Origin of the sequence: Streptomyces sp. XD-27 (genome assembly GCF_030553055.1) — a bacterium.
GTDB lineage: Bacteria > Actinomycetota > Actinomycetes > Streptomycetales > Streptomycetaceae > Streptomyces.
In genome coordinates this window covers 2,066,932-2,118,250 of the sequence record NZ_CP130713.1, presented here as the reverse complement: position 1 = coordinate 2,118,250, position 51,319 = coordinate 2,066,932, and the positions used below count along the sequence as shown (strand labels likewise).

General features: G+C 71.6%; 62 protein-coding genes and 2 pseudogenes (2 of these 64 running past the window's edge). 15 read left to right on the top strand and 49 right to left on the bottom strand.

From position 1 onward, the window contains the following. From Q3Y56_RS09140 to Q3Y56_RS09100, 9 genes are all read right to left on the bottom strand, one after another. On the bottom strand, window positions 1–122 hold the beginning of the coding sequence (locus Q3Y56_RS09140) for a hypothetical protein (protein ID WP_304461448.1). Its footprint begins 1,000 nt before the window's first position; 122 of the gene's 1,122 nt are visible here — the first part of the coding sequence; it begins with the start codon at window positions 120–122; its stop codon lies beyond the left edge, outside the window. Window positions 123–137: 15 nt separating this feature from the next. Further along, complete coding sequence (locus Q3Y56_RS09135) at window positions 138–1,007, bottom strand: phage tail domain-containing protein (RefSeq protein ID WP_304461447.1); 870 nt, start codon at window positions 1,005–1,007, stop codon at window positions 138–140. 7 nt (window positions 1,008–1,014) lie between these two features. Continuing rightward, on the bottom strand, window positions 1,015–3,687 hold the full coding sequence (locus Q3Y56_RS09130) for a phage tail tape measure protein (RefSeq protein WP_304461446.1): 2,673 nt from the start codon (window positions 3,685–3,687) through the stop codon (window positions 1,015–1,017). Between the two features lie 224 nt (window positions 3,688–3,911). Beyond that, on the bottom strand, window positions 3,912–4,403 hold the full coding sequence (locus Q3Y56_RS09125; RefSeq protein WP_304461445.1) for a hypothetical protein: 492 nt from the start codon (window positions 4,401–4,403) through the stop codon (window positions 3,912–3,914). Further along, entirely contained in the window at window positions 4,403–4,945 is a 543-nt protein-coding gene (locus tag Q3Y56_RS09120; protein WP_304461444.1) for a phage tail tube protein, read from the bottom strand. The genes Q3Y56_RS09125 and Q3Y56_RS09120 overlap by 1 nt, the downstream gene beginning before the upstream one ends. An 11-nt stretch (window positions 4,946–4,956) precedes the next feature. Beyond that, a complete protein-coding gene (locus Q3Y56_RS09115; RefSeq protein WP_304461443.1) occupies window positions 4,957–5,388 on the bottom strand; it encodes a minor capsid protein in 432 nt (143 codons plus the stop codon). Next, a complete protein-coding gene (locus Q3Y56_RS09110) occupies window positions 5,388–5,738 on the bottom strand; it encodes a hypothetical protein (protein WP_304461442.1) in 351 nt (116 codons plus the stop codon). Before Q3Y56_RS09110 ends, Q3Y56_RS09115 begins: the two co-directional genes overlap by 1 nt. Further along, window positions 5,735–6,055: a hypothetical protein gene (locus Q3Y56_RS09105; RefSeq protein WP_304461441.1), complete on the bottom strand. Its 321-nt coding sequence runs from the start codon at window positions 6,053–6,055 to the stop codon at window positions 5,735–5,737. The genes Q3Y56_RS09110 and Q3Y56_RS09105 overlap by 4 nt, the downstream gene beginning before the upstream one ends. Further along, window positions 6,052–6,438: a hypothetical protein gene (locus Q3Y56_RS09100; RefSeq protein ID WP_304461440.1), complete on the bottom strand. Its 387-nt coding sequence runs from the start codon at window positions 6,436–6,438 to the stop codon at window positions 6,052–6,054. Before Q3Y56_RS09100 ends, Q3Y56_RS09105 begins: the two co-directional genes overlap by 4 nt. A 297-nt stretch (window positions 6,439–6,735) precedes the next feature. Between Q3Y56_RS09100 and Q3Y56_RS09095 the strand changes: the two genes are divergently transcribed. After that, window positions 6,736–7,857 (top strand): DUF5677 domain-containing protein, encoded by a 1,122-nt coding sequence (locus tag Q3Y56_RS09095; protein ID WP_304461439.1) that lies wholly within the window; start codon window positions 6,736–6,738, stop codon window positions 7,855–7,857. A 331-nt stretch (window positions 7,858–8,188) separates the two neighbouring features. Here Q3Y56_RS09095 and Q3Y56_RS09090 read toward each other — a convergent pair whose 3' ends face one another. The 8 genes from Q3Y56_RS09090 to Q3Y56_RS09055 all read right to left on the bottom strand — a co-directional run bounded on the left by Q3Y56_RS09090 (window position 8,189) and on the right by Q3Y56_RS09055 (window position 13,722). Continuing rightward, a complete protein-coding gene (locus tag Q3Y56_RS09090) occupies window positions 8,189–8,593 on the bottom strand; it encodes a hypothetical protein (RefSeq protein ID WP_304461438.1) in 405 nt (134 codons plus the stop codon). A 6-nt stretch (window positions 8,594–8,599) separates the two neighbouring features. Next, complete coding sequence (locus Q3Y56_RS09085; RefSeq protein ID WP_304461437.1) at window positions 8,600–8,854, bottom strand: hypothetical protein; 255 nt, start codon at window positions 8,852–8,854, stop codon at window positions 8,600–8,602. Between the two features lie 4 nt (window positions 8,855–8,858). Continuing rightward, on the bottom strand, window positions 8,859–9,014 hold the full coding sequence (locus Q3Y56_RS09080; RefSeq protein ID WP_304461436.1) for a hypothetical protein: 156 nt from the start codon (window positions 9,012–9,014) through the stop codon (window positions 8,859–8,861). Next, complete coding sequence (locus Q3Y56_RS09075) at window positions 9,011–9,865, bottom strand: major capsid protein (RefSeq protein WP_304461435.1); 855 nt, start codon at window positions 9,863–9,865, stop codon at window positions 9,011–9,013. Before Q3Y56_RS09075 ends, Q3Y56_RS09080 begins: the two co-directional genes overlap by 4 nt. 370 nt (window positions 9,866–10,235) lie before the next feature. Then, window positions 10,236–10,835, bottom strand: coding sequence for a hypothetical protein (locus Q3Y56_RS09070; RefSeq protein ID WP_304461434.1), 600 nt, complete (start codon window positions 10,833–10,835; stop codon window positions 10,236–10,238). 434 nt (window positions 10,836–11,269) lie between these two features. Beyond that, complete coding sequence (locus tag Q3Y56_RS09065; protein WP_304465531.1) at window positions 11,270–11,407, bottom strand: Rmf/CrpP fold protein; 138 nt, start codon at window positions 11,405–11,407, stop codon at window positions 11,270–11,272. Between the two features lie 30 nt (window positions 11,408–11,437). Beyond that, window positions 11,438–12,493: a hypothetical protein gene (locus Q3Y56_RS09060; protein ID WP_304461433.1), complete on the bottom strand. Its 1,056-nt coding sequence runs from the start codon at window positions 12,491–12,493 to the stop codon at window positions 11,438–11,440. After that, complete coding sequence (locus tag Q3Y56_RS09055; RefSeq protein WP_304461432.1) at window positions 12,490–13,722, bottom strand: phage minor capsid protein; 1,233 nt, start codon at window positions 13,720–13,722, stop codon at window positions 12,490–12,492. Before Q3Y56_RS09055 ends, Q3Y56_RS09060 begins: the two co-directional genes overlap by 4 nt. 218 nt (window positions 13,723–13,940) lie before the next feature. Between Q3Y56_RS09055 and Q3Y56_RS09050 the strand changes: the two genes are divergently transcribed. Beyond that, window positions 13,941–14,090 carry a hypothetical protein gene (locus Q3Y56_RS09050; protein ID WP_304461431.1) on the top strand — a complete coding sequence of 50 codons (150 nt, stop codon included), beginning with the start codon at window positions 13,941–13,943 and terminating at the stop codon, window positions 14,088–14,090. Here the strand turns inward: Q3Y56_RS09050 and Q3Y56_RS09045 are convergent, their stop codons facing one another. The 6 genes and pseudogenes from Q3Y56_RS09045 to Q3Y56_RS09025 all read right to left on the bottom strand — a co-directional run. After that, window positions 14,091–15,506, bottom strand: a complete 1,416-nt coding sequence (locus Q3Y56_RS09045; protein ID WP_304461430.1) for a phage portal protein — start codon at window positions 15,504–15,506, stop codon at window positions 14,091–14,093. It abuts the gene before it with no gap. Window positions 15,507–15,555: 49 nt separating this feature from the next. Next, on the bottom strand, window positions 15,556–15,996 hold the full coding sequence (locus Q3Y56_RS09040; RefSeq protein ID WP_304461429.1) for an HNH endonuclease signature motif containing protein: 441 nt from the start codon (window positions 15,994–15,996) through the stop codon (window positions 15,556–15,558). Window positions 15,997–16,064: 68 nt separating this feature from the next. Beyond that, a complete protein-coding gene (locus Q3Y56_RS33405; protein ID WP_369696724.1) occupies window positions 16,065–16,673 on the bottom strand; it encodes a terminase in 609 nt (202 codons plus the stop codon). Window positions 16,674–16,705: 32 nt separating this feature from the next. Then, window positions 16,706–17,302: a terminase family protein gene (locus Q3Y56_RS33400; RefSeq protein WP_369696723.1), complete on the bottom strand. Its 597-nt coding sequence runs from the start codon at window positions 17,300–17,302 to the stop codon at window positions 16,706–16,708. Between the two features lie 8 nt (window positions 17,303–17,310). Beyond that, window positions 17,311–17,640, bottom strand: coding sequence for a hypothetical protein (locus tag Q3Y56_RS09030; RefSeq protein ID WP_304465910.1), 330 nt, complete (start codon window positions 17,638–17,640; stop codon window positions 17,311–17,313). Continuing rightward, a pseudogene (locus Q3Y56_RS09025) lies at window positions 17,641–17,748 on the bottom strand (helix-turn-helix domain-containing protein); the annotation flags it as partial. 692 nt (window positions 17,749–18,440) lie between these two features. Between Q3Y56_RS09025 and Q3Y56_RS09020 the strand changes: the two are divergent. Next, on the top strand, window positions 18,441–18,824 hold the full coding sequence (locus Q3Y56_RS09020; RefSeq protein ID WP_304461428.1) for a hypothetical protein: 384 nt from the start codon (window positions 18,441–18,443) through the stop codon (window positions 18,822–18,824). 176 nt (window positions 18,825–19,000) lie between these two features. Here the strand turns inward: Q3Y56_RS09020 and Q3Y56_RS09015 are convergent, their stop codons facing one another. From Q3Y56_RS09015 to Q3Y56_RS08965, 11 genes are all read right to left on the bottom strand, one after another. After that, window positions 19,001–19,807, bottom strand: a complete 807-nt coding sequence (locus tag Q3Y56_RS09015) for a hypothetical protein (protein WP_304461427.1) — start codon at window positions 19,805–19,807, stop codon at window positions 19,001–19,003. A gap of 44 nt (window positions 19,808–19,851) precedes the next feature. Next, a complete protein-coding gene (locus Q3Y56_RS09010; RefSeq protein WP_304461426.1) occupies window positions 19,852–20,232 on the bottom strand; it encodes a hypothetical protein in 381 nt (126 codons plus the stop codon). Beyond that, on the bottom strand, window positions 20,229–20,414 hold the full coding sequence (locus Q3Y56_RS09005) for a hypothetical protein (protein ID WP_304461425.1): 186 nt from the start codon (window positions 20,412–20,414) through the stop codon (window positions 20,229–20,231). The genes Q3Y56_RS09010 and Q3Y56_RS09005 overlap by 4 nt, the downstream gene beginning before the upstream one ends. Continuing rightward, the gene (locus Q3Y56_RS09000) at window positions 20,411–20,656 is read right to left on the bottom strand and encodes a hypothetical protein (RefSeq protein ID WP_304461424.1); all 246 of its coding nucleotides are present in this window, start codon (window positions 20,654–20,656) and stop codon (window positions 20,411–20,413) included. The genes Q3Y56_RS09005 and Q3Y56_RS09000 overlap by 4 nt, the downstream gene beginning before the upstream one ends. 58 nt (window positions 20,657–20,714) lie before the next feature. Further along, window positions 20,715–21,440 carry a hypothetical protein gene (locus tag Q3Y56_RS08995; protein ID WP_304461423.1) on the bottom strand — a complete coding sequence of 242 codons (726 nt, stop codon included), beginning with the start codon at window positions 21,438–21,440 and terminating at the stop codon, window positions 20,715–20,717. After that, window positions 21,437–22,390 carry a mucin-2 gene (locus Q3Y56_RS08990; RefSeq protein WP_304461422.1) on the bottom strand — a complete coding sequence of 318 codons (954 nt, stop codon included), beginning with the start codon at window positions 22,388–22,390 and terminating at the stop codon, window positions 21,437–21,439. The genes Q3Y56_RS08995 and Q3Y56_RS08990 overlap by 4 nt, the downstream gene beginning before the upstream one ends. Continuing rightward, entirely contained in the window at window positions 22,387–22,572 is a 186-nt protein-coding gene (locus Q3Y56_RS08985) for a hypothetical protein (protein ID WP_304461421.1), read from the bottom strand. The genes Q3Y56_RS08990 and Q3Y56_RS08985 overlap by 4 nt, the downstream gene beginning before the upstream one ends. Continuing rightward, the gene (locus tag Q3Y56_RS08980; protein ID WP_304461420.1) at window positions 22,569–23,480 is read right to left on the bottom strand and encodes a recombinase RecT; all 912 of its coding nucleotides are present in this window, start codon (window positions 23,478–23,480) and stop codon (window positions 22,569–22,571) included. Before Q3Y56_RS08980 ends, Q3Y56_RS08985 begins: the two co-directional genes overlap by 4 nt. Further along, complete coding sequence (locus Q3Y56_RS08975) at window positions 23,477–24,508, bottom strand: YqaJ viral recombinase family protein (protein WP_304461419.1); 1,032 nt, start codon at window positions 24,506–24,508, stop codon at window positions 23,477–23,479. Before Q3Y56_RS08975 ends, Q3Y56_RS08980 begins: the two co-directional genes overlap by 4 nt. Before the next feature lie 31 nt (window positions 24,509–24,539). Continuing rightward, on the bottom strand, window positions 24,540–24,785 hold the full coding sequence (locus Q3Y56_RS08970; RefSeq protein ID WP_304461418.1) for a hypothetical protein: 246 nt from the start codon (window positions 24,783–24,785) through the stop codon (window positions 24,540–24,542). A gap of 66 nt (window positions 24,786–24,851) precedes the next feature. Next, a complete protein-coding gene (locus Q3Y56_RS08965) occupies window positions 24,852–25,142 on the bottom strand; it encodes a DNA-binding protein (protein WP_304461417.1) in 291 nt (96 codons plus the stop codon). Between the two features lie 347 nt (window positions 25,143–25,489). On the opposite strand from Q3Y56_RS08965, the gene Q3Y56_RS08960 reads away from it, so the two are divergent. Further along, window positions 25,490–26,092 carry a hypothetical protein gene (locus Q3Y56_RS08960; protein ID WP_304461416.1) on the top strand — a complete coding sequence of 201 codons (603 nt, stop codon included), beginning with the start codon at window positions 25,490–25,492 and terminating at the stop codon, window positions 26,090–26,092. A 378-nt stretch (window positions 26,093–26,470) separates the two neighbouring features. On the opposite strand, the gene Q3Y56_RS08955 is transcribed toward Q3Y56_RS08960, so the two are convergent. Together Q3Y56_RS08955 and Q3Y56_RS08950 are read right to left on the bottom strand one after the other, a co-directional pair. Next, a complete protein-coding gene (locus Q3Y56_RS08955) occupies window positions 26,471–26,731 on the bottom strand; it encodes a hypothetical protein (protein WP_304461415.1) in 261 nt (86 codons plus the stop codon). Between the two features lie 213 nt (window positions 26,732–26,944). Then, on the bottom strand, window positions 26,945–27,151 hold the full coding sequence (locus Q3Y56_RS08950) for a hypothetical protein (RefSeq protein WP_304461414.1): 207 nt from the start codon (window positions 27,149–27,151) through the stop codon (window positions 26,945–26,947). Window positions 27,152–27,261: 110 nt separating this feature from the next. Here Q3Y56_RS08950 and Q3Y56_RS08945 point away from each other — a divergent pair, with 110 nt between their 5' ends. Next, entirely contained in the window at window positions 27,262–27,906 is a 645-nt protein-coding gene (locus Q3Y56_RS08945) for a bifunctional 2-polyprenyl-6-hydroxyphenol methylase/3-demethylubiquinol 3-O-methyltransferase UbiG (protein WP_304465530.1), read from the top strand. Window positions 27,907–27,975: 69 nt separating this feature from the next. On the opposite strand, the gene Q3Y56_RS08940 is transcribed toward Q3Y56_RS08945, so the two are convergent. Next, a complete protein-coding gene (locus tag Q3Y56_RS08940) occupies window positions 27,976–28,200 on the bottom strand; it encodes a holin (RefSeq protein ID WP_304461413.1) in 225 nt (74 codons plus the stop codon). A gap of 256 nt (window positions 28,201–28,456) precedes the next feature. Next, window positions 28,457–29,137, bottom strand: a complete 681-nt coding sequence (locus Q3Y56_RS08935; protein WP_304461412.1) for a hypothetical protein — start codon at window positions 29,135–29,137, stop codon at window positions 28,457–28,459. On the opposite strand from Q3Y56_RS08935, the gene Q3Y56_RS08930 reads away from it, so the two are divergent. After that, the gene (locus tag Q3Y56_RS08930; RefSeq protein ID WP_304461411.1) at window positions 29,130–29,465 is read left to right on the top strand and encodes a MazG-like family protein; all 336 of its coding nucleotides are present in this window, start codon (window positions 29,130–29,132) and stop codon (window positions 29,463–29,465) included. The genes Q3Y56_RS08935 and Q3Y56_RS08930 overlap by 8 nt on opposite strands. Here the strand turns inward: Q3Y56_RS08930 and Q3Y56_RS08925 are convergent. After that, window positions 29,462–30,330 (bottom strand): annotated as a pseudogene (locus Q3Y56_RS08925) (PhzF family phenazine biosynthesis protein). The gene Q3Y56_RS08930 and the pseudogene Q3Y56_RS08925 sit on opposite strands and share 4 nt — an antisense overlap. Window positions 30,331–30,441: 111 nt before the next feature. Continuing rightward, window positions 30,442–31,200 (bottom strand): SDR family oxidoreductase, encoded by a 759-nt coding sequence (locus tag Q3Y56_RS08920; RefSeq protein ID WP_304461410.1) that lies wholly within the window; start codon window positions 31,198–31,200, stop codon window positions 30,442–30,444. 269 nt (window positions 31,201–31,469) lie between these two features. Here Q3Y56_RS08920 and Q3Y56_RS08915 point away from each other — a divergent pair, with 269 nt between their 5' ends. The 4 genes from Q3Y56_RS08915 to Q3Y56_RS08900 all read left to right on the top strand — a co-directional run bounded on the left by Q3Y56_RS08915 (window position 31,470) and on the right by Q3Y56_RS08900 (window position 36,957). Further along, window positions 31,470–33,134 carry an alkaline phosphatase gene (locus Q3Y56_RS08915; protein WP_304465529.1) on the top strand — a complete coding sequence of 555 codons (1,665 nt, stop codon included), beginning with the start codon at window positions 31,470–31,472 and terminating at the stop codon, window positions 33,132–33,134. A gap of 113 nt (window positions 33,135–33,247) precedes the next feature. Next, window positions 33,248–34,570, top strand: a complete 1,323-nt coding sequence (locus tag Q3Y56_RS08910; protein ID WP_304461409.1) for a multidrug effflux MFS transporter — start codon at window positions 33,248–33,250, stop codon at window positions 34,568–34,570. A 44-nt stretch (window positions 34,571–34,614) separates the two neighbouring features. After that, the gene (locus tag Q3Y56_RS08905) at window positions 34,615–35,685 is read left to right on the top strand and encodes a serine hydrolase (protein WP_304465528.1); all 1,071 of its coding nucleotides are present in this window, start codon (window positions 34,615–34,617) and stop codon (window positions 35,683–35,685) included. Between the two features lie 267 nt (window positions 35,686–35,952). Next, a complete protein-coding gene (locus Q3Y56_RS08900) occupies window positions 35,953–36,957 on the top strand; it encodes a small ribosomal subunit Rsm22 family protein (protein WP_304461408.1) in 1,005 nt (334 codons plus the stop codon). 48 nt (window positions 36,958–37,005) lie between these two features. On the opposite strand, the gene ddaH is transcribed toward Q3Y56_RS08900, so the two are convergent. Beyond that, a complete protein-coding gene (gene ddaH / locus Q3Y56_RS08895) occupies window positions 37,006–37,830 on the bottom strand; it encodes a dimethylargininase (RefSeq protein WP_369696722.1) in 825 nt (274 codons plus the stop codon). 157 nt (window positions 37,831–37,987) lie between these two features. Between ddaH and Q3Y56_RS08890 the strand changes: the two genes are divergently transcribed. Further along, a complete protein-coding gene (locus tag Q3Y56_RS08890) occupies window positions 37,988–38,590 on the top strand; it encodes a TetR/AcrR family transcriptional regulator (protein WP_304461407.1) in 603 nt (200 codons plus the stop codon). Window positions 38,591–38,644: 54 nt separating this feature from the next. Here the strand turns inward: Q3Y56_RS08890 and Q3Y56_RS08885 are convergent, their stop codons facing one another. Then, on the bottom strand, window positions 38,645–39,481 hold the full coding sequence (locus Q3Y56_RS08885) for a glycerophosphodiester phosphodiesterase (protein WP_304461406.1): 837 nt from the start codon (window positions 39,479–39,481) through the stop codon (window positions 38,645–38,647). Between the two features lie 176 nt (window positions 39,482–39,657). Between Q3Y56_RS08885 and Q3Y56_RS08880 the strand changes: the two genes are divergently transcribed. Next, window positions 39,658–40,398 carry a bifunctional DNA primase/polymerase gene (locus tag Q3Y56_RS08880; RefSeq protein ID WP_304461405.1) on the top strand — a complete coding sequence of 247 codons (741 nt, stop codon included), beginning with the start codon at window positions 39,658–39,660 and terminating at the stop codon, window positions 40,396–40,398. A gap of 126 nt (window positions 40,399–40,524) precedes the next feature. On the opposite strand, the gene Q3Y56_RS08875 is transcribed toward Q3Y56_RS08880, so the two are convergent. The 7 genes from Q3Y56_RS08875 to Q3Y56_RS08845 all read right to left on the bottom strand — a co-directional run bounded on the left by Q3Y56_RS08875 (window position 40,525) and on the right by Q3Y56_RS08845 (window position 48,046). Continuing rightward, window positions 40,525–41,466, bottom strand: a complete 942-nt coding sequence (locus Q3Y56_RS08875; RefSeq protein ID WP_369696852.1) for a hypothetical protein — start codon at window positions 41,464–41,466, stop codon at window positions 40,525–40,527. Next, entirely contained in the window at window positions 41,390–42,361 is a 972-nt protein-coding gene (efeU, locus tag Q3Y56_RS08870; RefSeq protein WP_304461404.1) for an iron uptake transporter permease EfeU, read from the bottom strand. Before efeU ends, Q3Y56_RS08875 begins: the two co-directional genes overlap by 77 nt. Window positions 42,362–42,376: 15 nt before the next feature. Continuing rightward, entirely contained in the window at window positions 42,377–43,684 is a 1,308-nt protein-coding gene (efeB, locus tag Q3Y56_RS08865) for an iron uptake transporter deferrochelatase/peroxidase subunit (RefSeq protein ID WP_304461403.1), read from the bottom strand. A 27-nt stretch (window positions 43,685–43,711) separates the two neighbouring features. Then, on the bottom strand, window positions 43,712–44,857 hold the full coding sequence (gene efeO, locus Q3Y56_RS08860) for an iron uptake system protein EfeO (RefSeq protein WP_304461402.1): 1,146 nt from the start codon (window positions 44,855–44,857) through the stop codon (window positions 43,712–43,714). 104 nt (window positions 44,858–44,961) lie between these two features. Next, window positions 44,962–45,822, bottom strand: a complete 861-nt coding sequence (locus Q3Y56_RS08855) for a heme ABC transporter ATP-binding protein (protein WP_304465525.1) — start codon at window positions 45,820–45,822, stop codon at window positions 44,962–44,964. Between the two features lie 38 nt (window positions 45,823–45,860). Beyond that, window positions 45,861–46,892 (bottom strand): iron ABC transporter permease, encoded by a 1,032-nt coding sequence (locus Q3Y56_RS08850; RefSeq protein ID WP_304465524.1) that lies wholly within the window; start codon window positions 46,890–46,892, stop codon window positions 45,861–45,863. Between the two features lie 50 nt (window positions 46,893–46,942). Further along, window positions 46,943–48,046: a hemin ABC transporter substrate-binding protein gene (locus Q3Y56_RS08845; protein WP_304461401.1), complete on the bottom strand. Its 1,104-nt coding sequence runs from the start codon at window positions 48,044–48,046 to the stop codon at window positions 46,943–46,945. Between the two features lie 96 nt (window positions 48,047–48,142). Between Q3Y56_RS08845 and Q3Y56_RS08840 the strand changes: the two genes are divergently transcribed. The 3 genes from Q3Y56_RS08840 to Q3Y56_RS08830 form a co-directional block, all read left to right on the top strand. Next, on the top strand, window positions 48,143–49,555 hold the full coding sequence (locus Q3Y56_RS08840) for an HtaA domain-containing protein (RefSeq protein ID WP_304465523.1): 1,413 nt from the start codon (window positions 48,143–48,145) through the stop codon (window positions 49,553–49,555). Between the two features lie 114 nt (window positions 49,556–49,669). After that, a complete protein-coding gene (locus tag Q3Y56_RS08835) occupies window positions 49,670–51,217 on the top strand; it encodes an HtaA domain-containing protein (protein WP_304461400.1) in 1,548 nt (515 codons plus the stop codon). A gap of 97 nt (window positions 51,218–51,314) precedes the next feature. Then, a protein-coding gene (locus Q3Y56_RS08830) for a PhzF family phenazine biosynthesis protein (protein ID WP_304461399.1) crosses the window boundary here: on the top strand, window positions 51,315–51,319 show its 5' portion. The gene runs 703 nt beyond the window's last position; the window shows 5 of its 708 coding nt (coding positions 1–5); it begins with the start codon at window positions 51,315–51,317; the stop codon falls past the right edge of the window.

Below are 51,319 nucleotides of genomic sequence, written 5' to 3'. Positions count from 1 at the left end.
CCTTGGAGGCTGCCGGCCTTGCCGATGTAGTCGTCGAGGCTGACGTCGTGCAGGGGCAGGGCGGCGAGTACGCGGTCGGTGCGTAGGTCGCACAGCAGCACCCGGTAACGGGAGACGGTCACAGTTGCTCGCCTCCCTTACCAGTGGGCCGAGCGCCACTGGAGCGCGAGGCGGGCGTGCGGGTCGGGGGCTGTGGCGGAGCGGAACGCGAGCCGGTTGCGGCCGGGGGTGAGGGTGAACGATTCCTCTGGGTGGCTGTTGCCGGTCGCGGCGTCGAGCAGGTTCTCGGTTCCGTTGAGCGTGACCGTGCTCGCGTAGGTGTCGATGGTGAGCTCGTCGACCGCGTCGAGCCGTATGCCGTACTCCAGGACGGCGCCCGTGGTGGTGTTGGTGACCGAGGGGGTGTCGACGGGCCCGCGGATCGTGATGACGGGGTGTGTCGGGGCGCCGCCGTGGTTGTTGGCGGTCAGGTTGCCGGTCGAGGCGGGTATGCCGCGGGTGAGCTCGCCGGAGTTGTCGCGGTGCCAGTCGAGGCACGGTTCGGGCAGGCCGGTCTCGGCACACTGCACGGCGGGGGTGTAGCGGCGCGGGTCGGATGCCTCGAACTGGATCGCGCTGCCGGTGGCGACGCCGACCCCGTACGCCGGGTCGACCGGGACCTCGCGCCGCACCACGCGGGCGAAGGCGAGCAGGGGCCCGCGGTCGTCGAGGTGGATGAGCAGGGGCAGCTCGTCGTCGCTGAGACCGGTCGCGGCGTTCAGCGTGGCGACGGCGGCGCCGATGCGTCCGGGCTCGGCACGGATCACCATCTCGTCGAGGGTGATCGTGCGGGCCTGCGCGAGCAGTGCGCCCGGGTAGGCACCGTGCGCGCCGGAGCGGGGCACGGTGCCCGAGTCGGTCCCGGGGAGTTCCTCCCATCCGGTCAGCTTGCGCCAGCGGTAGGGGGTGCCGGGGCCGAGCAGCAGCTCGCCGTACTGCACATGGCCCGGCCGGGTTGTGATGGTCATGGGTGGGTTACCCCCTCGCTTTCATCTGCCACGCGAGTGCGGCGGCGGTCTGGTCGGGCGACGCGCTGCCCGCGTGCCAGTTCTCGATGTGCACTGCGGGCCCCCACGAGCCGCCGCTCGCCGCGGCGGCCGGGGCCGGGCCGGCGGCAGGGGCGGGGGTGAACTGCGGAGCGGCGGGGATGGGGACGAGGCGGCGCATGGTGGCGTCGACGACGCCCTGTTCGCTGCGGATACCGGCGGCGACGCCTGCGGGAATCCAGCGGCCGACCTTGCTCGCCATCACCTTGGACGGCGAGCCGATGCCCAGAGCACCGGTCACGGAGTCGACGATCCCGCCGGCGAAGCCCTTCACCTTGCTTTTGAGCCAGTCGCCCATGGAGGTGATGCCGGTCCACAGGCCACGGACGAGGTCCTTTCCGGCACTGACCAGCATCGTTCCGAAGTTGCCGAAGTAGCCGACGATCTTCCCCGGCAGCGTCCGGACGTACGCGAGCATCTCGCCGGCCTTGCGGACCGTGCCGGTCTTGATCGACTGCCAGTGCCGGATGATCACCCCCGGCAGCGTCCAGTTCACGAAGAACGAGACAATCCGACCCGGGATGGACCGCACGAAGGCGATCACGGCATTCCATGCCGTCGACGTCGCCGACCTGATCCGCGACCAGTGCCGGATGATCAGCCCGGGGAGAGTCCAGTTCAGGAAGAACGAAACGATTCTGCCCGGGATGGCCTTGACGAAGTTCACGACCGCGTTCCATGCGGTCGAGGTCGCCGACTTGATCGTGCTCCAGTGCTTGATGATCAAGCCGGGCAGCGTCCAGTTCATGAACACGCCGACAAGGAACCCGGCAACGGCCTTGATCTTGCTCCAAATCCAGGTCCATGCCGCGGCGGTGGCGGCCTTGACCTTGCCCCAGTTGGCGATGACAAGCGCCGCCAGGGCGATGACGGCTGCGGTGACCCATCCGACCGGGCCCATGGCCAGGACCCACGCGGCCGCCATGCGCGCGGCCTGAACCATCGACTGCGTGCCCATGAGCACCCATGCCGCAACCACCCGCACGGCGGCCGCCGTGGCGGCGGCGCCCTGCCGTATCCAGCCGGCCAGGATGAGGGCATTCGCGAGGAGGAACCGCGCCACGGCAGGCGTAGCTGCCGCGCCTTGCATGAGCCATGCTGCGACGACGCGAGCGCCGGCGGCGGTCGCGGCGGCGCCTTGCCGTATCCAGCCGGCGACGATGAGCGCGTTGGCGATGACGAATCGCCCCGCGGCGGCCGTAGCTGCCGCGCCTTGGACGGTCCAACTCGTCACCGTGGCCGTAGAAGTGGTGGTGGCCTGTACGGCGAGGCGTATCAGGGCCGGCAGCATCACGGTAGTGATCACGGCGGCAACGGCGATGAACACGCCCTGGTTCTGCGCCACGAACGCGCCCGCCGTACCGAGGGCGGCGCCGAAGCGGACGGCGTAGCTCGCGCCGGTCATCAGCGCGGGGATGACCTGTGTGCCGATGATCTCGACGAACCCTTGCGACAGCGACCGTTTGAACGCCTCCACCCTGGTCGCGGCGTTGTCGTGCAGCGCGTGACCCGCGGCGTCCGCGGCGCCCTTGACCTGGCCGAGGGCGGCGACCGCGGTCGCGGGATTCAGCTTGAACAACGCGCCCTGCAAGTCCTCGGCCTTGGTGCCGAACAGGGCGACCGCAACGGCGTTGCGCTTGGCCGGGTCCTCGATGGCCTTGATCCGGGTCAGAACGTCGCCGAGTGCCTTGCTCGCGGCCGGTCCGCCCTTGGTGAAGGTGGCGGCCATCTGATCGGCGTTCAGACCGATGTCCTTGAACGCCTGCACGCTGCTCGCCGACATGTCCTTCGACCGGATGGCGAACTCTTTCAGCGCGTCGGCGACGGTGTCGGCGTCGCGGGCGCCGCCCTGGAGCCCCTGCTGCAACAGGCCCATGGACGTCTTCGCGTCGAGCCCCAGGTCGCGGAACTGCGTGGAGTACTCCGAGAAGGTGTCGAGCAGGTCCTCGCCTGCGTTCGCCCCGCGCTGCGTGCCGCGGACGAGAACGTCCATGGCCTCTTGCGCATTCTGCGCGACGCCGGTTTTCAGCATCGTGCCGATGGCACGCGAGACGGCGCCGACGTCCTCGCCCATGACCTTGGCGGTGTCGGCAACGCGCCGGCCCATGGTCTGGATCTGCGCCTGTGTCGCCTCCGGCGGGAGCAGCCCGTTCTGTGCGATACCGCGGATGACGTCGGCGCCCTCCTGGACGCTGTCGACGATCGCGGCCGCGTACAGGGCACCAGCTGCCTTGCCGTGCTGCGCGGCTACCGGGCCGGTGGTGCCGAGCTGAGCCTGCAAGGTGCTGGAGATCTTGCCCTGTTCCAGGGCTTCGCTGATACCGGCCATGAGGGCGGCGCCGATGCTCGCGCCGACCGCAGTGGCAGCGAAGCTCTTGAGCTTGGCCCTGATGCCGGTTGCGGCCCGGTCGGCGCCGTCGGCCGTACCGTCGGCGATGCCGTCGCCGAGCGCGGTGCCGGCCTGCTGCCCCGCGGCGTCCGCTGTGCCCTGTATCCGGTCGGCGCCTGCCCGCACGGCCTGCTCAGAGCGTGCCATTCCCCGGTCGGTGCCCGAGTCGTCGATGGTGAGTGCGGCGGTGAGCTCGCCCACGCGGAGTGCCACGGCGCGTCACCTCCTTGGTTGGGGGCCGGACGCGGCCGGGGTGCGGTCGGGCGGGGTGAGGAGGCGGGCGAGGCGGGAGTCGGCCGACAGCAGGCCGAGAATCCGTATGCGCAGCCAGCGCCACGAGCGGGCCTGGAGCAGGGCCCGGTCGCCGAGGTCGATCCCGTACAGCTCGTGCAGGTCGGCCTCGACGAGCGGCCACTCGTCGAGGATCCGCGCCCAGGTCAGGCCGGCGGCCGAGGCGTTGCCGCGGTGGGGCCGGACGCCGGGCGGGTACTCGTACCACTCATAGAGCCCCGATTCGGGGTCGAGTTCGCCGCGCCCGATCGGTTCTGCGCGCGCCTCGCTTCCCGGTTCGGGGCCAGCCGAGAAGGGTCGCCGCCGGCGTTCCAATACCGCTCTGCGGCCGCCGCGTCCTGCGCGATCCAGACCATGGCCGTAATGGCGGCGTGCTTGAGCGCCGGCCAGGTCACGCCGTCGGCGACCATCTGATCGTGCGCAGTGCCGAGTACGTCGCGGTACAGGTCACGCTCGGCCGCATCGGCGAGCACGTCCTCATCGGCCTGGCCCCCGTCCGCGGCGATGGCGGCGGCGTTGATCAGCGCCTGTACCCGCAGACCGGTCTCGGCAGATGGCGGCGGCACGGTGTAGGTGTGCCCCTTGATCGGCAGGTGCAGGGATTCGTCGAGGAGTTCACCAAGGGCCTTGAACGCCATCAGGCAGCCGCCTCGTCGTCGCCGGCGAACGTCGGCTCGTCCGACGGGCGCAGGAAGACCGGACGGGCGGGATTGCAGATCGGCGTCAGCGCGCCCGAGCCGGTCAGCGTGACCTCGATGGTGTCGACCTCATCCGGGCCTCCGCCCTCGGGCTCCCACGTCACCAGGGCCGTGCCCTCGTACGCGTCGTCGGCGCCGTTGCGGTCGTAGTAGCGCACCCGCACATACGACTCGGCGCCGAACCGCATCGACGCCTTCCGCAGGGCTTCCTGCGCGGCGTTGAACGCGCCGGTCTTGGGGTGCGCGCGGTGGGCGATGGTGGCCTCGATCGACCACGCGAGCATGGTCACGGCCTGCTCGACCCATCCCTCGGTGTCGTACGTGCTGACATCCTGCTGCGTCGGCTCGATTTTCGGCGTGAACTCCGTGATGCCGGGCACCAGCGTCCAGCGCGGGGCGTGCTCGGTGCCCATGTCGAGCTCAAGGCGGTACCGGCGCGCGAGCGCGGTCACAGACTCGGCCGGCGGGGTCGGAGTGTGCATGAAGGTTCCTCCTATTCGAGGCGGGGATGCGCGCGGTGCGCGCGGGCGTAGTAGTTCGCCGACCGCTCCATGCGACCGACAGAGTCGGCGCCGATCGGCGCGGCAGAGACGCGATAGATGAGCTGCACGCGGACCGTGCCGAAGAGGTGCGGGCCGGTGGCGTGCAGGACGTCGAACACGGCATCGTCGAGCAGGTCCACCTCGCGCGGATCGGTCCCGGCGCGGGTACGCACCTGTATGCCGGTGGTGGTGTCGGTGAGCGCCGGCGAGTCGGTGACCGGGTACGCGGACAGGCAGATGACGCGGTCGGGGGCGGGCGGGGTGGCGGCGATGGTGATCGCGGTCTCGCCCGCGGCGTATACGCCATCGGGCCGGTAGATGCCGACGCCGTGCGCGTCGAGCAGGCGGGCGAGACCGTCGAGCAGATCGACGGTGTACGACATCAGCGCAACGCCCGCCGCACCTGCGCGGCGATCAGCGCGTGCACCGTGTCGGCCTCTTCGGGCAGCACTGATTCGAGGTACTTCGCGGTGCGCCCCGGGGCGTGCCGCGCGTTCAAGTCCTCGTGCACGCGCACGGCGTACGGGGTGTCGTAGCTGACGGCGGCGACGAGCTGCTGCTCGTCCACGCTCGTGACGCCGGACCGTTCGAGGGTGCCCTCTTCGATCGGCACCCGCTGCCGGGAGGCTGCGAGGACGTGCTCGGCGCCGATCCGCAGCCCGCGGGTTGCTGCCTCGCGGATCGCCGCGGTGGCCGCGGCGCCGTTCCAGCGCAGGCGGGCGCGCTGTGTCATTCGCACATCACCTCCACTGACGCGGGGACGGGCAAGCCCGGCGCGGTGTGCCGAGCGGTGCTGATCGCCGTTGCGGTCCGGCCGTCGGGCAGCGTGATCCGCGATCCGGGCGGGCACTCCAGCTCGGGGCCGGCGATGATCTGCGCGGTGGCGAGCACCTCGCGCCCCTCGGCGTCGCGCACCTGCTTGCGCACGGCGACGACCAGGGCGGGCACGTTCTCGACGCGGTCGCCGTACCGCGGCCCGTACGCGCTGTCGCCGAGGTAGGGCTCGATGGCGATGCGGTGGCGCAGCAGCCATCCGGGTACGCGGGTCACCACGTGATCACCTCGCCCGGCAGCAGCCCGGCGCCGCGCAGCGACCTCCGCACCGCGGCGGCGATGATCTCGGCGACCGTGGCGGCCTCCTGGTTCAGCGGGTCTTCCAGGTACTTCGCCTTGCGGCCGGCGTCGTGCCGGTAGCCGAGCTCTTCGTGCTGCCGGACCGCGTACGGGGTGTCGTAGGAGACGGCGGCGGTGAGGTCTGTCTCATCGACGGTCGCCGTGCCCGAGCGTTCGAGCGTGGCCTCTTCGATCGGGACCTGTGCGCGGGTGCGGTCGAGCACGTGCTCGGCGGCGAGCCGCAGCCCACGGGCGGCGCCCTCGCGAGTGCCGCGCAGCGCCTGCTCACCGCGCCATATGAGCCGTGTGTGCTGCGTCATTCGCTCATCACCTCCATACTGACGGGTGCGGGCAGCTAGGGATATGCCGCGCCTGATTGCATAAGCTTTCTGTATGGCTCAGGTCGACCAGCTCCCCGCCGGGTGAAACGAGCTGTACTTGTAGAAGCTGGCCATGGGTGCCCATCCCCTACATTCCGTCAGGCGCCCGTAGAGATTGTGCGCATCACCCCTTGGGCAGCTGTTGAAAGGCACGTGTTCGACAATCTGATTGCGCTGCGTCCGAACTGTCATGCGCGACACGGCAGAAATTAAACCGACAGAAAGGTGATGGATTCTATGCGAAATCTACTTTCCAAGGGGTCGAGGGTCGAGAGTGATGACTTCTTCGCCGAGTCTCTTCTTGAGGTCGCGATGCGGCACATCGAAAGTGGCGCTGATCCTCAGCGTATGGAAGAAGTCCTAGCAGAGGCGATTCCGCGGCTGGTCGATAAATTCGGCCCGGACATTGCTTCGCGCATAATTAAGAGCAAAAAGGCTCTGCGGGTCAATATGAGATATGAAGCTCGGTTTGATAAGCGACTTCAGCGGCGTTGGCGTCGAGCTCTTGATCTGTGCTTCATAACTATGTCGTGTGCTCATGAGCTCGGACAGGAGGTAAGCCTTGGGGAGCGGGAGAATGTTTCCCCGATCCAGGCGAATCAAAGTGAAGCGCTTGCTGGCCTCCACGCTGCCGCCTGTCGCGGTGCTCTGGAGGTATTCACTCTGATTTCTCATGGCCACCCGAAAGGCGCCATGGCGCGATGTCGAACCCTTCATGAGTTCGCCGTGATCGCAACCGTGATCGGTGATTCGGCGCGTGACCCGGAACACGAAGACCTCGCTGAAAGGTTCCTTGATCACGAAATTGTGACGCTGCGGCGTGAGGCGCACCAGTTCCAGGCAGTCCACGAGGTGCTGGGAATGGAGCCACTCGAAGAGTCATATTTGGAGGAGCTCGAAGGGCGATACGCGGATATGCTCAACAAATACGGACCTGACTTTAGTCGGGTGTATGGCTGGGCCAAGAAATTCGTACCCGATGATAATTTTCGCGCCCTTGAGGAGAAAGCTTCCCTCGGTCACCTGCGCCCGTATTATCAGTGGGCGAGCAGTGAGGTGCACTGTGGGGCGAGAGGGTTTTTCCAGAACTTTATAAATTACCGCGGCGCACTGCTAAGAGATGCCGGGAAGACGAACGTTGGTCTCGCCGAGCCTGCGAGTATGGCGCTCAACTCGCTTATTCAGGTAACAGTTGCGCTTCTGACGGCTGGGAAGCCGAATGGGGCCGGACTCAAGGACCTTATCTGCATGCGAGCGCTGATGGAACTGAATGATGCATGTGCCATCGCGTTCGTTGATGCTCAAGCTGATATCGACCGGGATGAATCCAAGATCATGGATCGATTGGCACGAGACTGATCTGGCAATTTTGGTGTGTCACTAGCACATCACCTCCGTACAGGCGGGCACGGGCAGCCCGGGGGCGGCATGCCGTGCGGTCGTGATGGCGGTCGCGGTGCGCCCATCCGGCAGGGTCAGTCGACTACCGGGCGGGCAGTGAAGATCGGGCGCGGCGATGATCTGCGCCGTGGCGGGAGCCTCGCGCCCCTCAGGGTCGGCGGCCTGTTTGCGCACCGCGGCGACCAGCGGGCACGCCTCGGTGCGATCGCCGTAGCGCGGGCCGTACGCGCTGTCGCCGAGGTAGGGCTCGACCGTGATGCGGTGGCGCAGCAGCCACCCGGGTACCGGGTCACCAAGTGATCACCTCGCCCGGCAGCAGCCCAGCCCCGCGCAGGATGCGCAGGGCGCGCGGGGCGATCTCCACGCCGTTGACCACGGCGGGGGAAGGTGGAACGTTGCTGCGCCCGGACAGGGAAACGGGGCCGATGCTGACGCTGTCCCACTGCTCAGCGGTGGTGATGCCGTCGCTGCCCGTGGCGAGCCAGCATTCGACTTGCGCGCACGTCGCGTCGGCGAGGGCGCCGCGCACTGCGGCGTCGGTGGGGAACCCTGTGGTGTCGGTGTCGTAGATGGCGGTGAGCAGCGCCGCGTCGATGTCCTCGCTGGCGCGGGCGAGCAGCCGCTCGGCAGCGTCCGGGGCGGGCTGGCGGGTCCACGCGACGAGCTGCTCGGGTGTGGCGTAGATCCGACCCATCGCCCCTTACTCCTCCTTCGCGCTGCTGCGCTGCTTGCCGCGTGCGCGGGCGACCGGCTTGTCCGGTGCTGCGGGCGGATCGGCCGTGAAACCGATGGGAGGCGGCTCGGGAGCGTCGAGGCGGGAGACGGTGAAGCCGTGGCGCCGGAAGTAGAGCAGCACACCGGCGGCCGGGTCTTCGACGACGGCGCGCCCGGCGGTGAACGCGATACCGGCGACGGTGCCCTCGCGTCCGCTGGGTGCGGTGATCTCGTAGCGCATGGGCTCACCGCACCTTGATGTTCCGCAGCACCGCGGCCGCGCGGGTCGCCTTGAGCGCGACGGCGACGGGGCCGAGCTCGACCTCGCCGCGCTTGACGGCGTAGGCGGTCGAGAAATCGGGCAGCCACGGCTTGACGAGGTCGCCTGTGGTCGTGGTCACGCCATGGAAGCCATCCAGCCCGAGCCGCACGGCGTACAGGTCCGACAGGCCCGTACCCGACGCGGCCTCGCTGTCCTCGAACTGCCGCTCCTCCAGGGGATCACGGGGTCGTTGGTGCCGGCCTTGGCGCCGAGGTCGATGAGCGGGATGCCGTTGTATCCGTCGATCGTGCGGCCGAACGCGTCCTCGCTGCGGGTGTAGTAGCCCGCGCGGCGCGCGAGGGACTTCACACGCAGGATGGTCTGCTTGTTGCCCAGGATCGCGGACGGGGTGCCGTCGAGGAGGCCGAGGAACTCGTCGAGCAGGTCGAGCGCGTCGTTTGCCCGCGCGCGGTCATCTGCGAGGGCCTCGCCGGTCCAGTCGTGGACCGTGTCGGCGCCGAGCTCGGTTGAGCTGCCGGCGAGGGCGACGTCGAGCCCGTCGAATCCCGTCTCGCCGTTCGGCGTCGGCACGCGCTGCCCGTTGATCACCTGGTCGGAGAAGAACGCGTTAGCGGCCTTGATGGTCTGCCCCATTTGCAGCTCGACCTCGTTGGTAGCGGCGGGTCCGAGGCTGGCGAGCACGCGGTCGACCTCGAACGCGCCGCCGAGCGGCACCAGGTCGACGGAGTAGCGGGCACGTTTGGCCTCGGCGACCTCGTACTCGGTGTTGTAGGGGCGGAAAGCCGCGCCGCGCTCGGCGACGAGCCGTGTGTATCCGTAGGTCAGGGTCGCGCCGCCCCCGGCAGGGTTCACGGCCTGGTCGAACTGGAGATTGTCGAGCAGCCAGGACGACTTGCGGAACTCGTCGATCACCGTGAGGTCGATGTCATCGAGAGTGTTCAGTTTGGCCTCGGCGAGGGTGATCGCCATAGGAGACTCCTTGCATGGGTGACGAAACGAGGGACGGTCAGTTGGGGGATTCGCCGGGGGAGGACCGGAACCGGCTGACAGAGCGTGAGGAGGAGTTACTACAGAGGGCGGAAGACGCGCTGCGTCGCGGCCACGTAGGTGAGAGTTCGATCCAGAGTGCGGGGGGCTCGGCTGGCTTGATCGCCTCGATTGCAGCACTGACAACGGCCGGACTAACCGGGATTGCCGCGATCATTAAGGCGTGGGCGCAACTTCTGCTTGCGCGCGCGGACATGGTTCGGGCGCGGTTAGGCCGACCGGCCGCTGCTGGCGATCGGGAAGAGGCCGATCCAGCACAGGAGGCCAGCAGGCGAGACGACGAGGCGGGCGCCTAACTTCCGAGTCGGGCAGCGATGGCGTCGTGCAGGTTCTTGGGGCGTCGCTCGGCGGAGGGCGACCCGTTGAACTCCGCCCCGCCGCGCGGCGGGCCTGCGGGCGCGGCGCGGTACAGGTCGGGGTCGACCTCGACAGCGGCCGTGATGGCGGCGGCGAGCTGCTCGCCGAACTTCGGTGCGTCCGGGTCGAGCCCGTTCACGGAGTCGAGGAAGTTGCGGGAGTTGAGCAGCCGGTCGGCGCGTGCACCGTGGTCGCTGGCAGCGCGGTGCGCGGCGAGCTCGACCTGCGCGGTACGCAGGCGGGCGGCGAGGTCGGCAAGCTGCGTGTCGCGCTCGGCGACCGCGGCAGCGAGCTGCGCAGGGTCCTGCCCGGCCTCGCCTTTGCCGTCGGGGTTGAGTGCCTGCTGTAGCTGCTCGGCACGCTCGGCGTGCTCGGTGGCGCGCTGTTCAGCGGCGGCGAGATGTTCCTCGGCCGCCGGGTCCGGCGCCGAGGACTGCGGGAGTGGCGCAGCGGGTGAGGCAGGGGCGCCGCTGTTGTCCTGCTGCGCGCCCTGCTCGTCGGTGGGCGGCGCCGTGTCGAGGCTGTTCTCGGGCATGGGAAAGGAACCTCCGGGCGGGGCACGGGTGTGAGAAAGGGCCCGCCGGATCGGCGGGCCGTCGGTAGGCTGCGCCCGCAAGAGCAGGGGGCGCAGATGGCTAGAAGCAGCGACGGGTGCGGGTGTCTGATGCTCGCAATTGGAGGAATGCTGTTGCTGGGTTTGATAGACGCCTGGACGACGCCAACCGGGTCTGTACCCGCTGTTACCCCTACGCCTTCCGCCTCGTTCCTGCATTGGCAGTACGAAGGCAGTACATGCGCGGATGGTTGGCCATCACGATCCATCGGTCGGCGGGGAGCGTGTAGTCACCATGGCGGCGTCGTGAAGGTCTGGTCGGATGACAGCGGCTTGAAGATCACTTGTAGGGGGATGCCGCCCCTTACTGCTCAGGAGCGCGACGAACAGGTCTCGCAGTTTGGGCGCGTCGTCTGTTAGGTATCGCTGGGGACTTGGCCTTTCACGTAGCCTCGCACCCACGCCAGGCGCAGCGGCGAGTCAGCGGGGTGCGGGCAGTCGGTCGGCGGCCGGCTGGCGCGTGCGGCGGCGTATCCGGCCTGGTGTGCGCGCATCGCGTCTTCGCGAAAGCCCATGGGTGCCCCCTACTGCTTGCGGCGTTGGTCGCTGCCGGAATGCCGGGCGGTCTCGGCCGCGGCGCTGCGCACGCCGGTTACCTGTTCAGTGAACTCGGCGAGCGTGATGCGCGGCGATACTTCGTCCCACCACCGTATGAGGTCCTCGGACGCGCGGGCGTAGGCGACGTGCGACGGCCCCGAGAACAGGCTGCGCGGGTCGACGCCGGCGGCCTCGGCCCGGCGGTTGAGCAGGTGTCCGCGGGTGGCGTCCTCGGCGGCGAGCCACTGCAAGTAGATGTGCTCTTGGTACATCGCGCGTATCTCCTCGCGGGTGTACGCGATCTGTGCCTCGCGGTCGGCGAGCTCCCTCTCGTACGCCCAGCGTTCGACGGCCGACATGTGCTCGGTCCCGTCCGGGCCTTCGGTGACGTCGCGACCGTATGCGCCCCACTCGTCGGGGTCCGCGGGCTGCGGGTCCTCCAGGCGCACGGGCTGCATGGCGTCGTCGAGCGCGGCACGGTTGGCGAGGTAGTCGGCCGTCGTGCCACCCGTAGCCACAGTGGGCGGGGAGACGGGATACCGGCGGTCCAGCTCGGCCGCGATGCGTGCGGCCTCGTCCGGCGAGGCGTAGCGCACGGCCCATCCGAGCACGTCGTCGCCGAACCCGGCGAGGCCGGCGGAGAGCTGCCCCGCGGGGAACAGCGCGGCGAGTAGTTGCCGGCGGTCGGCCTCGGCCGCGATGGCGGCGAGCTCGCCCGCATCGGCGCGGCGCGCGCGGTGGGCGAGCTGCTCGTCGGACAGGCCGACCAGCTCGGGCCGTACCTCCGGGAGGCGGGCAGCGACGTCGCGCCGGTCCATCTCGGCGACCACGCGCAGCACCTGCTCGTCGTCGAGGTGGCGCAGCACGCCGCCGAGCTCGGTATCCGAGAACGGCGAGAGGTCGTCGGCGAGCTGGCCGCCGGGGCGTATGCGGTCGAGCAGGGCCTGCTCGTCGCGCCGGTCCGCTTCCGCACGGATGCGGTCGAGGTCGCGCTGATCGAGGATGCCGGGCCGGATGGCGGCGCCGAGCTGCTCGTCGCTCATCTCGGGCAGGGTGTGCGCGTCGCCGGAGCGGACGCGCGCGGCCTCGTACGGGTCCGAGCCCGGGCCGGTCGGGGTGCCGGGGCGTCCCGCCGTGCCGGTACTCGGGGGAGGTTGCCGGCGCCGGGCTGCTCGCGCTCGCGCCGCCGGATGAGTTCGGGGTGCGCGGCGAGGTGCTCGCGCTGCCTCTTCTGCCAGGCACGCACGCGTGCCTCGGCCGCGCGCTTGCCCTCGGGAGTCACAGCCGAGGCGGCCCGGTTCTTCCACTTGCGGATGCCGCGCTCGATTGCGCGCTGGCGCTGTGATGCTACGTAGCCGTGAGGGTCCTCGGAGTGCTCGACCGGAGCCCGGGTGATCCCGGGAAGGTAGGCACTCAACGAGTGGCGGCAGTTGGGGTGCTGGAGTCCGCGGCGCCGCGCCTCGTCGACCGTACCGAGGATTTTCACGCGCACGGTCTCACCGTCGACGGCGGCGTGCTCGACCTCGACCGTGCGGGCGCCGTCGGGCCCATCGAGACTCAGCACCTGGCCCTCGAACGGTTTGCAGAGCGGGCACTCGTGCGGGGCGTTGGAGACGATCACGAGGTCGAGGCCAGCGGCGCGCAGCCGGTCGCCGTGCGCTTCGACCGCAGCCCTGCCGACCGCCGTCCGCGTCGCCATCTCGGCGTAAGAGGTCATCTGCCACGCGCGCCCGCCCTTGTCGACGAACGTCCGCAGACCTTGGTCGCTGAACCGCTCCATGGCGCGCTGCGTCGCCTGCCGGCGGGTGTCGACGCCGAGCAGTGGCGTACCGGCTACCTCGGCGATCACCTGCCGGTACCCGTCCTCGATGCCGCGCAGAATGCCTCGGTGGGTCTGCGTGACGAGGTCGATGGTCTCGGCGGCGAGCCGGTCGACCGCCCTCGTGTTCGGAGTGGTCTCGGCGATGCGGCGCAGGTCGTCGTCGTGCCCGGCGCCGAGCTCGGCGAGCCCTGCACGGGCGCCGATGCTGTACGCCTCGGCGACGGCGTCGAACACCTCCAACTGCATGGCGGAGCCGAGCGCGTCGACGACGCCCTGCGCGGCGCGGCGCAGGGCCTGAATGTCGCGGAGTTTGTTAGTGGCCCACCCCGGGGCCTCGAATCCTTCGGCGAGCCGCCGAGCGACGATGCCGAGCAGCCGCTGCTCGGCGTCCGCGTACAGGTCACGCACGCCGGCCGAGAGGTCCTCGACCATCCCGGGGTGAATCGGCATGGCACCCCCCGGAATATCCCGCTAAGCGAGGAACGCGTAAGTGAGAATCGCGACGACTGCGTGAGGTGTGACACGGTCCTTATTCGGCCGGGGGTGGCCGAGTTACGTACCTCAACATGCCTGATCAGCATGCCTGTTGGCGGATGACGCATATAACTTAACGCCCCGCGCACGTGTGGGTAAATTAGTGGATTCGTGACATCTTGTACTGTCTCCGCATGATGGGAATTGATGCGCAGATCGCAGCCATTTCGACTCCTTTCTTTGCTCTGGTTACGGTGCTGCTCGCCGTGGCCATGGCGCACCCCGAGCCACAGATCAGGGCACGGGCGGAACGGCTCTTGGCGGTGATCTTCCGGGCGCGGTAGCTAGACGAGAGCGCCGGACTGCATGGGGTCCGGCACGGCCTGGCCGGTCTCGGTCAGGATGCGGTCGACCTCTTCCTGCACTGCGGTGTCGTCCCAGTCCGGATGCAGGGCGCGCACCTTGGTGTCGGTGCTTACGGCCTGCGCTTGCTGGAGCAGCGAAAGGGTCTGCGCGGTGGTCGTCGGGTCCTCGCTGACGGAGTCGCCGAAGGTGATCCGCGGGCGCTCGGGCACAAGGCCCGGGGTGAACAGGGCACGGTCGAGCATGAGCAGGACGTGCAGCATGTCGGCGAGCGCGGGCTGCCAGTAACGCGACTTCTTGTCGCGGGTGATCATCGAGCGGCGCTCGCGCGCCTTGATCTCGGTCGCGGTGACGGCGCCGCCCTGGTCGCCGAGGCCGAACGTCTGCGCCGAGTATCCGGCGGACCGCACGGCCTGCTGCACGATCGAGTCGGCCGTCGACTGGTGCTCGGCGACCCTGATCGCGAACTGAGACAAGGTGATGCCCGCGCCCTGCTCGGTCGGCGGGATGTTCAGCGGCGCCCAGATTTCCCGGTCGTCGTCGAAGCTCGCGCCCCTGCCCGGTCCGTGGTCGCGCAGGTACCCGTCGGGCACGATCAGGCGGGCGCGGGCGAGACGGATGTCGCGCAGCCATGACGACCATGTCTCGTCGAGTGCGTCCATGAGGTCATGGAGCGGGGCGGCGTAGTCCGAGCGTCCGAACGGCGATCCGCGATGCCTGCGGTTGGGTCGGACGTTGGGGACGTAGGCGGCGGTGAGCTCGGCAATGCCAGTCTCGATCGCGTCGCCCTCGGGGCCGAGCGAGTCGGCGAGGGCGGCAACCTCGGGGTGCTCGGTGATCGGCACGCGGGTGCCGAGCCGATCCGGGCTGCCCTGGTAGAGACCGTGCAGGATGCGGCCGACCTCATGCCGTTCGAGGTGGCGCCACACGGTGGCGGAGTCCGAGGCGAGCTCGTGCCAGAAGGTGACGGCGACGAGCTGCCCGAACCGGAACTCAGGCACGGCCGCATCGGCGTGCACGGCGGTAAGCAGCGGGCGCGGGGCGAGCGACGCATCCCATGTGATGCGTAGGAACACGCCACCGAGCGCGGCGGCGACCTCGGCCGCTTCGAGCAGCGTGTTCGCGATGCCGCCGGCCTCGACGAGGTCAGCGAGCCGGTCCTGCGTGGCGGTGTCCTCGACAGTGAACGTCGGCGGCTCGCTGAACAACAGGTCGGCGCTCGCGGTGGCGATGTCGCCGGCGAGCGGGATGTGCAGCCGGCCGTCGCGCTTACCGGGCTGCTGCTGGCGGCGGCGTGCCCACAGCCGGCGCCGCCCGTCCTCGCGGTGCTGCTGGAGCTGGTAGACCTCGGCAAGGCGCTGCGGGTCACCGGAGTACCAGGCGTCATCCACACGCATCTCGCCATAGAGACGGGCGAGCTGGGGCGGCGGCCACGGGACATTGTTGTCAGGCAGCGGCACAGGCCACCCCCCGGCGGCGACGTCGGTATCGCTCATTCGCCGCTGTGCGGCAAATGCGGCACTTCCGGGTGCCGTTGGGCGCGCGGTAGATAGTGACAGCGTCGAGCCGGTGGCCGTTGACGCAATGCGTCTGCCGTGCCTTGCGGGCGGCGAAAGAGACACCACGCAGCACGTTGATCCGGTGCGGCACGGCTTCGAGGTGGTCAGGATTCGCGCACGCCCTCGTGCGGCACAGGTGGTCGATCTCCAAGTCGACCGGTATCGGCCCGCGCACGGCCTCGTACGCGATGCGGTGTACGGAGCGACGACGGCCGTCAATGCACATCAGTCCGTACCCGTTCCTGTCGCGGGTGCCGGTCCACTCCCAGCAGCCACGCTCGGTGTCGGTGACGCGGGCGAGGAAACGGTCGGTCCAGTCGCACGGCATGACGGCCCCCTCGGGCGTGACAAAGCCCCGGCGCCCGGGCGGGGGCGACCGGGGCGGCGGTTGGGTCGTTACGCGGCTTGAGCCAGCAGGTGGCGCCACTCATGCGCGATGGAGTGAACGGCGTACCGCAGGGCGTCGACCGAGTGATCGTTCGCCTTGATGGGCCGGTCCTCGCCGCGGGCGGCGGCCTCTTCTGACCACGCGTAGCCCGGCAGTTCGCCGAGGAGCCCCTCGCATGACCGGTGCACGTACAGCAGGCCCCCGTCGAGCGCGTTCGACACGCTGCGGATGCCGTCGAGCACAGAGTTATCGGCACGGGCGACGCCGGGGTGCCCGTCGCTCCACAGCTGTGCCGAGTAGCTCGCCGCGCTCGGGTCGATGAACGTCCACTCGGGGACGACGCCGAGCCCGTCGAGCCACCGGCGGACCGCGGCGGAGTACTGCGCGTCGGTCATCTGGCGGCGGCGGGCGCGGGAGTCGTACCGCCACTCGGCGACCGCGTACAGGCGGTCGTCGTCGCCGAGCCCGAGCAGGATCGCGGAGAACGGGTTGCTCGTGCCGTAGTCAATGCCCACCCAATGGCGGCGCATCGCGGGCAGCTCGTGGACGACGTGCTGCTGCTCGTCGTACATGTCGAATACCGCACCCTCGGCGATCACCCATGCGCCGTCGATCATGCGGCGGCGCCACAGGCCCGAAAACTCCGCGGTCAGCGCTGCGACGTACGCGGGGATAGCGAGGGGTTGTCGGCTAGGCGGAAGTGAAAGTCGGCGAGGTCGAGCTCGCCCGCGCGGTCCAGGTACCCGGTCTTGAGCCAGTGCCGAGGCCCGTCGGGATTGGTGGTCGCCAGCAGCCGCGCCCCAGGCACGGACAGGCGGGCGAGTAGCTGCGTCCAAAACGCCTCGGGCACGAGGGTGGCCTCGTCGACGTAGGCGACTGAGGCGGTGGCGCCGCGCAGCCTGCCCTCCGCGCGGGCGTCCGAGGCACCGATCAGATGGACCGTACGGCCGAGGATGCTCGCCACGGTGGCGCCGCGGGTGTGCCGGACCTCCGCGGCCACGTCCGAGCCGAACAGCTCGGGGTCTTGCAACGGCTCGATGATGTTGCGCTCGATCGTCTGCAAGCTGCGCCCGCACAGCAGGATCAAGCCGGTTGCCGGTGCGCGCCGTACGGAGATGAGGAACGCGAGCAGGCTCGCGATGGTCTTTCCCGACCGAACGCTGCCGTGCCAGCAGGAGATGCGGGCGCCGAACGAGGCGCGGATCGAGTGCAGTTGCTTGTCGGACAGGGGAAGAGGCGCGGCCATCACACCCCCTATCCGCCACCCCCGTCCGGCGCGAGCAGGGCGTCGGCGAGGCGGTCGAGCATCGAGCCGCCCCTACTTCCCGTGCCGGTCTGCCGGGCGAGTTCGGCGACGCGGGCGTGCACCTCGGTAAGGGCGCGGGCGGCGGTGGCATGGTCGCGGGCATCGCGGGCGGACTCGGCGCCGGCGGTCCTGGAGACCTGCCCGAGGGCACCGTCGAGGGCCTCGTCGGCGAGCAGCTCGCGCCGTGCGGCAGCATCCGCTCGCCGTGCCTCGGTGGCTGCCGCGACACGGGCGCCGCCGCTGAACGCAAGCCCCTCCTCGCGGGCGATCTTGCTCACGGTGGCGGCGCTGCGCCTGATTGCGCGGGCGATGGCGTTACGTGACTTGCCCTCGGCATGCAGTCGGCGGACTTGCTCACGGTCGCGGTCTGTAATCGGTGACGACAAGACACCCCCGGTTGGTCACTCGGAGCGGTTCCTCTGTGTCAACAAGCACGCGACCATTCGCCAGGGTTCGCGCCCCAACGCCAGTTGGTGCGCCACCCGTGACCACTGCTTCTATCTGCCTTCGGGAGCGGCCGCCCCGGCCTGAGAACGGTTCTGCATGGACAGGAGATCAAGAGTGAGGCGAAGTACGGACACAGGGCGCAACTCGGCGCGGCGGTCGCTGACCCGACCCATTCAACACCCGTTAGCGACAGGCGGGGGAGGTATCTGGCTGGTCATCGTGATCGTGCTTGTGGCAGCGCCCTGGATTGATCCTCAGCGTCTGGCTGTCCTCTTAACGGTCATCGGCGGAGCCATTCCCGTTGTGATCAGTCGGCCTCGCCAGCACCCGTCGTGTGCGTAGACATGCGTACGCCCCGCCGAGGGGGAGTCGGTGGGGCGTACAAGTCGGGGCCGTTTCCGAGCACGCCGGAGACGCCCCCAACATTAGGTCACGAAATGGCAACGGTGCAACCTCTTGATGAAGGGGCGTCGCCGCGCCGGATGCCTCCCTATCCAAGAGCTGCACTGGGGTCGTCGAGTGCGAGGCGCGCCAGAGCGTGGAAGGTGTTCATCTCTGTGGTGACAGGTCCGGGGGGCAGCGTTCGCGGTGGCGGCGGCGGTGCGTTGCCCGGTAGTGGATGGATCGGTTCATGTCGGCGTTTAGCGTCGTGAAGGCGCCATTGCAGGGCGCGAGCCAGCTCGGCCGCTGCTGCGGCGACCTCCCTGGGTCCCTCGATCTTGATGACAGAAGTTGCTTTGACGAGGGGGTCGTCGAGCTCGAAGCCGCGGTCGAGGAGGGCTTGCAGTTCGGGAGTCCGCTGTTCATGTGTCCACGCGAGACTGACTGCCCGCGCAGCAATCGAGTTGTAATCCGTCGCGACATCGATGAAGGCGGCGTAAGCCTCTCGGCGCCCCTGTCGCCGCCAGTGTTCGTGTTGGCCGCTGCGCTGCGCCCGGCTGTTGTGTTTGGCTGCGCGAACTACCCCCCATGCCCCGAGTGCGGCGGCAACTACGGCTCCCACGGCGGCAATTGATGCCGAACCCCCTATATCCATGGCCTGCATTGTGCCAGGGGTCGACGACCAGCCCGGCCGCGACGCTGCCTCCCAGCGGATATGTGAATGCCCCGCTGAGGGGGCGGGGCGTACTGCTAACGCTCAAGAGAGGCGCGAGCCGGCCTACCCCCGTTGGCCCGGCTGGCGCCCCTCTCCTACGCAGCGTCTCGGGCGGCGTCCGCCTCGGTCTGCCCGGCGCTGAGCAGCAGCAGCGGCAGGCAGGCTGGCCACTCCCACACGCGGCGTCCGCGGGCGTCCTGGCGGGTGTCCGCTCCGCACCCTGCGCCCGTACGGCAGGTCACGGTCGGCGGCTCGGCTGGCGCGGCGCGCACCACCAGGGCGCCTCTGCACGACGGGCATGGCGTCGGCAGGGTCCGGCTCCCGGTGATGGCGTCCGCGGAGAGGATGCGCGCGACGCGCTGCTCGCACGCTCGTGCCACCTGCGCGGCCTCGTGCAGCAGGTGCTCGGGCAGGACGGCGAACGGGGCCGATGTGAGGGTGCCGTCGGCGAGCAGCTCGGGCTCGGTGTCCTCGTTGAGCACGCGCCCCTCGACGTACAGGGCGGCCCAATGCAGCCCGTGCGCGCGGGAGCCAGCGGCGGTGCGTGCGTCTGGTGCGCCCGGGTCCTGGTAGGTCCACCTGCGGGGGTCGTCGACGGCGGTGTGCTGCACGGCCGCGGCGAGGGTGTCGGCAAGGTCGAACACCTGCCGCTCGACGTACATGGCGGCGTCGAGTGCGTCGAGGTTGGCGGGCGCCGGGTGCTCGCGGAGCACGAGCGGTGCCCGGTCAAGGACCAGCAGGGTGCCCTCGTCGGCGGTCCCGGTGTGCAGGAACGCGCGGGTTTCGGCGGGCGGCCAGGTCGAGGGGGCGGGCGGCGTCTCGATGGCGGCGAGCAGGGCGCCCCACTGCTCACGGATGGTGCGCAGGCGGGCGGCGGTGCGGTTGGCGACGGGGTGCTGCACGGGTCTCTCTCCTCGATGGGCTCGGCGGGTGGGGGCGAGTGCGGCTACGCGGCGGCCTGGTCCTCGTTGTCGAACGCAGGACGGGCCGTCCCGTCGCGGCCGGGTGCGGCGAGGGCGCCCGCGGCGTCCCGGGCGACGCTGTCGCGCTCGGCTTCCAACTCGACGATGGCCTGCTCGGCTGCCTCGACTCGGCGGTGCAGCCGCATGGCCGCGGCCTGCTGTCCGCCGGCGCTGCGCCGGTGGGTGTCGCACTCGGTGACCTCGGCCTCGACGTCGCCGCGCAGTTGGGCGGCGTCCTCGGCAGTGAGCACGCCGCGGTCGGCACGGGCGAGCAGTATGCGGATGCGCTCGCGGCGCGCGTTGCGCTCGGCCTCGCGGGTGGCGCGGCGGTCGCGGCGGCTGCTCATGTGGGCGGGCGTGGTCATCGGTGGCGCTCCTTCGTCAGCGCGGTACAGGCGGGGCAGCGTTGCGTGCAGGGGCGGGCGCTCCTGCTCGGGTCCGCACGGCACAGCGGTCCGGGCGGCCGGCGGCCGGTGAAGCGGGCGAGCAGGGTGACCGCGACGGGGGCGAGCAGCGCGACCAGGGCGAGCACGGGGTCGACGGTCATCGGGCGTTGTCTCCGTCCGTACGGGCACGGCGCAGCAGGCGAGCGGCGAGGCGCCGAGCGCGCGAGGACTCCCGCGCGCGAGGCGCGACCGGTCGCGCGTGCTGGGTGCTGGTGATCTCCCATCCGTCGATGGCGAGGCGGTCGAGGAGGGATGCGGCGGTGAGTGTGGCGAGGTGGGGTTGCACGTCGAGTTCGTCGGTCAGGTGGGCGGCGATTGCGGCGCGTGCGGCTGCTGGAGTCATCGGCGGCGTCCTCCGGCGGTGCGGCGGGCGTTCTTGGTGGTGTGGTGCCGACGACCAGTCATGCGGCGACCTCCAGTACGGCGGCCCGGATGCGGGCGGGGTGCGGTTCGGTGGTGGTGCAGTTCTGGCGAGGCGGGGCGCCGCACTCCGGACAGGTGGTGTGCTCGGTGGCGTAGGCGTCGCGTCGGCGGCCGTGCACGGTGGTGCGCAGTTCGGCGCCGCGCGAGGACTTGCACCAGCGGCTGACCGCGGCGCGGCACAGCTCGTTCGGGCAGGCGACGGTGAGCTCGACGAGGGCGGCCCGCTGGTTGGGCAGCGATGCGCGCAGCTCGGCACGGGTGGTCGGGTCGATGTACGGGCGCGGCTCGGCCGGCTCGACGGTGCGCCCGACGCCAGCGACGAGTGCGCGTACGTCCCGCGGCCGGGCGGCGCTGATTGCCTGTGTGATGGTGCGCGCGGGCAGGGAACCCTCGGCCGCCGCGGTGAGCTGCGCCTGACGGCGGGCGACGAACTGCTCGCCGGTCTCGTCCGGGTTGCCGTCGTAGACCGGGTGCGCGGCGTCGATGCGGCCGACGCGGATACGGGCGCGCATCTCCCGCACCTGGGCAACAGTGATCCACTTGTCGGTGTGCGCGTAGTGCTCGGCGACGGAGTCGAGCAGGTCGTCGTCGAGGGGCACGTCGTGCAGCGCGCGGGCCCATGCGCGGGCGTCGGCCTCGCCGATGGTGCGGCGGTCGAACGCGGCGCAGTGGGCGAGTAGCTCGGCGGCGTCTGCGGGGGTCACTGGGCAGCCTCCTGTTCACGCAGTCGGGCGGCGAGGTCGAGGCCCTCGCGTACGCGCTGATCGGTCGTCGAGGGGCGCGAGCCGTGCAGAGCAACGACGTTCGAGCCGCGGCCGGTTGAGTCGGCGGCGCGGGGCGGCATGGCGGGAAGGGAGCGCCAGCCGGGCAGGAAGTACCGGGCACTGCGCGGCCGGGTCCGGGCGCCCTGCCATGCGCTGCCAGCGTGGTCGACGAGGACCTGCACGCCACAACGCTCGATCAGGGCTTGCAGCAGCACCCACTCGGCCGGCCCGAGCTCCCACGAGACGACCATGCGCGCGGCGGTCATGGCGTCGACGAGAGGCCGTACGGGCTCGGCGATCCGCGGTTCGTCCGGGCTAGCTTGTTGTCCTCTACTTCCGTAGGAAGTAGAGGGGTAAGGCTTGGTGCTGGCTTGGGAGCCTGTGACGCCATCCACGGTGTCACGCTGTGACACCCCCTCTTGACCTGCGCTTCCGTCCGGAAACGAGGGTGCGTTTCGCTCGCCGTTCGGCGACGATCCGCGCTCGTTTCGCGCACGATTCGTCGGCGATTCGTCGCCGATTCGGGTCGCATTTCCGCGCGTTCGGCTCTTGGCCTTGCGCTCCGCGGCGGCGACGCGGTTGGCCTCGACCTGGGCCCGGGTGCTGTTGCGGCCGGCCTCGAAATAGTCGTGCACGACGTAGTCGCCGGCCTCGGGCTGCGCGCACCTGGGGCAGTCGTGCCCCCGCTCGTGCCACAGCCCGACCGCGACGAGCTTGCGGGCCTGCGGGGCGGTGCCGTACTGCTTGGCGACGGTGCCGGGCACGGTGCCCTCAGTGAGGTGCTGCGCGCAGAACGCGCCGCAGCGCAGCCACAGACCGAGCGCGGCGTTCCCCGCGGCGATGAACTTCGGGTGCATGTGCGCGCTGTCGTCGATCTTGAACCACGTCACGGGGCCGGCTCCTTCCTGGACGCGGGGGTGTTGGGTTCGGGGCGGCCGGCGACGGCCGAGGGGGTGTGGAGGGGGCAGCGATAGCCGGGCAGATAGCGGCGGGCGCCCGGGGCACCGCAGTAGCGGCGCCCCGTCCCGTCCCAGTACCGGCACCGGTAGTCGATGGCCGGCGCTGGAGTCACGGCGCGGCAGCCTCCGCGGCGGCCGGCTCGGCGGCCTCGGGCCAGCCGACGAACTCCGCGGGCACGTCCTCGACCACGCCCTGCCCGGTGGCCGCGGCGGGCTGCTGCTCGACGACCTCGCCCTCGATGTAGTCCGGCGGAACGTCGAGCCCCTCGGGCGAGGTATCGCGCCGCACGCCCTCGTCGTGGGCGACCGCGCGGGCGAGCTCGGGCGACTTCGGCAGCAGCTTGAAAAGCTGTCGGATCACGGTCTTACAGGCCATCGCGTCGTAGTCCGTCGACCACGGGCCGGAGTCGCGCGACTTGCTGCGCTGCCGGATGGCCTCGACTTCCTCGACGCTCATCACGACGAACGCCGAGCCCCCGTTCGCCATGGTCGCGACGGCGTAATAGTGCGTCGGGCGCCCGCGGTTGGACCGGGCCGGCTTGTGCCGCAGGACCGGGGCGAGACCGTACTCGAACTCGAACTCGTCGTTCTCGTACACCGCGTGCGCGGCGAGTCCCGCGGCGGCAGGATGCTGCCAGAACAGGCGGATCATGCCCTGATAGCCGATGACGAGCTGCACCTCATACGCCCGCGCCTTCTTCGACCAGAAGGGGAGCAGGTACGCCTCGCCGAGCGCGCCGCCCGGTTCGAGGCCGAGCTGCGCGCAGGTCATCAGCGCGCCGCCGAACGACTCTTGCGTGCACTCGGCGAGGTGCTCGACCCTGCGCAGCTCGGTAAGGGCTATACGGGCGATGCGCTCGGGGCTGGCGACGCGCGCGGGCAGCGCGCGGGCGATCTCGCCGCGCATGGACTGCACGAACTGCACGAGGTTGGGCTGCTGCGCGGCGGCGCCGCGGTGGGCAGGCTGGCGGGCGGGGGAGTTGCGACGGTTCGCGACGCGCTCGGCAAGATTGGTGCTCACGCTGCGGTGCTCTCCTCGGGAACGACGAGGCGTCGGGCGCGGTGCGCCCGGAACTCGTCGGGGTGCTCGGCGGCGAGGCGCTTGGTATCGAGCGCGTCGACGCGGTGCATGTACTGGCGCGCGAGGTCCGGGTGCGCGGCGGCGAATCGTTTCGCCGCAAGCGGGCCGTTCTGCCGGTAGGTGTAGGCGACGGTGCCCTGCACCTTGACGACCTCGGCCTCGCCTGCCGTGGCCTTCAACTGGTTGTCGACCTCGCGCAGCTCGTCGGCGGTCCTCGCCGCGCGCGCTTTGAGCTCGCGGCGGCGCTCCAGCAGCGGCAAGACCTCGGCCGGATCGGCGACGGTCACAGCGTCCGTCTTGACCTTGTAGAGGTGGCCGAGCAGTTCCTCGGTCGCCTCGGAGCCGTCGACGGGCGGCGGCGTCCGATCCTGCACGCACTGCCAGAAGTCGCCGACGAGCTGCACGAGGTGCTCGACGAGCTGCTCGTCGCGCTCGACGCGGTGAATGATCAGCCGGTTACCTCCGAGCAGCGCGGCGACGTGCGCGTGCGCGTAGCCGGTCACGGCGAGGTACCAGTGCGTTTGCAGGGCCGGCTGGTCCGGTACGCCGAGCAGCCACTCGTCGAGCTGGAACGCAGACCGGGTCTTGATCTCCAGCAGGCTCGACGGCGTCGACTCGCCCTCGTCGAGCACGTACCGGTCGACGTTCGCCAGCATCCAACGACGTTCGACGTTCGCCAGCATCCCCGGGCCCTCGACGACGCGGAGACCGGTCCGCCGGGCGAACTCGGCGGCGATCGTCGGCTCGTGCGCCAGGCCCCAGAACGCAGCCTCGGCGAGCTCGGGCGACTGCGGCCAGTCGAGCGGCATCTCGCCGACCTTGTCGAGGTAGACCTCAAGCGACGAGGCGTACCTGCTCATGCCCAGCACCGCGGCGACCTCGGACCCGCCAACCCCTGTACGGCGCGCGGCGAGCCACTGCTTACGGTCGAGACTCGGCGGGGCGACGACGACACCGGTCGGCGTCATGGTCACAGACTCCTGATCGGCGGAGGTCACTTCACGCCCCCGATGTACCGAGCGCTGAGTAGGTGTTCAGGGTGACCGAGCAGGGCTTGACCTGGAGCCCCTCGCGCCATGTCTTGAAGTCGCACGGTGTGGGGAGTTGGAGGCCGACCATGGGGCCAGTGGTGCTGACGGTGATGTAAGGCATCGGAAGATGGCCGAAAATCTCCGTCAGGCTTGCCAGAGCCGCGATGGACGGCTTCTGGTTGGCGAGCGTCTGCGGGCTGGGTTGGTCTGTCACGGTCTGCTCCATTCCCTTCTCGGGTTGGGGGCGCCCCAGGGCTGGCGCTCGGGGGGCATCCGTTGTTCAAGCCGCGAGGGAGCGCCGCGTCATACGGCGGCGCCTCGGCCTCGCAGACTCAGGGGCGATGCGGGTGGGGTCCAGGTCCGGATTCGACTTCGGGTCATCGGCCTGAGCGGCGGCCTCGTGCTGCGCGACATCCGCGAGGGGGAACAGCACCTCCCGGCCACGCTTGAAACCGCGAGGGGCCTTCCTGCGGTGGCGCATCATGTAGATCGCCTGCGGTGTGGTGTGCCACCGCTTGGCGAGCTGCTTGACGGTGAGATGCGGAGACTCATCCGGCTCGACTTCGATCATCACTTCGGTCCTCTCGGCGGGTGATCTCTGCGATCGCGGCCCGGGTCCTCTGCTCTTCATGTAGAGCGAGAGCGAGTGGCCTGAGCGCGTCAGGGCCAGTCGGTCAGATCCCTCTCGATCCGGGAGAGCTACGAGGGGAGGGCTTCGATCCGGTTGACGAAGGCCGTCCAGACCTTCGCAGGAAAGAATAGGAAGCAGAGGTCGAGATGGGCAACCCTGAGAGCAGAAAGAATCGGAAGTAAATTGAACTAAAAGGCAAGAAGTGGGCTGTGTCTGTCCCAGTGAGGGCAGCCTTGGTAGCTTGCTTCCTGTCGTTGCTTCCTGTTGCGTCGAGCGGAGACTTCGCCATGACTCGCGACCCCGAAAAGTGGGCTGTGCTCGGCCGGGCGATCCGGGATGACCGCGACCGTCGGCACCTCACCCGTGAACAGCTGGCTGACCTCGTCGAACAGCGCGGCGGCAAGGTCACCCCGCGCAGCATCGCCAACCTGGAATACGGTGTCGTCCCGAAGAGGCGTGACAAGCCGCCGTCTCTGGAGCTGGCCGTGGCCGCGCTGGGCTGGCGCCCCGGGTGGGCGGACCGCATTCTGGCCGGCGAAGATCCTGCCGTGGTCCTCGACAGTGGACCGGACGTGGCCGGAGTCGACAGCGAAGGTCGCCGCTTCCTGGCCGAGGCCAAGCGCTCCGCGCCGGATCGCTCAGACATCCTGGAGGCCCTGCCGGTGGTCTATCAATTCGGTCGTGACGTCGTCGCTCTCGGCGGTGACCCGCGCGCCCGGGACGCCTACGAGCGGGCCGTACAGGACCTCCTGGGGTCGCTGCCCAGCGGTGCCGGCGGTGGCCGTTCCGAGCGGCGCTATGCCCTCGCCGCATACCGCCCGCATGCCGAGGGGGAAGGGCCGGCGGCCGACGATGCGGCACGGATTCTGGATGCCATGGACGAGGACTGACACCACGCGCTGCGACGTACAGAGCCGCCCCGCACTCACCGTGCGGGGCGGCCTTTCTGTCCGTTGACCTGTGCGTTTCCCGTACTCCCTGAGGGGGTTCTGAGGGAGTACGGGAGCTGAGGGAGGTCTGAGGGGGGACCGTACGGGAAGGCGGCGTGAGCCGCTGAAAGATGCTGGGAGGGGTTCCGTTGCAGGTCAGAGCCTCAACGTGATCGCCGTCCGAGGTGCGTGCCCCCTCGGTGGACAGAACCCGGCGTACAGGCCGACTCGTCCGCCGCCTCCTGGGGTGATCGCCAGAGGTGATCACCTCGGGCCCGTGACCAGCACGGTTACGCCTTTCCGGCGTTCAGGATCCGGAACGATAGAGGCCGCTGATGCTCAGATCTCCACGCAAGCGCAGATCTCCCAGCCGTCGATAATCACGCAAATGCACACGCCGACGCTCTGTGTGCTGGTCCGATACGTGCCCGGGCGAGCCACGGTGAACCGAGCGTTGAACTCGACGCTCTCGCTGCCGGATTGGCTCATCTTCTCAGGGGCAGCTCGCAGGACCTGCCCGAGGAGCGCCCGCGCAAAGGAGTCCGGGGTGTGAACCTCCTTGAACGCGTCGACGAAGCTCGCATCGGCGTCATTGGCCATCGTTCGACCTTCCTCTCATCTCCTTGCTTGGCGGGCTACGCCCTTCACCTTGTCCACCCTGCGATGCCGCGAGAGGTCGGGCACGTCGAGCAAGGCAGAGATCGGCCAAACGGGGTGGAATGAGCGGCTCTGACGAGAGCAGAGGAGCCGTGGACGTCCTCCGTTGCGCAGCCCAGGGGGGCTGATCGCGCTGATCGTCCGGGAGGCGGTGGCTCAGTTCAGGATGTGCAGCAGGAACCACACGGCGAACCCCGTCCACGCGACCGCGAACAGCGCGCGTCCCGGGCGTGTGTGCGTGCGGAGCCAGGCCCGTACGCGTTCCGAGAGCGTGTCTCCCGATGTCCCGTTGTTCAGCGCCCACACCTCGAAGACGACCCCGGCTACGAGGAGACCACCCCACACCGCATTCGCCAACTCCATCGCGGCACCTCCTGTCTCTCACAGGGTTCTACCCGCCGGGACGGCCGCCGTGTCCTCTGGTTCGCTGTGCCCGCGCCCTTGGGGCGCCATAGGGTGCGGGTATGACGGGGATGACGAGCATCGAGGGCGAGCGGAGCGGGCGGGCGGAACGTGAGTACGCGCCCGCCGCCGGCGCGCAGCCGTACTACGCCGAGGCGGCGGAGGCGCTGGCCGAGCAGTACGAGAGCGTGACGTTCGAGGACGTCCATGGCGAGGTGCGGCACCTGCTGCCCCACGCCCCGGCGCGGGTCGCCGACATCGGGTCGGGCACCGGCCGGGACGCGGCCGCGCTGGCCCGGCGCGGGTACGACGTCGTGGCCGTCGAGCCGGTCGCGGAACTGCGGCGGGTGGCACAGCGGCTGCACGCCGAGGAGCCGATCGCGTGGCTGGAGGATTCCCTGCCGGGGCTGGCCCGTCTCTCGGGGCCCTTCGACCTGATCCTCCTCTCTGCGGTGTGGATGCACATGGACCAGCGCGAGCGTGGCGATGCCATGCCGCGGCTGTGCGAACTGCTGGCCCCGGGCGGCCGTTTGGTCGTCTCCTTGCGGCACGGTCCGCCGCCCGAGGGTCGGCGGATGTTCGACGTGCCCGCCGACGAGACCACCGCGCTCGCAGAACGCCACGGGCTGCGCACGGTCTACGTCGGCCATGGTCCCGACCACCTCGGCCGGGGCGACGTGCACTGGACCGAGCTGGTCCTCGAGCGGCCGGCATAGCGGCGGGGCAAACGGATGCTCCCTCTCGGCGGACCGAGAGGGAGCGGCTGTACGGGATGTGATGGCGGCTCAGCTCGACGCGTCGGCCGGGCGAGGCGTGTGCGGGGCGGCGTAGCCGCTGAGGAAGGTGATCAGCGGCGGCGCGACGAGGGTGATGGCGTACTGGAGCGCCGAGGGCAGCGAACCCATCAGCTCCGCGTCGCCGACGGTCGCGTTCAGCAGGGTGACGGCGGCGCCGGCGGCGAGACCGCCGAGCGTTGCCCATGTGACCTTGCGCTCCACCTTGTTGGCCATGGAGGGACCTCCCTACTGGGACGGGATCGGTTGGGGGGCCGTGACGTGTGCGGTGAGCTGCCGGAGGCGTCGCGAAGCCTGGCCGGCGCAGGCGTCGCCGCGCCGGGACAGGGTGGGGGAATCGCATGCGAACCGCGCGTCGTAGCACGTCAGTTGCCGTGTCAGGGGTATACCCGGCTGCGCTGCGGCTGGAACGGCCCCGTTCGCGGGAACTGACCGGGGAACCAGCGGGGTGCGAAGGGCCACGCGGGGCTGGTCAGCGGAGCGTCTTCAAGGCCGTTCTCGCCGCGGTCAGCGCGCCCTCGCGGATCACGTCCGCGTCCGGCGCCTTGCCCGACTCGAAGTCGCTGCCGCTGTACGTGACCGTCACCACCGCGTTGCTTACGCGAACGACGACGACCGCCTCGCGCGTCCGCTGCCCGTCGTCGGTGGTGACGCGCTCGCTGACGGTCGCGGTGTCGCCCAGCCCCGGGACCGGCTCGCCGCCGTCGTCCTCGCGGCCGTCGCCCTCGCTGCCCCCGCCGCTTGCGCTGTCGCCCTGCGGCCTGATGTCGTACGTGACGTCCAGCCAGCGGTAGTCGTAGCCGTGCAGCGCATGCCAGGAGCAGCCGGTGCGGCGGCGGGCGTCGGTGGTCTTCAGGAGGGAGCCGCCCGGCTTGGCCCCCGGTACGAGTTGCTTGACGGTGCCCGCCGGGATCGCCGTGCAGGGCGCGCCGGGCGGAGCGGTCCAGCGGGCCTTCGGCGCGGGCTCGCCGACCGAGGGGCGCGGCGGCGAGGCGGGGGCTCGTGGTGCGTGTCGGAGTGGCTGTCGGTGGTCATGGCCAGAGCGGCGGTGACCAGGACGGCGACGGGCAGCAGCCGGGCGCCCAGCGTGAGCGGCAGAGATCGCACGGCGGTCTCTCTTCGATCGTGAGGAGAACGGCGAGAGGATGACCATGCCATATGAAGAAGGCCGGGAACAGGGCAGCCCCTGGGACACCGTCGACCGGCTCGTCGCCTGGCTGGACGGCAGCAGCTCCGCCCCGCCGGAGCAGGAGCGGCTGCTGCGCCTGATGAAGGTGTCCGAGGAGGTGGGGGAGGTGGCCCAGGCCGTGATCGGGGTGACCGGTCAGAACCCCCGCAAAGGGGTCACGCACTCCTGGGACGACGTCCACGCCGAGCTGTGCGACGTCATCGTCACGGCGATGGTCGCCCTGGCGTCCCTCACCCCGGAGGCACGCCAGGTCTTCGCCGCCCATCTGCGGCGCGTCGCCGAGCGCTGCTAGGGGATGCGCGTCCCGGCGCCGGTGACCGTGACCCGCGGGTCGTCGGCTCGCAGCCCCACCTCCAGCAGGCCCGGCCGCCCGAGGTCGTGGCCCTGGTGGAGGGTCAGCGTGACCGGCGCGGTGACCAGCCCCAGCTCCCGGGCGTACGCGCCGAACGCGGCGGCCGCGGCGCCCGTCGCCGGGTCCTCCACGACCCCGCCGACCGGGAACGGGTCCCGGACATGGAAGACGGTCTCCGACTCACGCCACACCAGCTGAACCGTCGTCAGGTCCAGGGCGCGCATCAGCGCCGCCAGCCGGTCGAAGTCGTAGTCCAGATCGGCCAGCCGCTCGCGGGTGGCGGCGGCGAGCACCAGGTGCCGGGCGCCCGCGTAGGCGATGCGCGGCGGCAGCGCCGGGTCAAGGTCGGCGGCGGGCCAGCGCAGGGCCGCCAGGGCCTCGGTGACCTCGGCCTCGGCGACCGGCTCCACATGCGGTTCGACGCTGGTCAGCGTGGCCCGCAGGACACCGTCGGACGCGCGTACCGCCACCGGGACCGTGCCCGCCCGCGTGGCGAAGACGAAGTCGCCGGGGCCCACGCGCTCCGCCAGCGCGACGGCCGTGGCGACCGTGGCGTGCCCGCAGAACGAGACCTCCGCGAGCGGACTGAAGAAGCGGAGGGTGTACGCCCGGCCGGGTTCGCCGAGGCCCTCGGGGCGGCGCTGAGGAAGGCCGATTCGGAGTAGCCGACGTCGGCGGCTATCGCCAGCCGCGTGTCGTCGTCCAGCGCGCCCGCGTCCAGCACGATGCCGGCCGGGTTGCCGCCGGCGGGGTCGGTGGAGAAGGCGGTGTACCGCAGTACCTCGGTGGTGTGGTCCGTCGTCATGATCACCCCAACGGGTCGCCGGTCGATCGTTATTCCCCGACGGTTCGCCACCCGTTCGCCCCCCACGAGGCGACCGCCCGCCCTCAGTCCCGACCCCTCGGCGCAGCCCCCTCAGCCCCGCCCGATGTACGGCATCGTCGTCGCCATCACCGTCGCGAACTGCACGTTCGCCTCCAGCGGCAGCGACGCCATATGGCGGACCGTGCGTGCCACGTCCGCCACGTCCATCACCGGCTCCGCCGCGATCCGCCCGTCGGCCTGGAGGGCGCCCGTGCTCATCCTCTCCGTCATGTCCGTCGCCGCGTTGCCGATGTCGATCTGTCCGCAGGCGATGCCGTACGCGCGGCCGTCCAGCGACAGCGACTTCGTCAGGCCCGTCACCGCGTGCTTCGTCGCCGTGTACGCGATGCTGTGCGGCCGGGGCGCATGGGCGGAGACGGAGCCGTTGTTGATGATGCGCCCGCCCCGTGGATCCTGGGCCCGCATCATCCGGAACGCGGCCTGCGCGCACAGGAACGCCCCGGTGAGGTTGGTGTCGACCACCGCCTGCCAGTCCTCGTACGCCAGCTCCTCCACCGGGACCCGCGGCCCGAAGCCGCCCGCGTTGTTGAACAGCAGGTCCAGGCGGCCGAAGCGGTCCCGTACCGCGGCGAACAGCGCGTCCACCTCGGCGGGCCGGGCGACGTCCGCCGGTACCGGCAGCGCGCCCGCGCCCGCCAGCCGCGCGGTCTCGGCGAGCGGTTCCGCCCGGCGGCCGGCCAGCGCCACGGACCAGCCCGCCTCGGCGAGTTCCACGGCCACCGCCCGGCCGATCCCCGAGCCCGCGCCGGTCACGACCGCGACCTTCGACAAAATGTTGACCTGGCTCATGAGGCGGCAGCGTACGCGATGGGGTGCACGCGCGTCGCCGCGTCTGCATGTGCGTCGTCATGTGTGGCCGCGCGTCGTCGCGTGTGCCCGTGCGGCGCTGCGCGGGCGCGCGGGTCGCCTCCTCGTCGGCGGATTGCGCCGAATGCCCTTTGCGGATGCACAGCTCACCTCCGTGACATATCTGTGTCGTGCACGGGTCAATACTTCGCCGCTCCTCTCCACTCCAATTCCCCTGTCACCTCACGTCAGGGGAAGGCCACATGGGACAGATGGCACACCAAGCCGACCAGCACGCCGCGCACCACCTGGGGGCACCCTCGGACGAAGTTCGGGGGAAGATCAGGGCCGCCGCCGCCCGCCTGGGCCGCCGGCGTTTCCTGACCGCCACCTCAGCCGCCGCCGCACTCGCCTTCACCACCAACCTGCCGCAGGCGCACGCCGCCGAAGTGCCTCCGCGCGCCCTCGCCGAGAACCCGTTCACGCTCGGCGTGGCCTCGGGCGACCCCCTCCCGGACTCCGTGGTCCTGTGGACGCGGCTCGCCCCCCGCCCGTACGAGCCGGGCAACGGGCTGCCGCCCGCCGGCCTGGTGCGCGTGACCTGGGAGCTGGCGCACGACGAGCGGTTCGCCCGGGTCGCCCGCCGGGGCACCGCCCTGGCCCACGCCGAGTTCGACTGGACCGTCCACGTCGAGGCGGGCGGCCTCGCCCCCGACCGCGTCTACTGGTACCGGTTCCGCGCGGGCACCTGGGTCAGCCCGGTCGGCCGCACCCGCACCACGCCCGCACGCGGCATCCGCGTCGCCGAGGCCCGCTTCGGCCTGGCCTCCTGCCAGGCGTACCACGACGGCTACTACACCGCGCTCGGCCACCTCGCCAACGAGGACCTGGACGCCGTCTTCCACGTCGGCGACTACCAGTACGAGTACGCGGTCGACGCCGCCGGCGGGGCCCGCCGCTACACCGACCACGCGCTGCCCGACCTGTTCAACCAGGAGACGGTCACCCTGGAGGACTACCGGCTGCGCTACGCCCTGTACAAGACCGACCCCGACCTCCAGGCCGCGCACGCCGCCTTCCCCTGGTACGTCACCTGGGACGACCACGAGACGGAGAACAACTACGCGGGCGGCACCGACGAGGACGGCAACCCGCCGGAGGAGTTCCTGATCCGCCGGGCCGCCGCCTACCGCGCGTACTGGGAGAACATGCCGCTGCGCATGCCGCAGCGCCCCTACGGCCCCGACATGCGGCTCTACCGCCGCTTCCACTACGGGCGGCTCGCGCAGCTCGACATCCTCGACACCCGGCAGTACCGCTCGGACCAGGCGTACGGCGACGGCTGGCAGTACCCGGGGCCGGAGTCGGAGGACCCGGCCCGCACGATGATCGGCGCCACCCAGGAGCGCTGGCTGCTGGACGGCTTCCGCCGCTCCACCGCCACCTGGAACGTGCTGCCGCAGCAGGTCGTCTTCTCCCGCCGCAAGAACACCACCGAGGCGCGCTCCAAGCTCAGCATGGACGCCTGGGACGGCTACCCGGCCTCCCGCGAGCGGATCCTGGCCGGCGCCGAGCAGGCGGGCGTGGCCAACCTCGTCGTCCTCACCGGCGACGTGCACGTCGGCTACGCCATGGACATCAAGCGGGACTTCGACGACCCGGCCTCGCGGACGGTCGGCGTGGAGTTCGTGGGCACGTCCGTCAGCAGTGGCAAGGACGGCGCCGACAAGCCCGCCAACTGGGCGACGTTCATGGCGGCCAACCCGCACCTGAAGTTCTACAACGGCCGCCGCGGCTACTGCGTGGTCAGCCTCGACGCCGAGCAGGCCCGCGCCGACTACAAGACCGTCTCGGCGGTGACCGTGCCGGGCGGCACGCTGAGCACCGCGGCGTCGTTCGCCACGGAGGCCGGGAACCCCGGGCTGCGGCAGGTCTGACGACCTCCGACCTCCGACGTCCCGGCGTCGACCGGCTGAGGTCGAGGTTGCGCCGGTCGGCCAGTGGGCTGAGAGCATGGGGCGGATCCCCCCTACGGACGGAGAGCTGCCCCATGCCGGAGACCGGCCACCCGACCACACCGGACGACATATCCGGGCCCGGTTCGCCGGGCCCGGACCTCGCCCCTGCCTCCGCCTCCGCCCCTGCCGCGCCGCGGGCCGCCACCCGCCGCACCGCCTGGCTCACCACGCTCGTCCTCGGCGGGCTCACCGCGCTGCCGCCGCTCTCCATGGACATGTACCTCCCGGCCCTGCCGGAGGTCACCGACGCGCTGCACAGCCCCGCCGCCACCATCCAGCTCACCCTCACCGCCTGCCTCGCGGGCATGGCCCTCGGCCAGCTGCTCGTCGGGCCCATGAGCGACAAGTGGGGGCGCCGCAGGCCGCTGCTGGCCGGGATGGTGATCTACGTCCTCGCCACCGCCGCGTGCGCCTTCGCGACCACGGCCGGACTCCTCGTCGGCTTCCGGATCGCCCAGGGCCTGGCCGGCGCGGCCGGGATCGTGATCGCGCGGGCCGTGGTCCGCGACCTGTACGACGGCGTCGCGATGGCCCGGTTCTTCTCCACCCTCATGCTGATCTCCGGCACCGCGCCGATCATCGCGCCGCTCATCGGCGGCCAGGTGCTGCGGATCACCGACTGGCGCGGCGTCTTCGTCGTCCTCACCGTCGTCGGAGCCCTGCTCACCGTGCTGGCCTGGCGGTGCCTCGACGAGACGCTGCCACCCGGGCGGCGGCAGAGCGGCGGCCTCGGGCCCACGCTGCGCACCATGCGCGGACTGCTCGCCGACCGGGTCTTCACCGGCTACATGCTGGCCGGCGGGTTCGCCTTCGCCGCGCTGTTCGCGTACGTCTCCGGGTCGGCGTTCGTCGTCCAGGAGATCTACGGCGCCTCGCCGCAGACGTTCAGCCTGCTCTTCGGCCTCAACTCGATCGGGCTGGTCGCCGTCGGACAGCTCAACGGCAAGGTCCTCGTCGGCCGCGTCAGCCCCGACAAGGTGATCGCCGTGGGCCTGACCGCCATCACCCTGGCGGCGGGCGTGCTGTTGGTGCTGGCCTCCGGGGTGTTCGGCAAGGCCAGTCTGGCGGGGATGGCCGCGGGGCTGTTCGCGCTGATGTCCGCGATGGGCCTGATCATGGCGAACACCAACGCGCAGGCGCTGCAGCGCGCCGGGCACGCCGCCGGATCGGGGTCCGCGCTGCTGGGCACCAGCTCCTTCCTCGTCGGCGCCGTCGCCTCGCCGCTGGTCGGGATCGCGGGCGAGCGGACGGCGGTGCCGATGACCATGGTCCAGCTGGGGTCCGCGCTCGCGGCGGTCGGGTGCTTCGTGGGACTGTGCCGCCCATGGCAGCGGACCGGGGAACGGGTGGACTGAGCGGGTCGGGTGAGCTTGGCCGGTTGGGCGAGCTCGTACGCGGCGTGGCCGCGGCCACCGAGGGCGAGCGGCCCTGGTGCGCGGGCGCCGTCGTGCTCGCCGGGCGCGGCGGCGACACGCTCGTCCACGAGGCCTTCGGCTGGGCGGTGCGCTATGCCTCGTACGACGAGGTCTGCGACCGGGGCGTGGAGCTGCCCCGCGAGCGGTGGGTGCCGGCGCGCCGCGACACGATCTTCGACCTGGCGTCGCTGACCAAGCTGTGCACCGCCGTGGTCGCGGTGTGGTGCGTCGAGCGCGGGACGCTGGAGCTGGACCGGCCCGTCGCCGCGTACGCCCCGGAGTTCACGGCCGCCGCCGAGCACGGGATCACGGTGCGGCAGCTGCTCACCCACACCTCGGGGCTGCGGCCCGAGCTGCCGCTGTACGAGTGCGCGGGGCGGGAGCGGATGCTGGAGCGGCTGCGCGCCGAGCCGCCGCTGAGCGCGCCGGGCGGCGCGCGGTGCTACTCGGATCTGAACCTGCTGGTGTTGCAGGAGATTCTGGAACGGATCACGGGGCGGCCGCTGGACGCGCTGGTACGGGACGTGGTCACCGGGCCGCTGGGGATGCGCGACACCTGCTTCCGGCCGCCCGCCGCGGTGCTGCCGCGCATCGCCGCGACGGAGGACCAGCGGCGGCCGTGGGCGAAGCTGGACCGCGGGATGCTGCGCGGGGTGGTGCACGACGAGAACGCGTACGCGCTGGGCGGGGTCGCCGGGCACGCCGGGCTGTTCGGCACCGCCGGGGACCTGGGCAGGTTGTGCGGGGCGCTGCTGGGCGGGGGCGCGTACGAGGGCGTACGGATCCTCGCCGCGGACTCGGTGGATCTGCTGCTGGCCGCGCCGGGGCTGGGCTTCGAGGTGGACCAGGGGTGGTTCATGGGGGAGCTGGCGGGGCGGGGTGCGGCGGGGCACACCGGGTTCACGGGGACGAGCCTGGTGCTGGACCGGGCGACGGGGGCTTTTGTGGTGCTGCTGGCGAATACGGTGCATCCGCGGCGGCGGGCGAGTGGCAGCGCACCGCGCGCGGCCGCGGCGACGGCGCTGGCCCGGGTGGTGCGGGCGGGGGCGGGTTGATCGCCGTTGTCGGGTGCCGGCGGCCGGGGCCTCCGGGGCGGGTCCTGGAGCGTCTATTTACGGCGCGTGCGCGGTGAAGTCGGCTTCTGGGTGCTTACGCCACAAATACACGGTGGCCTCCAGAACCTGCCCCTGCGCCCCCGCCGCCTCCCGTGATCGGGCCTCGCCGCCTCCCGTGATCGGCCGCGACACTCCTCCGTCGTGGTTGCTCTGCGGGCCCACTGCCGCTTGTGCCCGGTCGCGGCTCCGCGCCGTAGAATCGGTGCAATGCACGCCCCCGAAGCCGTAACCGCCGGTGACACCCTCCCCGTCGCGCTGGCGCAGCTCCTGGACGGTCTGCCTCCCAAACAGGCCGCGCAGGCCGTCGAGCGGCTGATCGCCAACTACCGGGGGCGGACGCCCACCGACGCACCCGTGCTGCGGGACCGGTCGGATGTGGCGGCGTACGCCGCGTATCGGATGCCCGCGACGTTCGAGGCCGTGCGGGCGGCGCTGGGTGCTTTCCGTCATGTGATGCCTGGGTTCACGCCCGCGTCGCACGTCGACGTCGGCGGGGGTACGGGCGCCGCGAGCTGGGCCGTGGCCGATGCCTGGCCGGGGGCGGACCGCACGACGGTGGTGCTCGACTGGGCCGAGGCCGCGTTGGAGCTTGGGAGGGAGCTGGCCGGGGGGTCCGGTGATGCCGCGCTGCGTGCTGCCGAGTGGCGGCGGGCCGTCATCGGGGCCGGGCTGCGGATCCCGGACGCCGAGCTGGTGACCGTCTCGTACGTCCTGGGTGAGCTCACCGAGGAGGGGCGGAGCGCGGTCGTGGCGGAGGCGGCGCGCGCGGCGTCGGCCGTGGTGGTCGTCGAGCCGGGGACGCCGGAGGGCTATCTGCGGATCCGCGAGGCCCGGGACCGGCTGGTGGCCGCCGGGCTGAGCGTGGTGGCCCCGTGTCCGCACAGCGGGACGTGCCCGATCGCGCCCGGGACCGACTGGTGCCACTTCGCGGCGCGGGTCAGCCGCTCCTCGCTGCACCGGCAGGTCAAGGGCGGGTCGCTGCCGTACGAGGATGAGAAGTTCAGTTACGTGGCGGCGGTGCGGGAGCCCGGCGGCGCGGCGGCCGCGCGGGTGGTGCGCAAGCCGCAGATCCGCAAGGGGCAGGTGCTGCTCGAACTGTGCACGGAGGGGGAGGGGTTGCGCCGGGAGACCGTCACGAAGCGGCACGGTCCGCTCTACCGTGCCGCCCGTGACACGGGCTGGGGCGACGCCTGGCCGCCCGAGGAGGGCTGATCGGGGCGTTCCCCGGTCAGTCCGACGGCCGGCCGGCCCGTGCTCCGGTCACCGCAGTTCCTGCGTACAGCACTTCACGCTGCCGCCGCCCTTGAGCAGTTCGCTCAGGTCCATGCCGATCGGCTCGTACCCCCGCTCCCGCAGCGGGCCGAACAGCCCCACCGCCGCCTGCGGCAGCAGCACATGGCGTCCGTCGCTGACCGCGTTGAGGCCGAGGGCCGCCGCGTCCGGCTCCTCGGCGATGATCGCGTCGGGGAAGAGCCGGGCGAGGACGGCCTGGCTTCCCTTGGAGAACGCCGGCGGGTAGTACATGACCTCGGTGTCGGTGGAGTCGTCCAGCACACACAGTGCCGTGTCCAGGTGGTAGTAGCGGGGGTCGACGAGGTCCAGGCCGATGACCGGCCGGCCGAAGAACTCCTGGGCCTCGGGATGGGAGAGCGGGCTGCTGCGGAAGCCGCGGCCGGCCAGCAGCCAGGAGGCGGTGACGGCGAAGTCGCCCTCGCCCTCGTTGATGTGCTCGGGCTCGTACACGTCCTCGTAGCCGTTGGCCCGGAACCAGGCGCGGTGCGCGGCGGCCTCGGCGGTCCGCTCGGAATGGGCGAACCGGGCGCCCAGCACCCGGCCCTCGACGACGGTGGCACCGTTCGCGGCGAACACCATGTCCGGGAGTTCCCGGTGGGGTTCGAGCTCCTCGACGGTGTGGCCCAGGTCGCGGTACCGGTCCCGCAGGTCCTCCCATTGGGCCAGGGCCAGCGGCAGGTCCACCGGCTTGGCCGGGTCCATCCAGGGGTTGATGGAGTAGGTGACCTTGAAGTGGGTCGGCGGACACATCAGATAGCGGCGCTCGGTGGCCCGGCGCGCAGCGTTGCGCAAGGACAACGATGGCTCCTCACGGTGGTGTTGACGCGTGTACGGGGTTGTCGTACACGGATCAAGTAGTCCACCCTGGCGCGGTGCTGTCCATGAACCTTACGGGTGATTTCCGCATGCTGAGACGATACGTGTCGGCTCGCGCCGGTAGATTGGGGCCATGGCCAACAAGACCGCCCCCGACGCCAGCCGCCGCAGCGAACGCTCCCGCCGCGCGATTCTCGACGCCGCCCTCGAACTCGTCGGCGAACTGGGCTATCCGAAGCTCACCATCGAGGCCATCGCCGCCCGGGCGGGCGTGGGCAAGCAGACGATCTACCGCTGGTGGCCCTCCAAGGCCGCGGTCCTGCTGGACGCCTTCGCCCCCGACGAGGACGCGGAAGCGGTCGGCGGGCACGAGCTGCCCGACACCGGCGACCTGGAGGCCGACCTCAAGCTGGTCCTGCGGGCCACCGTCGACGAGATGAACTCGCCCAAGTACGACCTGCCCGCCCGCGCGCTGACCGCCGAAGGCGTGGTCGACCCGGAGCTCGGCGCCGCGTTCGTCTCCCGCCTGCTGGAGCCGCAGCTCCAGCTGTACGTCACGCGGCTGCGCGCCGCCCAGGAGGCCGGGCAGGTCGCCCCGGACATCGACCCGCGGATCGCGCTTGAGCTGCTCGTCGGGCCGATCGCCCACCGCTGGCTGCTGCGCACCCTGCCGCTGAGCCACGAGCACGCCGACGCGGTCGTGGAGATGACGCTGCGCGGGCTGACCCCGCGCTGACGGGCGGGCGGGTCAGGGGCGGCCAGAGGTTCCGCTCACGGTCTCACCGGTGGCTCACCCGTGCACCGGAGTCCGCACCATGAGCCCCGGGGCATCCGTGATGACGCCCGTGCAGCCCAGCCGCAGCATCCGGTCGCGCTCCTTGACGGTGTTCACCGTATGCGCCCACACGCCCCTGATCCCGGACGTCACCGCCCGCCGTACCTCCGCGTCCGGCGCCCGGTAGTCCACGTCCAGCACGTCGACGTAGGCGCGCCAGTCGGCCGGGTCGTCGCCGCGCATCTGGGTGTGCGAGCGCCAAAGCTGGGTGAGCAGTCCCAGGTCGTGCGCCTTCCGGGCGAGACTCGGCTCGTTCGTGTTGATGTACACCGAGCGGGTCAGCCCCTGCTCCTTGATCATCCTGGCGAGGGCGGGCAGCCCGGCGGGGTCCTTGAGCTCCACGATCAGCTGGGTGTGCCCGCCGAACCGGTCCAGCACCCCCTCGACCGTGGGCGGCGGCTCCGGGTGCCAGGAGCCCGGCAGCGACGGGTCGGGCCGCAGCAGCACCTTGCGCCACTGCGCGAGGGTGAGATCCCTCACCGCGCCCGTCGCGTACGTGGTGCGGTCCAGCGTCGCGTCGTGGATCACCGCGAGCGTGCCGTCCTTGAGGACCCGGCTGTCGAGGTCGAGTACGTCGGCCTGCCCCCGCTCGAAGGTGGCGACCAGCCCGGACATGCTGTTCTCGGGCACCTCCAGGGCGCCGCCCCGGTGCGCCGTGTACGTGACCTTCGCGAGCCGCGCCGGGGAGGACGGCCTGGCCGCGCCGGTCCGCTCGGCGGGGGAGGTCGCGGCCGCCGTCACCGTGGACAGCGCGAAGGCCAGCATCGCCACCATGACAGATCTTGACGCCATAAGGGAACGCTAGACCGAAGCGCCGAGTTATGCGCGGTATGTACGGAAATGGGGCACCGTGGGCGAGGGGACGACGGACCCCGGATGCGGACACCGGCCACGCCGGGAGCAGGATGGTGGCAGCATTGATCGGGTAACCGGCGATATCGCGAGTCGGCCGTGAAACGAGGCGATAGATGGAACGCAAGGGCAGGTTCTCCCAGTGGCTGCGCCGCCCGAGGAGCGGAGCGGACGGCGAGTCGCGCACGGGCGCGGGCGCGGCAGGCGCGCGCGAGGACCTGCTCCTGGCCGCGGCGGCCGCCGGATTCCCGCTGGCACCGGCCGCCCACCCGGCCGGGTACGGCTGTTCGTGCGACCGCATCGGCTGTCCCACGCCCGCCCGGCACCCGATCTCCTTCGCCTGGCAGACCCAGGCGACCACCGACCCGCAGAAGGTCGCCCAGTGGGTGAGCGGCCAGCCCGAGGCGAACTTCATCACCGCCACCGGCATCACCCACGACGTGCTGGACGTGCCCGCCGACGCCGGGCGGATGGCCCTGGAGCGGCTGGGCGCGGCCGGTGTCGAGGTCGGTCCCGTCGCCACCAGCAGCGCCGATCTCCACGAGAGCCGGATGCTGTTCTTCACCGCCACGCGCGGCACCCCGGAGGACGAGGACGAGTGGTGGCCCTGTGAGCTGGACTGCCACCCCGAGACGATGGACGAGCACCCAGGGCTGCGCTGGCACTGCCGCGGCAGCTACGTGCTGATGCCGCCGGCCCGGCTGCCCGGCGAGGGGCGCGTGGCCTGGCTGCTGGGCCCCGAGCGGCCGCTGCCGGACCCGCTGACGCTGCTGGAGACGCTGACCGACTCGTGCGCCCAGTACGCGGGCGGCGCCGACCAGGAGCACGGCGCGGCCGCCTGGCCCATGGGCCGCTAGGGGCCATCCCTCCCGCCAGCGGACGCGTACGGTCCTCCTCCGAGCGGACGCGTACGGTCCTCCTCCGACGAGCGGACGCGTACGGCCCGGCGCACAGGGGTGCCGCCCGGCACTGGGCGGCGCCGGTCACTCGCCCTTCGCGGCCGTCACGCCCTCGAGCCGGTTGAGGAAGACCACCCGCCGGTCGGCGGCGTCCTCGGCCGGGACCCGTACCGCCGCCTCCGACACCCTCGTCAGCGTCAGCGCCTTCTTCGCCTCGCCGGTCATCAGCGCCTTCTCGTTCGGCGTCGGGTGCGGCCTTAGGCCCTTGGCCATCGTCTGCTTCTGCCGGTGGTGCGCGGTGAAGAAGACCAGCGCCCCGCCGTCCTCCAGGCGCAGCGCCACCGGGGCGTACCGCGCCTCCGCGGCCGGGGTGTCGATGTACTGCGTCCAGTACCTGGGCGTGTTCCGCTCCTTCTTGCGCTCCGCCCACAGGCCCGACGTCGGGCCGCCGTCGGCGAACGTCTTCCCCTTGCCGGTCATCAGGTAGTCCGCGTACGCCTTGCTCAGCCCGCCGGGGCCGACCGCCAGACGCGACGCCGCGCCGGCCGGGACCGCCCGCGCCCAGCCGTCCTCGTCGGTCGCGAACCGCGGCACCTCGTCCCGGCTGAGGATCGACAGGTACGCCACCCGCCACGGCTGGCCGGCGCCGTCCCGGGTGAACACCAGCAGCCACCGGGTGCCGGTCTGCACCGCCTCGCGGTTGCTGCGGGTGTCCGCCACGAAGAACTTCGGCCAGCCGACCTGCTTGGGCACCAGATAGCGGGCGTCGGTCAGCTCCAGCGCCGGGAAGCCCGGATTGCCCTCCGGCCTCAGCTTGTGCTGCGCCGTGAGGTCGGCGGTGTTGAGCGCGTGCAGCGGCCCGGTCTCGACCTGGTCCAGCAGCGCCGGGTCCAGCTCCCGGTACGCCTTGTTGTACGTGTCCAGGAACCGCTTGAGGGCGGCGGGCGCCTCAGCCTTGTCCACCGACGGGATGTTCTCCCGCTCGCCGTGCACCGTCACGCAGCCGGTCAGCGTCGGCGCCAGCATCAGCAGCGCCGCGGCTGCCAGCGTCATCAACTGCCGACGGGGCGACCTGCGTGTCATGGGGCTCCGGCTCCTTCGGGGCTGCTGCGGTCGGCGCAACCCTACCGGGGATGAGGAAGTAGGTGAGGGTGGGGACCAGGTACAGCGACCAGACCGCGATCTGCAACCAGGTGGGGTCCGGCTGGAAGTTGAAGACACCCTTGAGCAGCGTGCCGTACCAGCTGTCCGGCGGGATCGTGTCGCTGATGTCGAACGGCCTGGCGTACAGGCCCGGCAGGAACCGCGCCTCCTGGAGGTCGTGGAAGCCGTACGCGAGCACCCCCGCCGCCACCACGACCAGCATCCCGCCGGTCCAGGTGAAGAACTTCGCCAGGTTGATCCGCAGCGCGCCCCGGTAGAACAGCCAGCCCAGCAGCACCGCCGTCAGCAGCCCGAGCACCACCCCGACCAGCGGCTGGGTGCTGCCGCCGCTGCTGGCGTGCACCGCCGCCCACACGAACAGCGCCGTCTCCAGGCCCTCGCGGCCGACCGCCAGGAACGCCGTCGCCACCAGCGCGCCGGTGCCCATCGCGAGCGCCGCGTCCAGCTTGCCGTGCAGCTCCGCCTTCAGATGCCGCGCGGTGCGCCGCATCCAGAAGACCATCCACGTCACCAGGCCCACGGCGACGATCGACAGCGAGCCGCCGAGCGCCTCCTTCGCCTCGAACGTCAGCTCCTGCGAGCCGAACTCGAGCGCGGCGCCGAAGCCCAGGCTCACCGTGACCGCCACCGCGATGCCCAGCCAGATCGGCAGCAGCGCCTTGCGGCGTTCCGTCTTGACGAGATACGCGATCAGGATGCAGACGACGAGGCTGGCTTCCAGTCCCTCGCGCAGCCCGATCAGATAGTTACCGAACATCGGGTCCGACCTCCCTCAGGACAGCAGCGCCCGGCCCCACCAGTCGTCCTCGTCGCGGACGCCCGGCGGGACGGCGAACACGGCCGAACCCACATGCTGGATGTACTCGTTGAGCGCGTCGTTGCGCGCGAGCGACTGCTGTACGGGTACGAAGCCGTCCCGTACGTCCCGCTGGTACGCGAGGAAGAACAGCCCCGCGTCCAGTCGGCCGAGCCCGTCGGTGCCGTCCGTGAAGGAGTAGCCGCGGCGCAGGATCGTCGCCCCGCCGTTGCTGTCCGGGTGCGCCAGCCGGACGTGCGCGGTGGGCAGCATGGCCTTGAGGTGGGGCTCGTCGCGCTCGCGCTGCCGGCCCACCGGGGCGCCCTCGCCCTTGTTCCGGCCGAAGATGTCCTCCTGCTCCTGGAGCGAGGTGCGGTCCCAGGTCTCGATGTGCATCCGGATGCGCCGTGCGACCAGGTAGGAGCCGTCGACCATCCAGTCGGGGCCGTCCTTGGCCGAGACCCACACGTGCTTGTCCAGGGCGGCGGCGTCGGTGCCCGAGATGTTCCGGGTGCCGTCCTTGAACCCCATCATGTTGCGCGGGGTCTGGGCCTCCGGGGTCGTGGAGGAGGTCTTGCCGAAGCCCAGTTGCGACCAGCGGATCGCCACCTTGCCCATGCCGATCCGGGCCAGGTTGCGGATCGCGTGCACGGCGACCTGCGGGTCGTCGGCGCACGCCTGCACGCACAGGTCGCCGCCGCTGCGGGCGGCGTCGAGGTTGTCGCCGGGGAAGGCGGGCAGGTCGATCAGGGCCTCGGGCCGCCGCTTCTTCAACCCGAAGCGGTCCCGGCCCTTGGTGTCCTGGAAGAGGGTGGGGCCGAAGCCGACGGTGAGGGTGAGCCGGGAGGGCTTGAGGCCCAGCGCCTCCCCGGTGTCGTCCGGCGGCGCCTCGGCGAGCCCGCCGTACGCGCCCTCGCCGACCGCGTGGCCCGCCGTCATCCGGGCCGCGGCCTTCGTCCACTCCTTGAGCAGGGCGATCAGCTCGTCCCGGTCGTCGGTGGTGACGTCGAAGGCGGCGAAGTGCAGCCGGTCCTGGACGGGCGTGGCGATGCCGGCCTGGTGGCCGCCGTGGAACGCCACGGCGGCACCGGCCTCGGCCACGGGCTCGGCGTCGTCGCCGCCCTGGCGCACGGCGGCCACGGCACCGCCCGCGGCGGCGGCACCGAGCGCGAGCCCGGCGCCGCCCCAGCCGATCAGCGCGCGGCGCGACGGCCGCTGCCGCTCCGGACCCTGCTCGTCCGGAACCTGCTGCTCCGTCTGCTCTGCGGTCTCGTCGGTGGACATCAGCTGACCCCTCGCGGATGGCGCGGACTACTTCGCGGCGCGCGGCGCGACGGCCGCGGCGAGCTTGGACAGCGGTTCGGCCAGGGCGTTGACGGTGTCCGACAGCTTCTTGCGGTCCTTCTCGCCGACCTTGTCGTACGACACGAAGCCGTCGCCCTCGCGGTAGGTGCCGAGGTGCTTCCTCACGGCGGCGAACTGCTTGTCGAGCTCCTTGGCCAGCTCCGGGTCCCGCTCGGCGGCGACCGCCTTGAGCAGGGTGTACGACGTCTCGGCGCCCTCCACGTTGGCCTGGACGTCGACCAGGTCGGTGTGGCTGTAGCGCTCCTCCTCACCGGTGACCTTGCCGGTCTGCACCTCGTCGAGGAGCTCCTTCGCGCCGTTGGCCATGCCGGTGGGCGTCAGCTCCGCCTTGCCGACCCGCTTCTGCCAGTCCTCGAGGTCCGTCAGCAGCTGCTCGGCGAGCTTCTTGTCCTCAGCGGTGATCTTCTTCTCGACCCACAGGGACTTCTCCAGCCGGTGCCAGCCGGTCCACTTGGTGCCCTTCTCCACACCGTCCTCGCGGACGTCGACCTTCGGGTCGATGTCGCCGAAGGACTCGGCGACCGGCTCGGTGCGCTCCCAGCCGACGCGGGAGGGCGCGTACGCCTTCTTCGCGGCCTCCAGGTCGCCCTTGGCTATCGCGTCGGTGAACGTCTTCACCACCGGCATGGTCGCGTCGGCCTGCTCCTGCACGTAACGGCGGTACTCGGCCACGGCCTTGTCCAGCCGCGGGTCGCGCTTGGCGGCCGGGGCGCCCTTGCCGGACGCGGTGACCTTCTGCCGGATGCCGTCGCCCTTCATGCCCGGCTTGCAGGCGATCTCGTACGAACCGGCCTTCACCTCGGCGGTGATGGTGGCCTTGGTACCGGAGAGGATGTTCTCCCGCTCGGTCACGATCCGGTCGCCCGGGGCGTAGACGTACACCTCGGTGACCTTGGAGCCCTTGTTCTCGACCGCGAGCGTGACGTGCCCGGCGGGGAAGGTCTTCTTCGAGACCTCGCAGGCGTGGTCGGAGGCGGTCACCTTGATGGCGTCGGAGTCCTTGGCGTCGGACTTCTCCGCGCAGCCGGCGACGGCGGCGAGCGTTGCCGCCGCCGCGACGGCGGTGGCGACGGAGGAGCGTCGGGGGCGCATAAGGGCTCCAGGTGGTGCGTAGGGGCTTTCGGGCAGGCCGAAGGGCGCACTTAATTTAGCTGAGCCTCCCCTAAGTAGTTCCCGCTGGGGGCGTGATACACCTCTCAATCGACGGTTCCGTCGGCGGCTGCGGGCCGGTGCGGGAGGACGAGCGGGTCGCCGGTGCGCGGATGCCGCAGCACCTCGACCGGCTGTCGGTAGACGCGGGAGAGCAGTCGGGCGTCGAACACCTCGGTCGGGGCGCCCTCGGCCGCCACCCGCCCCTCGTGCAGGACCGCGACCCGGTCGGCGTACGCGGCGGCCAGCCCCAGGTCGTGCAGCACCACCACGACCGCGTCCCCGGCCGCCGCCCGTTCCCGGCAGATCCGCAGCACCAGCTCCTGGTGGCGCAGATCGAGCGCGGCGGTCGGCTCGTCCAGCAGCAGGAGCGCGGTGCGCTGCGCGAGGACGCGGGCGAGCGCGACCCGGGCCCGCTCGCCACCGGACAGGGCGGAGAACAGCCGGGCGGCGAACCCGGTGACCTCGGTGGCCGCCATGGCCGCGCGTACGGCGGGTTCGTCCTCGTCCTCACGCGGCGTGCCGGACCACGGCGCGCGCCCCATCCGCACCACGTCCTCGACCGTGAAGGGGAAGGAGAGTGCGGCCGACTGCGGCAGCACGGCCCGGCGCCGGGCCAGTTCGCGGGGCGGCCAGCCGGACACCGGGCGTCCGTCGATCCGTACCGTGCCCGAGGCGGCGGGCACATCGGCGGCGAGCGCGGCCAACAGCGTGGACTTGCCCGCCCCGTTCGGCCCGACGAGCGCGAGCACCTCGCCTGCGGCCACCGACAGCTCGACGCCGCACAGCACGGCGCGGCCCGCCAGCCGGACCTCCAGGCCGACGGCCTCGGCGACCACCGCGCCGGGGGCCGTCGGTCGCGGCAGCGCGGTCGTACGAGGGGCGAACAGCGTGCGGGGAGTCGGCACCGTCCTGGAGGAGAACAGCGTCCTGGAGAGCGGCCGTCTCATGCCCAACCTCCCTGCCTGCGCCGGGTCCTGCGCAGCAGCCAGAAGAAGAACGGACTGCCGACGAGCGCGGTCAGCACCCCGAGCGGCAGTTCGGCGGGCTGCGCCACCGTACGGGCCGTCAGGTCCGCCGCCAGCAGCACCAGCGCGCCGCCGAGCGCGCTGCCCGGGATGAGGAACCGGTGCCCGGGGCCCGCCGCCATCCGCAGCACGTGCGGCACCAGCAGTCCGACGAAGGTGACGACCCCGGCGACGGCGACGGCGGCGGCGGTCAGCAGCGCGACGAGGAGGACGACGCAGAGCCGGAGCCGTTCGACGTCGACGCCCAGGTGGCGTGCGGGCCGCTCGCCGAGCGCCAGCAGGTCGATGCGGCGGGCGAACAGCGGCGCGAGCAGCAACCCGGCCGCCGCGCACGGCAGTACCGCCAGCACCTTCGGCCAGGTGGCCTGCGCGAGCGAGCCGAGCTGCCAGAAGGTGATCTGGGTGAGCTGGGCGTTGTCGGCGAAGAACACCGAAAGCCCGATGAGCGCGCCCGCGAACGCGTTCACCGCGATCCCGGTGAGGATGAGCGTCACGACCTCGGTGCGGCCGTCCGACCGCGACAGCGCGTACACCACCGTGACGGTGACCAGCCCGGCGGTGAACGCGCAGGCGGTCACGGTCCAGTTGCCCAGGAAGTCCAGGCCGAGCGCGATCGAGCCGACCGCGCCGACGGCGGCGCCCGAGGAGATCCCGATGACCCCGGGTTCGGCGAGCGGATTGCCGAAGACGCCCTGCATGAGCGCTCCCGCGCAGCCCAGCGACGCGCCGACGAGCAGGGCGAGCACGACGCGCGGCAGCCGCACGTTCCACAGCACGCTCTCACCGACCCGGTCCAGCGCGGCGCCGCCGAGCCCGGCGCGGTGGCGGAGCGAGCCCACGACGTCGCCGACGGGGATGTCGTAGGCGCCGATGCTCGTGGCGAGCACGGCGAGCACCACCAGGGCGGTGGCGAGTCCGGCGGCGAGCAGCGTGGCGCGGGCCCGCCGCATGCCCGCGACCACGGCGTCGGTCGGCGTGGGCGCGTCGCGGTACGGCGCGCTCACCGGTCCCCGGTCCCGTACAGCTGGTCGACGATGCTCCGCAGCACCTCGTCCGTGCGGGGGCCGTAGTTGAGCAGGACGCCGTCCTCGACGGTCACGACGCGGCGGTCGAGCCCCGCGGGCGTCTCCGCGACCCCCGGCACCTTCAGCAGGCCGTCGATCCCGCCGACCGAGTCGAGCCCCTTCGCCATCACGAGGATGGCGTCGGGCGCGGCCTTCACCAGCGCCTCGCTGGTGATGGGGGTGAAGTCCTTCCTCAGCCCGGACTCCTTGCCCGCGTCGACCGCGCCGGCGGCCTCCAGGAGCGAGCCCGCGCCGGAGTCGGCGCCGCCGAGCAGGTAGACGGAAGCGGAGCCGCGGACGTAGAGGAAGGCGACGCGCGGCTTGTTCTTCCTGCCGGGGATGGCCTCGCGCACCTTCTCGACGCGCTCCTCGGTACGGTGGCGCAGCCGGTCGCCGGCCTTGGCGACGCCGAGCGCCGCGGCCACGGTGCCGATGCGGGGCCCGACGTCCGACAGCTTCTTGGCCGGTTCGAGGACGACCAGCGGGACGCCCGCCGCGCGGATCTGCGCGATGGCCTCGTCGGGGCCGGTGGAGGTCTCCGCGAGCACCAGGGTCGGCTTGAGGGACAGCACGCTCTCGGCCGAGACGTCGTGCCCCCGGGTGACCACCGGCAGCTTCCTGGCCTGCTCGAAGGTGGCGGTGATGTCGCGGGCCACCACCTTGTCGCCGAGGCCGAGGGTGAAGACGATCTCGGAGAGCGCCCCGGTGAGCGGCACCACGCGGTCGGTGCTGCGGACGGTGACGTCGTGCCCGTCGGCGGACCGGACCCTGGCGGGCAGCCGGGGCGCGGGCGGTGCGCCGGTGAGCGGTTCGACGCGGTCGGCGGGCTCGGCGCCATTGCGCGCGCCCGTCCCCGGCGCGCCGCCACCGGAGTCCCCCACACCGCCGGAGCCGCCGCAGGCGGTCAGGCCCAGCAGCAGGGCCAGGACGGCGACGAGGCCGCCGAGCGCGTGCGGGCGGCGCGAGGAGTGGGGCAAATGCCCGTCCGACGACTGCCGTTGATCCACTGTCAGGCCCTTCCATGCGGTCGCGTCGGTCATGTCGCTCCGGTCGCGCCGGTTCGGCTCTGGCCGACCCGGCACGATGTGGCTTAGGTTAGCCTTACCTTCGTGATCGCGACAGGGGAGGGGTCATCGATGCTGCCGTCCAGACGGGTCCGTGCCCGCGCCGTCATGCTCCTGGCGGCGCTGGCGGCGGCCCTGCTCCCTGCCACCGGGGCGCACGCGGAGGGCCACCAGGTCTCCGGTGGGCGGCTCGACTGGGGCGTCAAGGCGTCGTTCCAGAGCTACGTGACCGGGCCGATCGCCAAGGGGAAGTGGACCCTCAACGGCGGTGCGGCCACGGCGGGGGACAGCGACTTCCGGTTCCACTCCGCCAAGGGCGCGTACGACGCGGACACCGGTGCCTTCGAGGCGCGCTTCACCGGAGGCGTGCGGTTCACCGGTCACCCGAAGCCCGACGGCAGCCATGAACTGGACCTGGCCATCGCCGATCCCGTGGTCCGGATCAGCGGCGGCCGCGGCACCCTCTACGCCGACATGACCAGCAAGGCGCGCGGCAGCGGAACGGTCACCTCCGCCGCCCGTGTCCCGCTGGCCGCACTCGACCTGACGGGGGTGAACATGCGGGGCGGCGGCACGGCGGTCCGCCTCGACGCCGTCCCCACCCGGCTCACCGCCGAGGGCGCGCGGGCCTTCGCGGGGTACTACGCCGAGGGCGCCGCGCTGGATCCGCTGAACCTGTCGGTCGACGTCACGTCGGGGCCCGCGCGGCCGGAGGGCACCGCGTCGCCGAGCCCCACCGCGAAGCGCCCCGGCAAGCCTGCCGAGGCCCCCGCCAAGGGCCGGTTCGAGAACGCGGCCGTCGACTGGGGCGTCCGCCGGACCTTCCGTGAATACGTCACGGGCTCCGTCGCCCAGGGATCCTGGCGGCTGTCCGAGGGCGCCCAGGACGGCGGGACGCTGTTCCGGTTCCCCGCCGGGCACGGCACGTACGACACGGACCAGGACACGCTGGAGGGCACGTTCGCCGGGTCGCTGCGGTTCACCGGCAAGGACCTGGACCTCACGCTGAGCGGGGTGTCCGTACGGGTCGGGAGGGACGGCACGGGCACGCTCTCGGCCGATGTACGCCGTGCCGGCGCCGGTGCCGACCAGGACGTACCGCTGGTCACCTTCAAGGCCGGTGAACTGCGGCCCCGCGACGGCCTGATCGCGGTGACGGAGGCCCCCGCGGCGCTGACCGCCCGGGGCGCGCGGGCCTTCGGCGGCATGTACGCGGCGGGCACCGGGATGGACCCGGTCTCCCTCGCCGTGGCGCTCGACGACTCCGCCCGGCTCCCGGCCCTGCCCGACCTCGGCGACGCGCCGTCGGCGTCGGCGCCGCCGAAGCCCGCGGCGCGCGAGGCGGCGGACGGTTCTTCCTCGTCTTCGTCGTCGGCCGGGCCGTTGGTTGCGGCGCTGTGCGCCGCGGGCGCTCTCGCCGCAGCGGCGGCGGCTGTTGTCGCCCTGCGGCGCAGGCGCCGCGCGCCCGAAACGGGCGACGACTGACACCAGGGCAGCGCCGCCCGACCGGCGTGCCCGTCGACCCTGTGCCGCCCCCGTGCGGCCGACCCCCACCGTGTGCCGCCCCGTGCGGCCGCCGACCCAAGGAGACAGCCGACCATGACGGCTCCCTCAGCCACACCTCGCGCCACCCGCCGGACAGGCACCCGCGCGCTCGCCCTCGCCGCTGCGGTCGCCACCGCGGCCGTCGGCGCCGCCGTGCTCGTCCTGCCCGCGCATGCTGCCCAGGGCGGTGCGGCGCCGAAGCTGGAGATCACCGACGGAACCCTGGAATGGGGCGTGAAGGAGGGCTTCCGGAAGTACGTCACCGGCCCGATCGCCCACGGCGCGATCGAGGTCGCGGACGGCGCGCGCCAGGCGGACGGGAACGGCCCGTTCACCTTCACCGGCGGCAAGGGGACGTACGACACCTCCACCCACGCCGTCGCGACCACCTTCAAGGGCAGCGTGCGCTTCACCGGCCACGGCGGCGAACTCGACCTCAAGCTCAGCGACCTGAAGGTGCGTACGGAAGGGACGAAGGGCGCGATCACCGCCGACGTCACCGCCTCGGGCCGGACCACCGACGACGTCGCGCTCGCCTCGCTCGACCTCACCGGGCTCAAGCCCGGGGCGGGCGAGGGCGGCGCGGTCACGTTCGCGAAGATCCCGGCCGCGCTGACCGCCGACGGCGCCAAGGCGTTCAACGGCATGTACGAGGAGGGGCAGGAGCTCGACCCGGCCACGCTGACGGTGAAGGCGGGCCGCCCGGCCACCACACCCGCGACGACCCCGCCGCAGAGCCCGCCCCAGACCGCGACGCGGACTCCGTCCCAGCCGCCGACCCGCACTCCCACCGCCACGCCCACCCAGGGCAAGCCCACGGGCGACCCCACCGCCTCGCCCACCTCCCCGGCGAGCCCGTCCGGACGGCCGTCGCAGGACGGCACCGTGGCGGACGGCAGCCTCGACTGGGGCGTGAAGAAGTCCTTCCGCGACTACGTCACCGGACCCATCGCGCACGGCAAGATCACTGTCTCCGGCGGCGCCAAGAAGACCGACGGCGGGTTCCGCTTCCTCGGCGGGCAGGGCACGTACGACGAGAAGTCCCGCACCCTGAACGCGGCGTTCGACGGCACGGTCCGCTTCACCGGCCACGGCGGCGACCTCGACCTGAAGTTCAGCGATCTGAAGGTGCGCGGCAAGGGCGCGAAGGGCTCGCTGGTCGCGGACGTGTCCGCGAAGGACCGGGGGACGGGCAAGGTCACCGAGTCCGACGACCTGACCGTCGCCGAGCTGAAACTGCCCGCGTCCTACGGGCCCAAGGGCGGGGTGGTCACGCTCACCAAGGCGCCGGCCACCCTGACGAAGGACGGCGCCAAGGCGTTCGGCGGCTTCTACCACTCCGGCGACGCCCTCGACCCCGTCACCGTCTCCGTCTCCCTGGACGAGGACGCCGCTCTGCCCGGCGGCGGGGGCTCGGACACCTCCGTCAACAGCGGCAGCGGCAGCGGCGGCGTCGTGGGCGGCGGCAGCACCGGCGGCACCGGATCGCTGGCCGCCACCGGCGCCGGAGTCCCGTCGGCGACCCTGCTGGGCGGCGCGGGGCTGCTGGCGGCGGGCGGCGCGGCCGCCGTGTTCGCGACCCGCCGGCGCACCTGCCACTGACGCCCCGTAGGCCCGGCGCCCAGGCGCCTTCGTACGTCCGCGCTCACCGGATCCTGTCCCCTGGTGGGCGCGGACCCGCGTCTGCTTGGATGGCCTGATGAA

What these genes read in the sequence shown, in the direction of transcription:
- Q3Y56_RS08900 (WP_304461408.1), top strand. Translation starts at nt 35,953, where the DNA reads ATGCACGCCCCCGAAGCCGTAACCGCCGGTGACACCCTCCCCGTCGCG.
- Q3Y56_RS09045 (WP_304461430.1), bottom strand. Translation starts at nt 15,506, where the DNA reads ATGCGTGTGGATGACGCCTGGTACTCCGGTGACCCGCAGCGCCTTGCC.
- Q3Y56_RS08840 (WP_304465523.1), top strand. Translation starts at nt 48,143, where the DNA reads ATGCTGCCGTCCAGACGGGTCCGTGCCCGCGCCGTCATGCTCCTGGCG.
- Q3Y56_RS09120 (WP_304461444.1), bottom strand. Translation starts at nt 4,945, where the DNA reads ATGCACACTCCGACCCCGCCGGCCGAGTCTGTGACCGCGCTCGCGCGC.
- Q3Y56_RS09110 (WP_304461442.1), bottom strand. Translation starts at nt 5,738, where the DNA reads ATGACACAGCGCGCCCGCCTGCGCTGGAACGGCGCCGCGGCCACCGCG.
- Q3Y56_RS08960 (WP_304461416.1), top strand. Translation starts at nt 25,490, where the DNA reads ATGACTCGCGACCCCGAAAAGTGGGCTGTGCTCGGCCGGGCGATCCGG.
- efeB (WP_304461403.1), bottom strand. Translation starts at nt 43,684, where the DNA reads ATGTCCACCGACGAGACCGCAGAGCAGACGGAGCAGCAGGTTCCGGAC.
- Q3Y56_RS09100 (WP_304461440.1), bottom strand. Translation starts at nt 6,438, where the DNA reads ATGACGCAGCACACACGGCTCATATGGCGCGGTGAGCAGGCGCTGCGC.
- Q3Y56_RS09075 (WP_304461435.1), bottom strand. Translation starts at nt 9,865, where the DNA reads ATGGCGATCACCCTCGCCGAGGCCAAACTGAACACTCTCGATGACATC.
- Q3Y56_RS33400 (WP_369696723.1), bottom strand. Translation starts at nt 17,302, where the DNA reads ATGGCCGCGCCTCTTCCCCTGTCCGACAAGCAACTGCACTCGATCCGC.
- Q3Y56_RS09125 (WP_304461445.1), bottom strand. Translation starts at nt 4,403, where the DNA reads ATGGCGTTCAAGGCCCTTGGTGAACTCCTCGACGAATCCCTGCACCTG.
- Q3Y56_RS09040 (WP_304461429.1), bottom strand. Translation starts at nt 15,996, where the DNA reads ATGCCGTGCGACTGGACCGACCGTTTCCTCGCCCGCGTCACCGACACC.
- Q3Y56_RS08845 (WP_304461401.1), bottom strand. Translation starts at nt 48,046, where the DNA reads ATGACCGACGCGACCGCATGGAAGGGCCTGACAGTGGATCAACGGCAG.
- Q3Y56_RS09115 (WP_304461443.1), bottom strand. Translation starts at nt 5,388, where the DNA reads ATGTCGTACACCGTCGATCTGCTCGACGGTCTCGCCCGCCTGCTCGAC.
- Q3Y56_RS09070 (WP_304461434.1), bottom strand. Translation starts at nt 10,835, where the DNA reads ATGCCCGAGAACAGCCTCGACACGGCGCCGCCCACCGACGAGCAGGGC.
- efeU (WP_304461404.1), bottom strand. Translation starts at nt 42,361, where the DNA reads ATGTTCGGTAACTATCTGATCGGGCTGCGCGAGGGACTGGAAGCCAGC.
- Q3Y56_RS08940 (WP_304461413.1), bottom strand. Translation starts at nt 28,200, where the DNA reads ATGGCCAACAAGGTGGAGCGCAAGGTCACATGGGCAACGCTCGGCGGT.
- Q3Y56_RS08880 (WP_304461405.1), top strand. Translation starts at nt 39,658, where the DNA reads ATGGAACGCAAGGGCAGGTTCTCCCAGTGGCTGCGCCGCCCGAGGAGC.
- Q3Y56_RS09060 (WP_304461433.1), bottom strand. Translation starts at nt 12,493, where the DNA reads ATGAGCGACGAGCAGCTCGGCGCCGCCATCCGGCCCGGCATCCTCGAT.
- efeO (WP_304461402.1), bottom strand. Translation starts at nt 44,857, where the DNA reads ATGCGCCCCCGACGCTCCTCCGTCGCCACCGCCGTCGCGGCGGCGGCA.
- Q3Y56_RS09010 (WP_304461426.1), bottom strand. Translation starts at nt 20,232, where the DNA reads ATGACCACGCCCGCCCACATGAGCAGCCGCCGCGACCGCCGCGCCACC.
- Q3Y56_RS08945 (WP_304465530.1), top strand. Translation starts at nt 27,262, where the DNA reads ATGACGAGCATCGAGGGCGAGCGGAGCGGGCGGGCGGAACGTGAGTAC.
- Q3Y56_RS09065 (WP_304465531.1), bottom strand. Translation starts at nt 11,407, where the DNA reads ATGCGCGCACACCAGGCCGGATACGCCGCCGCACGCGCCAGCCGGCCG.
- Q3Y56_RS08935 (WP_304461412.1), bottom strand. Translation starts at nt 29,137, where the DNA reads ATGGTCATCCTCTCGCCGTTCTCCTCACGATCGAAGAGAGACCGCCGT.
- Q3Y56_RS08975 (WP_304461419.1), bottom strand. Translation starts at nt 24,508, where the DNA reads ATGACGCCGACCGGTGTCGTCGTCGCCCCGCCGAGTCTCGACCGTAAG.
- Q3Y56_RS08965 (WP_304461417.1), bottom strand. Translation starts at nt 25,142, where the DNA reads ATGATCGAAGTCGAGCCGGATGAGTCTCCGCATCTCACCGTCAAGCAG.
- Q3Y56_RS08850 (WP_304465524.1), bottom strand. Translation starts at nt 46,892, where the DNA reads ATGCGGCGGGCCCGCGCCACGCTGCTCGCCGCCGGACTCGCCACCGCC.
- Q3Y56_RS09020 (WP_304461428.1), top strand. Translation starts at nt 18,441, where the DNA reads ATGTCGGCGTTTAGCGTCGTGAAGGCGCCATTGCAGGGCGCGAGCCAG.
- Q3Y56_RS08875 (WP_369696852.1), bottom strand. Translation starts at nt 41,466, where the DNA reads ATGCTGGCGCCGACGCTGACCGGCTGCGTGACGGTGCACGGCGAGCGG.
- Q3Y56_RS08950 (WP_304461414.1), bottom strand. Translation starts at nt 27,151, where the DNA reads ATGGAGTTGGCGAATGCGGTGTGGGGTGGTCTCCTCGTAGCCGGGGTC.
- Q3Y56_RS33405 (WP_369696724.1), bottom strand. Translation starts at nt 16,673, where the DNA reads ATGATCGACGGCGCATGGGTGATCGCCGAGGGTGCGGTATTCGACATG.
- Q3Y56_RS09000 (WP_304461424.1), bottom strand. Translation starts at nt 20,656, where the DNA reads ATGACTCCAGCAGCCGCACGCGCCGCAATCGCCGCCCACCTGACCGAC.
- Q3Y56_RS08920 (WP_304461410.1), bottom strand. Translation starts at nt 31,200, where the DNA reads ATGAGCCAGGTCAACATTTTGTCGAAGGTCGCGGTCGTGACCGGCGCG.
- Q3Y56_RS08915 (WP_304465529.1), top strand. Translation starts at nt 31,470, where the DNA reads ATGGCACACCAAGCCGACCAGCACGCCGCGCACCACCTGGGGGCACCC.
- Q3Y56_RS08955 (WP_304461415.1), bottom strand. Translation starts at nt 26,731, where the DNA reads ATGGCCAATGACGCCGATGCGAGCTTCGTCGACGCGTTCAAGGAGGTT.
- Q3Y56_RS09090 (WP_304461438.1), bottom strand. Translation starts at nt 8,593, where the DNA reads ATGGGTCGGATCTACGCCACACCCGAGCAGCTCGTCGCGTGGACCCGC.
- Q3Y56_RS08890 (WP_304461407.1), top strand. Translation starts at nt 37,988, where the DNA reads ATGGCCAACAAGACCGCCCCCGACGCCAGCCGCCGCAGCGAACGCTCC.
- Q3Y56_RS09005 (WP_304461425.1), bottom strand. Translation starts at nt 20,414, where the DNA reads ATGACCGTCGACCCCGTGCTCGCCCTGGTCGCGCTGCTCGCCCCCGTC.
- Q3Y56_RS09050 (WP_304461431.1), top strand. Translation starts at nt 13,941, where the DNA reads ATGATGGGAATTGATGCGCAGATCGCAGCCATTTCGACTCCTTTCTTT.
- Q3Y56_RS08835 (WP_304461400.1), top strand. Translation starts at nt 49,670, where the DNA reads ATGACGGCTCCCTCAGCCACACCTCGCGCCACCCGCCGGACAGGCACC.
- Q3Y56_RS09095 (WP_304461439.1), top strand. Translation starts at nt 6,736, where the DNA reads ATGCGAAATCTACTTTCCAAGGGGTCGAGGGTCGAGAGTGATGACTTC.
- Q3Y56_RS09085 (WP_304461437.1), bottom strand. Translation starts at nt 8,854, where the DNA reads ATGCGCTACGAGATCACCGCACCCAGCGGACGCGAGGGCACCGTCGCC.
- Q3Y56_RS08930 (WP_304461411.1), top strand. Translation starts at nt 29,130, where the DNA reads ATGACCATGCCATATGAAGAAGGCCGGGAACAGGGCAGCCCCTGGGAC.
- Q3Y56_RS08910 (WP_304461409.1), top strand. Translation starts at nt 33,248, where the DNA reads ATGCCGGAGACCGGCCACCCGACCACACCGGACGACATATCCGGGCCC.
- Q3Y56_RS09055 (WP_304461432.1), bottom strand. Translation starts at nt 13,722, where the DNA reads ATGCCGATTCACCCCGGGATGGTCGAGGACCTCTCGGCCGGCGTGCGT.
- Q3Y56_RS08885 (WP_304461406.1), bottom strand. Translation starts at nt 39,481, where the DNA reads ATGGCGTCAAGATCTGTCATGGTGGCGATGCTGGCCTTCGCGCTGTCC.
- Q3Y56_RS09135 (WP_304461447.1), bottom strand. Translation starts at nt 1,007, where the DNA reads ATGACCATCACAACCCGGCCGGGCCATGTGCAGTACGGCGAGCTGCTG.